Annotated in this window: 50 protein-coding genes and 2 pseudogenes (1 of these 52 running past the window's edge); 20 read left to right on the top strand and 32 right to left on the bottom strand. The window is 67.6% G+C overall.

What is annotated here, in order from left to right:
* The 6 genes and pseudogenes from ACE3P9_RS04125 to ACE3P9_RS04100 all read right to left on the bottom strand — a co-directional run.
* Positions 1-837, bottom strand: the 5' portion of a protein-coding gene (locus ACE3P9_RS04125; protein ID WP_374491999.1) for a type I restriction-modification system subunit M. 723 nt of this gene lie to the left of the window's left edge; the window shows 837 of its 1,560 coding nt (coding positions 1-837); its start codon is at positions 835-837; the stop codon falls past the left edge of the window.
* Between the two features lie 34 nt (positions 838-871).
* Positions 872-1,441 (bottom strand): hypothetical protein, encoded by a 570-nt coding sequence (locus tag ACE3P9_RS04120; protein ID WP_374491998.1) that lies wholly within the window; start codon positions 1,439-1,441, stop codon positions 872-874.
* Complete coding sequence (locus ACE3P9_RS04115) at positions 1,438-1,755, bottom strand: DUF1153 domain-containing protein (RefSeq protein ID WP_374491996.1); 318 nt, start codon at positions 1,753-1,755, stop codon at positions 1,438-1,440. The genes ACE3P9_RS04120 and ACE3P9_RS04115 overlap by 4 nt, the downstream gene beginning before the upstream one ends.
* A gap of 54 nt (positions 1,756-1,809) precedes the next feature.
* A pseudogene (locus ACE3P9_RS04110) lies at positions 1,810-1,977 on the bottom strand (integrase); the annotation flags it as partial.
* A gap of 197 nt (positions 1,978-2,174) precedes the next feature.
* On the bottom strand, positions 2,175-2,537 hold the full coding sequence (arsC, locus tag ACE3P9_RS04105; RefSeq protein WP_374491995.1) for an arsenate reductase (glutaredoxin): 363 nt from the start codon (positions 2,535-2,537) through the stop codon (positions 2,175-2,177).
* A gap of 305 nt (positions 2,538-2,842) precedes the next feature.
* A complete protein-coding gene (locus ACE3P9_RS04100) occupies positions 2,843-3,769 on the bottom strand; it encodes a LysR family transcriptional regulator (protein ID WP_374491994.1) in 927 nt (308 codons plus the stop codon).
* Between the two features lie 489 nt (positions 3,770-4,258).
* Here ACE3P9_RS04100 and ACE3P9_RS04095 point away from each other — a divergent pair, with 489 nt between their 5' ends.
* The 3 genes from ACE3P9_RS04095 to ACE3P9_RS04085 all read left to right on the top strand — a co-directional run bounded on the left by ACE3P9_RS04095 (position 4,259) and on the right by ACE3P9_RS04085 (position 7,474).
* The gene (locus tag ACE3P9_RS04095) at positions 4,259-6,265 is read left to right on the top strand and encodes a cation:proton antiporter (protein WP_374491993.1); all 2,007 of its coding nucleotides are present in this window, start codon (positions 4,259-4,261) and stop codon (positions 6,263-6,265) included.
* A 115-nt stretch (positions 6,266-6,380) separates the two neighbouring features.
* Complete coding sequence (locus ACE3P9_RS04090; protein WP_374491992.1) at positions 6,381-6,935, top strand: adenine phosphoribosyltransferase; 555 nt, start codon at positions 6,381-6,383, stop codon at positions 6,933-6,935.
* Positions 6,936-7,111: 176 nt separating this feature from the next.
* Positions 7,112-7,474 carry a hypothetical protein gene (locus ACE3P9_RS04085; RefSeq protein ID WP_374491991.1) on the top strand — a complete coding sequence of 121 codons (363 nt, stop codon included), beginning with the start codon at positions 7,112-7,114 and terminating at the stop codon, positions 7,472-7,474.
* 149 nt (positions 7,475-7,623) lie between these two features.
* Here the strand turns inward: ACE3P9_RS04085 and ahpF are convergent, their stop codons facing one another.
* The 3 genes from ahpF to ACE3P9_RS04070 form a co-directional block, all read right to left on the bottom strand.
* Positions 7,624-9,198, bottom strand: coding sequence for an alkyl hydroperoxide reductase subunit F (gene ahpF, locus ACE3P9_RS04080; protein ID WP_374491990.1), 1,575 nt, complete (start codon positions 9,196-9,198; stop codon positions 7,624-7,626).
* Positions 9,199-9,514: 316 nt separating this feature from the next.
* Positions 9,515-10,081, bottom strand: coding sequence for an alkyl hydroperoxide reductase subunit C (gene ahpC / locus ACE3P9_RS04075; RefSeq protein WP_374491989.1), 567 nt, complete (start codon positions 10,079-10,081; stop codon positions 9,515-9,517).
* A gap of 236 nt (positions 10,082-10,317) precedes the next feature.
* Entirely contained in the window at positions 10,318-11,703 is a 1,386-nt protein-coding gene (locus tag ACE3P9_RS04070) for a sigma-54 interaction domain-containing protein (protein ID WP_374491988.1), read from the bottom strand.
* A gap of 286 nt (positions 11,704-11,989) precedes the next feature.
* Between ACE3P9_RS04070 and cydP the strand changes: the two genes are divergently transcribed.
* The 7 genes from cydP (at position 11,990) to ACE3P9_RS04035 (ending at position 17,931) form a co-directional block, all read left to right on the top strand.
* On the top strand, positions 11,990-12,166 hold the full coding sequence (gene cydP / locus ACE3P9_RS04065) for a cytochrome oxidase putative small subunit CydP (protein ID WP_374491987.1): 177 nt from the start codon (positions 11,990-11,992) through the stop codon (positions 12,164-12,166).
* Positions 12,163-13,719, top strand: coding sequence for a cytochrome ubiquinol oxidase subunit I (locus ACE3P9_RS04060; RefSeq protein WP_374491986.1), 1,557 nt, complete (start codon positions 12,163-12,165; stop codon positions 13,717-13,719). The genes cydP and ACE3P9_RS04060 overlap by 4 nt, the downstream gene beginning before the upstream one ends.
* A 41-nt stretch (positions 13,720-13,760) precedes the next feature.
* Positions 13,761-14,903: a cytochrome d ubiquinol oxidase subunit II gene (cydB, locus tag ACE3P9_RS04055; protein ID WP_374491985.1), complete on the top strand. Its 1,143-nt coding sequence runs from the start codon at positions 13,761-13,763 to the stop codon at positions 14,901-14,903.
* Positions 14,904-14,914: 11 nt separating this feature from the next.
* Positions 14,915-15,037 (top strand): cytochrome bd-I oxidase subunit CydX, encoded by a 123-nt coding sequence (cydX, locus tag ACE3P9_RS04050; RefSeq protein ID WP_374491984.1) that lies wholly within the window; start codon positions 14,915-14,917, stop codon positions 15,035-15,037.
* A 22-nt stretch (positions 15,038-15,059) separates the two neighbouring features.
* Complete coding sequence (locus ACE3P9_RS04045; protein WP_374491983.1) at positions 15,060-15,413, top strand: cyd operon YbgE family protein; 354 nt, start codon at positions 15,060-15,062, stop codon at positions 15,411-15,413.
* A gap of 133 nt (positions 15,414-15,546) precedes the next feature.
* Complete coding sequence (gshB, locus tag ACE3P9_RS04040; RefSeq protein WP_374491982.1) at positions 15,547-16,530, top strand: glutathione synthase; 984 nt, start codon at positions 15,547-15,549, stop codon at positions 16,528-16,530.
* Positions 16,531-16,629: 99 nt separating this feature from the next.
* A complete protein-coding gene (locus ACE3P9_RS04035) occupies positions 16,630-17,931 on the top strand; it encodes an MFS transporter (protein ID WP_374491981.1) in 1,302 nt (433 codons plus the stop codon).
* A 49-nt stretch (positions 17,932-17,980) separates the two neighbouring features.
* On the opposite strand, the gene tgt is transcribed toward ACE3P9_RS04035, so the two are convergent.
* From tgt to ACE3P9_RS04010, 5 genes are all read right to left on the bottom strand, one after another.
* On the bottom strand, positions 17,981-19,156 hold the full coding sequence (gene tgt, locus ACE3P9_RS04030; protein ID WP_374491980.1) for a tRNA guanosine(34) transglycosylase Tgt: 1,176 nt from the start codon (positions 19,154-19,156) through the stop codon (positions 17,981-17,983).
* Between the two features lie 142 nt (positions 19,157-19,298).
* The gene (locus ACE3P9_RS04025; RefSeq protein WP_374491979.1) at positions 19,299-19,463 is read right to left on the bottom strand and encodes a hypothetical protein; all 165 of its coding nucleotides are present in this window, start codon (positions 19,461-19,463) and stop codon (positions 19,299-19,301) included.
* Between the two features lie 197 nt (positions 19,464-19,660).
* Positions 19,661-20,737, bottom strand: coding sequence for a tRNA preQ1(34) S-adenosylmethionine ribosyltransferase-isomerase QueA (gene queA, locus ACE3P9_RS04020; RefSeq protein ID WP_374491978.1), 1,077 nt, complete (start codon positions 20,735-20,737; stop codon positions 19,661-19,663).
* Between the two features lie 116 nt (positions 20,738-20,853).
* A complete protein-coding gene (locus ACE3P9_RS04015) occupies positions 20,854-22,341 on the bottom strand; it encodes a DUF389 domain-containing protein (RefSeq protein WP_374491977.1) in 1,488 nt (495 codons plus the stop codon).
* Between the two features lie 59 nt (positions 22,342-22,400).
* Entirely contained in the window at positions 22,401-23,639 is a 1,239-nt protein-coding gene (locus ACE3P9_RS04010) for a cation:proton antiporter (RefSeq protein WP_374491976.1), read from the bottom strand.
* 318 nt (positions 23,640-23,957) lie between these two features.
* On the opposite strand from ACE3P9_RS04010, the gene ppk2 reads away from it, so the two are divergent.
* Positions 23,958-24,863: a polyphosphate kinase 2 gene (gene ppk2, locus ACE3P9_RS04005; protein ID WP_374491975.1), complete on the top strand. Its 906-nt coding sequence runs from the start codon at positions 23,958-23,960 to the stop codon at positions 24,861-24,863.
* Between the two features lie 35 nt (positions 24,864-24,898).
* Here ppk2 and ACE3P9_RS04000 read toward each other — a convergent pair whose 3' ends face one another.
* The 6 genes from ACE3P9_RS04000 to moaA form a co-directional block, all read right to left on the bottom strand.
* Positions 24,899-26,146 carry a hypothetical protein gene (locus ACE3P9_RS04000; RefSeq protein ID WP_374491973.1) on the bottom strand — a complete coding sequence of 416 codons (1,248 nt, stop codon included), beginning with the start codon at positions 26,144-26,146 and terminating at the stop codon, positions 24,899-24,901.
* A 109-nt stretch (positions 26,147-26,255) separates the two neighbouring features.
* Positions 26,256-26,417 (bottom strand): hypothetical protein, encoded by a 162-nt coding sequence (locus ACE3P9_RS03995; RefSeq protein ID WP_374491972.1) that lies wholly within the window; start codon positions 26,415-26,417, stop codon positions 26,256-26,258.
* A gap of 463 nt (positions 26,418-26,880) precedes the next feature.
* Positions 26,881-28,272, bottom strand: a complete 1,392-nt coding sequence (locus ACE3P9_RS03990; protein ID WP_374491971.1) for an NAD-dependent succinate-semialdehyde dehydrogenase — start codon at positions 28,270-28,272, stop codon at positions 26,881-26,883.
* 389 nt (positions 28,273-28,661) lie between these two features.
* The gene (locus tag ACE3P9_RS03985) at positions 28,662-29,366 is read right to left on the bottom strand and encodes a response regulator (protein ID WP_374491969.1); all 705 of its coding nucleotides are present in this window, start codon (positions 29,364-29,366) and stop codon (positions 28,662-28,664) included.
* A gap of 2 nt (positions 29,367-29,368) precedes the next feature.
* The gene (locus tag ACE3P9_RS03980; RefSeq protein WP_374491968.1) at positions 29,369-31,372 is read right to left on the bottom strand and encodes a type IV pili methyl-accepting chemotaxis transducer N-terminal domain-containing protein; all 2,004 of its coding nucleotides are present in this window, start codon (positions 31,370-31,372) and stop codon (positions 29,369-29,371) included.
* 85 nt (positions 31,373-31,457) lie between these two features.
* Positions 31,458-32,474 (bottom strand): GTP 3',8-cyclase MoaA, encoded by a 1,017-nt coding sequence (moaA, locus tag ACE3P9_RS03975; protein WP_374491967.1) that lies wholly within the window; start codon positions 32,472-32,474, stop codon positions 31,458-31,460.
* 226 nt (positions 32,475-32,700) lie between these two features.
* On the opposite strand from moaA, the gene ACE3P9_RS03970 reads away from it, so the two are divergent.
* Both ACE3P9_RS03970 and gshA read left to right on the top strand, forming a co-directional pair.
* Positions 32,701-33,609: an aspartyl/asparaginyl beta-hydroxylase domain-containing protein gene (locus ACE3P9_RS03970; RefSeq protein WP_374491966.1), complete on the top strand. Its 909-nt coding sequence runs from the start codon at positions 32,701-32,703 to the stop codon at positions 33,607-33,609.
* A 263-nt stretch (positions 33,610-33,872) separates the two neighbouring features.
* Positions 33,873-35,456, top strand: coding sequence for a glutamate--cysteine ligase (gene gshA, locus ACE3P9_RS03965; RefSeq protein ID WP_374491965.1), 1,584 nt, complete (start codon positions 33,873-33,875; stop codon positions 35,454-35,456).
* Between the two features lie 117 nt (positions 35,457-35,573).
* On the opposite strand, the gene dnaA is transcribed toward gshA, so the two are convergent.
* The gene (gene dnaA / locus ACE3P9_RS03960) at positions 35,574-37,037 is read right to left on the bottom strand and encodes a chromosomal replication initiator protein DnaA (RefSeq protein WP_374491964.1); all 1,464 of its coding nucleotides are present in this window, start codon (positions 37,035-37,037) and stop codon (positions 35,574-35,576) included.
* Positions 37,038-37,400: 363 nt separating this feature from the next.
* Between dnaA and rpmH the strand changes: the two genes are divergently transcribed.
* Genes rpmH through yidC form a run of 4 tightly spaced genes read left to right on the top strand, consistent with a single transcriptional unit; the run spans position 37,401 to position 40,088 of the window.
* Positions 37,401-37,535 carry a 50S ribosomal protein L34 gene (rpmH, locus tag ACE3P9_RS03955; protein WP_005798102.1) on the top strand — a complete coding sequence of 45 codons (135 nt, stop codon included), beginning with the start codon at positions 37,401-37,403 and terminating at the stop codon, positions 37,533-37,535.
* Positions 37,536-37,588: 53 nt separating this feature from the next.
* On the top strand, positions 37,589-38,131 hold the full coding sequence (rnpA, locus tag ACE3P9_RS03950) for a ribonuclease P protein component (RefSeq protein WP_374491963.1): 543 nt from the start codon (positions 37,589-37,591) through the stop codon (positions 38,129-38,131).
* Positions 38,125-38,439, top strand: a complete 315-nt coding sequence (gene yidD / locus ACE3P9_RS03945) for a membrane protein insertion efficiency factor YidD (RefSeq protein ID WP_374492142.1) — start codon at positions 38,125-38,127, stop codon at positions 38,437-38,439. The genes rnpA and yidD overlap by 7 nt, the downstream gene beginning before the upstream one ends.
* A complete protein-coding gene (yidC, locus tag ACE3P9_RS03940) occupies positions 38,436-40,088 on the top strand; it encodes a membrane protein insertase YidC (protein WP_374491962.1) in 1,653 nt (550 codons plus the stop codon). Before yidD ends, yidC begins: the two co-directional genes overlap by 4 nt.
* 158 nt (positions 40,089-40,246) lie before the next feature.
* On the opposite strand, the gene ACE3P9_RS03935 is transcribed toward yidC, so the two are convergent.
* Complete coding sequence (locus ACE3P9_RS03935; protein ID WP_374491961.1) at positions 40,247-41,245, bottom strand: MBL fold metallo-hydrolase; 999 nt, start codon at positions 41,243-41,245, stop codon at positions 40,247-40,249.
* Between the two features lie 129 nt (positions 41,246-41,374).
* On the opposite strand from ACE3P9_RS03935, the gene ACE3P9_RS03930 reads away from it, so the two are divergent.
* The gene (locus ACE3P9_RS03930; protein WP_374491960.1) at positions 41,375-42,736 is read left to right on the top strand and encodes a pseudouridine synthase; all 1,362 of its coding nucleotides are present in this window, start codon (positions 41,375-41,377) and stop codon (positions 42,734-42,736) included.
* A gap of 85 nt (positions 42,737-42,821) precedes the next feature.
* Here ACE3P9_RS03930 and ACE3P9_RS03925 read toward each other — a convergent pair whose 3' ends face one another.
* The 10 genes from ACE3P9_RS03925 to ACE3P9_RS03880 form a co-directional block, all read right to left on the bottom strand.
* Entirely contained in the window at positions 42,822-43,106 is a 285-nt protein-coding gene (locus tag ACE3P9_RS03925) for a DUF2249 domain-containing protein (protein WP_374491959.1), read from the bottom strand.
* Between the two features lie 82 nt (positions 43,107-43,188).
* Positions 43,189-44,259: an NAD(P)H-dependent flavin oxidoreductase gene (locus tag ACE3P9_RS03920; protein WP_374491958.1), complete on the bottom strand. Its 1,071-nt coding sequence runs from the start codon at positions 44,257-44,259 to the stop codon at positions 43,189-43,191.
* A 179-nt stretch (positions 44,260-44,438) separates the two neighbouring features.
* Complete coding sequence (locus ACE3P9_RS03915) at positions 44,439-45,944, bottom strand: UbiD family decarboxylase (protein ID WP_374491957.1); 1,506 nt, start codon at positions 45,942-45,944, stop codon at positions 44,439-44,441.
* 10 nt (positions 45,945-45,954) lie between these two features.
* On the bottom strand, positions 45,955-46,611 hold the full coding sequence (locus tag ACE3P9_RS03910; RefSeq protein WP_374491955.1) for a UbiX family flavin prenyltransferase: 657 nt from the start codon (positions 46,609-46,611) through the stop codon (positions 45,955-45,957).
* Entirely contained in the window at positions 46,608-46,985 is a 378-nt protein-coding gene (locus tag ACE3P9_RS03905; RefSeq protein WP_374491954.1) for a putative zinc-binding protein, read from the bottom strand. The genes ACE3P9_RS03910 and ACE3P9_RS03905 overlap by 4 nt, the downstream gene beginning before the upstream one ends.
* Positions 46,986-47,007: 22 nt before the next feature.
* Positions 47,008-47,505 carry an SCP2 domain-containing protein gene (locus tag ACE3P9_RS03900; RefSeq protein WP_374491953.1) on the bottom strand — a complete coding sequence of 166 codons (498 nt, stop codon included), beginning with the start codon at positions 47,503-47,505 and terminating at the stop codon, positions 47,008-47,010.
* A 45-nt stretch (positions 47,506-47,550) separates the two neighbouring features.
* Positions 47,551-48,450 (bottom strand): U32 family peptidase, encoded by a 900-nt coding sequence (locus ACE3P9_RS03895; protein WP_374492141.1) that lies wholly within the window; start codon positions 48,448-48,450, stop codon positions 47,551-47,553.
* 56 nt (positions 48,451-48,506) lie between these two features.
* Positions 48,507-49,553, bottom strand: coding sequence for a peptidase U32 family protein (locus ACE3P9_RS03890; RefSeq protein WP_374491952.1), 1,047 nt, complete (start codon positions 49,551-49,553; stop codon positions 48,507-48,509).
* Positions 49,554-49,780: 227 nt separating this feature from the next.
* A complete protein-coding gene (gene recQ, locus ACE3P9_RS03885) occupies positions 49,781-51,667 on the bottom strand; it encodes a DNA helicase RecQ (RefSeq protein WP_374491950.1) in 1,887 nt (628 codons plus the stop codon).
* 80 nt (positions 51,668-51,747) lie between these two features.
* Positions 51,748-52,575, bottom strand: coding sequence for a M48 family metallopeptidase (locus tag ACE3P9_RS03880; RefSeq protein WP_374491949.1), 828 nt, complete (start codon positions 52,573-52,575; stop codon positions 51,748-51,750).
* A gap of 297 nt (positions 52,576-52,872) precedes the next feature.
* Here ACE3P9_RS03880 and htpG point away from each other — a divergent pair, with 297 nt between their 5' ends.
* Together htpG and ACE3P9_RS03870 are read left to right on the top strand one after the other, a co-directional pair.
* The gene (htpG, locus tag ACE3P9_RS03875) at positions 52,873-54,930 is read left to right on the top strand and encodes a molecular chaperone HtpG (RefSeq protein ID WP_374491948.1); all 2,058 of its coding nucleotides are present in this window, start codon (positions 52,873-52,875) and stop codon (positions 54,928-54,930) included.
* 256 nt (positions 54,931-55,186) lie between these two features.
* Positions 55,187-55,577 (top strand): annotated as a pseudogene (locus tag ACE3P9_RS03870) (transposase); the annotation flags it as partial.

Below are 55,577 nucleotides of genomic sequence, written 5' to 3'. Positions count from 1 at the left end.
CTGGATGTTGAACTTGTCGTAGTTCACGTTGTGCAAGAACATGTTCATCCGCGCCAGGTTGTACGTGGTGTGGTTGATTTCCTGCCCAAAGAAGCCTTCTTCGATGATGTGATCGTCAAACTGCTTCTTGGCCTGCAGCAGCAGCGAGCCCGAGCCGCAGGCCGGGTCGTAGATCTTGTTGATGCTGGTCTGGCCGTGCATGGCCAACTGCGCAATCAGCTTGGAGACCTGCTGTGGCGTGAAGAACTCGCCACCTGATTTGCCCGCGTTGGCGGCGTAGTTGGAAATGAGGAACTCGTAGGCATCGCCGAACAGGTCGATGTGGCTGGCGTCGAAGCCGCCGAAGTCCAGTTCCGCCACGCGTTTGAGCACTTTGGACAGACGATCGTTCTTGTCCTTGACGGTGTTGCCCAGGCGGTTGCTGGTGGTGTCGAAATCTGCGAACAGGCCTTTGATGTCCTGCTCGGAGGGATAGCCGTTGGCCGAGGCTTCAATGGCCTTGAAGATGTTGGCCAGGTCGGTGTTCAGGCGTTCGTTGGTGTTGGCATTGGCCGCCACGTTGACGAAGAGCTGGCTGGGGTAGATGAAGTAGCCCTTGGTCTTGATGGCATCGTCTTTGGCAGCCGCGATGTTCGGATCCCTGTCTGACATGGCGGCGTAATTGACAGAAGCGTCGCCGCCGGTGATGTAGTCGATGAAGTTCTCGCTGATGAAGCGATAGAACAGCGTGCCCAGCACATATTGCTTGAAGTCCCACCCATCGACGGCACCGCGGACGTCATTGGCGATATCCCAGATCTTGCGCTGTAGGGCGGCGCGTTGTTCGTTGCTTGTCATCTTGAAAGTCCAGTTTTGATTCGTTGGGTCCGGCTCAGGCTCGATGCTTGAACTGGAGGAAATGGGTTGTTACGGCAAAAGGGCCGCGTTCTATCTCCCTGCTTTCTTCGTTTTGGGTTGATAGAAATCCTTGCGCCTTCAGGCGGTTGCCGACGTATCGCCCGGCTTCTATCACCCATCTATCGGCGATAGCGCGCAGGTTGTCCGATAGGCTGTTCATGCCACCGCCCAGTATCGCCGCCAGCGGTTGTTGCCCGCAAAGCGGACTTCCCCGCGATCGATCAGCTCTTCCAGCGCGCGCTTGACTTGCTTGGGATGGATTTCGCCGCCGACGCGCTGGTGGATGCCAGCCCTTGAGCTGGAAGATGCGTTGCACCGTGTTCTTGTTCATGCCCAGCAGATGCGCCACGGTACGGTAGCCCAACGACGGGTGTTCTTCAATTAGGGCCTTGATCGGCTCGGCCAGTTGCTCCTGCGCCTTGGGCGGAGATTTGACGCTGCGGTCATACAGCGTGCGCCGCGGCAGATCAAAGCAGCGGCACAACTTGACCAGGCTGACCGAATAGCCCTCTGCGGCCAGTCCCCGCTGCACGTCGAGGATCATTTCTCGTCCTCGTCGCCCAGCAGGGACGCCAATTTTTTTCGGGCACGCAGCTCCAGCATGGCTTCGCCATAGGCCTCCTGCAAGTCACTGAGCTTCTTCTCGTACAACTGGCGCACATCCAACGGGTTGGTGCGCAGCGCGTTTTCCATGCTGCGTTTGCCCTCATCCACCCACTGTTGCAGCTCAGACGCAGGCAGATCGAAGGCCCGGCTGGCCTCGGCCACCGTGGTCTTGCCCTGAATGATCTCCAGCACCAGCGCTGTCTTGCGCTTGGCCGTCCAGCGCTTGATTTCGTCTTCCATCAAGGTACTCATCGTTGTCTTCCTTTCGCGATAATACCTGTGCAGGATTTCAGTGGGTCAATACAGCAGTCCGTGCATATAGCTCAACCCTGCAGCCTTGTACTGGCCGTCGTAAACATGCCGCTGCTGGATGTAGGTCTTGTGCGCGGGGATAAGCGAGCAGACTTAGCCCAGCTGATGTGTTTCGTCTAGCACCGCATGCTGCTCTGGCATCGTGATCGGCATGTGGCGCTTGCAGGGATGAATGCGCCTGCGGGGAGCCAAACGAGTGCGCGAGCCCCCAGAGACGAGCGCAAAAAAGCCACGGCAAAAATGCAGCAGCGCGAACGAATCTCGCATCACGAAAACCGCCCGACGCCCGCTGCCTTATCCGGCTCGGTGGCTTGGGTTTTGCAGACTTTTTTTCAAAAGATCTGGGCGCAACAGCTTATTTACCCCAGCACTTCCTGCACCCGTTCCGCCGGGCGGCAGATGAGGGCCTGGGTGGGGGTGACGACGACGGGGCGTTGCAGCAGGATGGGGTGCTGGGCCATGAAGTCGAGGAGTTCGTCTTCGGTCCACTTGGGATTGCCGAGATCGAGTTCGGCGTAGGGGGTGCCTTTTTCGCGGAGCATGTCGCGCACGGGCAGGCCCAGGCGGGTGGCAAGGGCGCGCAGGGCGGCGTGGTCGGGCGGGGTCTTGAGGTATTCGATGACCTGCGGCTGCAGGCCGGCGGCGCGCAGGGCGTCGAGCACCTTGCGCGAGGTGCTGCACTTGGGGTTGTGGTAGATGGTGACGGGGGTGGTGGAGTCCATGGTGGGGTGGTTCCTGCTGGGGTGGAGTTGTACGGGAATGGGAATGGCGACACATGCGGGCGGCGGGGCGCGCCGGCCAGGCACGCGCAGAGCTGCCGGACGACGGCGCTGGCGGGCAAGGAGAACGTCACACCGCCCTGCGGCGCGTAGAGCGCAACACGCGCGCAGCACGCAGGGGCTCGGGGCGCCGTGCGACAGGAGAACGGCAAGGCCCACGGCTGGCGCTGGCGTGTTCGCCGCGCTGGCTGCCGGGGCGCTTCGTGCCCTTGTGCGTGTCTGTTTCTGCCGCTCCCAGCCTTTCCCTTTTACCGGGAGAGGGCTTCCTGCCAGTAGCGCTCGCTACTGTACTGGCTTTTGAGAAAGTCGATCCACAGGCGCAGGCGCAGGGGGAGGTGCTTGCGCTGGGCAAAGACGGCGTAGATGCCGTTGGGGGGCGCGGCATAGTCGTCCAGAACCGATTCGAGCCGGCCTTCGCGGATGTCGTGCGCGACTTCCCAGGTGCTGCGCCAGGCGATGCCGTGGCCGGCCAGACACCACTCGTGCAGCACCTGCCCGTCGCTGCAGTCCAGGGGGCCGCTGGGCTTGATGTGGAGCAGGGCGCCGTGTTCCATGAAGGCCCAGCCCCGTGTCTGCGAGGCTTCGCTGCTGAGGGTGAGGCAGTGCCAGCGCCGGCTGTCGAGCAGGTCCTGGGGATGGACGGGGCGGCCGTGGCGGCGCAGGTAGGTGGGCGTGGCCACGCACAGGCGACGGTTGTCGGCCAGCCGGGTGCTGACGAGGGAGGAGTCCGGCAGGTCGCCCACGCGCACGGCGCAGTCGAAGCCTTCGGCTGCGAGGTCGACCACGCGGTCGCTCAGATTGAGCGAGATGCGCACTTCGGGATGCAGCTCATGGAACCGGGGCACCAGCGGGGCGACGTGCCGGCGGCCAAAGCCGGCCGGGGCGGTGAGGCGGAGCTGGCCGCTCGCGCGCACGCTGCCGGCGCTGACGGCGGCTTCCATGTTGGCGATGTCGCCCAGAATGCGCACGCTTTCTTCGAGGAAGGCGGCGCCTTCGTGCGTGAGCGAGATGCGCCGCGTGGTGCGCACCAGGAGCTTGACGCCGAGCCGGGCCTCCAGCGCGTCGAGGCGGCGGCCGACCATGGCGGCCGCGACGCCCTCGGACTGGGCGGCTGCGGTGAGGCTGCCGCGCTGGGCGACGGCCACGAAGGTTTCGATCTGTTTGAGCTTGTCCACGGCGGGGCGGGCTGGGCAGGGAGGTGGCGGGCCGGACACTCCACCATGGAGGCAGGGGCGAGGCCGGTGCCCGCAGGGGCACGCATCTTACTGTAGCGGCGAAAGCCGCCGCGCAGGCAGCAGGACGTTCTGGACAGTTGACCTGCGGCAAGTCCCGGCTGGAATGTGAGGATTTGTCAGCGATGGTAAGGCGATGCAGGAGCCACTGCGGGCGGTGCAGGCTCTGGCGCTGCGGTGGCCCGGTGCGACTCTGGGCTGCCGGCGGCGAAGGGCAGGGGGCCGCGTGGGGCGTGGACAGGGGCTGGCACGGAGGTGCCCAGAGGGAGATCCCTGCCAAGATGGCATGGCTCGTGCTTGGCTCTGGGGCATGTGACTGCAGGCGATGCCGGGCTCCCGTGCGGGAGCCGGTGCCGCAGGTGGGGGATTGCACTTGTGACAGGGTGTGGTCTTTGTGTCAGGTCGTTGAAACTCCTTGGTTACACTCGGAACATGTCTTCGCTGGAACTGGTTCTCGTTTATTTGCTCGCAGCGGTGCTCGGAGTGGTTGTCTTCCGGAGCATCAAGCTGCCGCCCATGCTCGGCTATCTGGCCGTGGGGGCCGTCATCGGCCCGCACATGCTCGGCATGGTGCACAGCAACAAGCGCATCGACCATCTGGCGGAGTTCGGCGTGGTGCTGCTGATGTTCGTGATCGGGCTGGAGTTCAGCCTCTCCAAGCTGCGGGCCATGAAGCGCCACGTGTTCGGGCTGGGGGCGGTGCAGGTGGGGGCGACCATGCTGCTGTCCATGCTGATCATGTTTGCCCTGCGCTGGCTCATGCCCTCGCTCTGGAAGCTGTCGTGGCAGGGGTCGCTGGCGCTGGCGGCGGTGCTGGCCATGAGCAGTACCGCCATCGTGGTGAAGATGATGGCCGAGCGGCTGGAGCTCGATACCGAATACGGCAAGCGGGTGCTCGGAGTGCTGCTGTTCCAGGATCTGGCGGTGGTGCCGCTGCTGATCCTGATTCCGGCACTGGGCGCGCGCGACGAGGACATGGGCATGGAGCTGCTCATCGCCATGGGCAAGGCGGTGGTGCTCATCGCGGTGCTGCTCTACGGCGGGCAGCGCATCATGCGGCGCTGGCTCTTCATTGTGGCGCGGCGCAAGAGCAACGAGCTGTTCATGCTCAACCTGCTGCTGATCGCCCTGGGGCTGGCGTGGCTCACGGAGCAGGCGGGCCTGAGTCTGGCGCTGGGAGCCTTCATTGCGGGCATGCTGATCTCGGAGACACCGTACAAGTACCAGGTCGAGTCCGACATCCGGCCCTTCCATGACCTGCTGCTGGGGCTGTTCTTCATCACCATCGGGATGATGCTCGACTGGCACCAGATCGTGCGGCACTGGCAGTGGGTGCTGTTTCTGGTGACGGTGCCGGTGCTGTTCAAGCTCGTGGTGGTGTGGGTGAGCGCGTATGTGCTGGGCGCCAGCAACGGCGTGGCGCTGCGCACGGGCCTGTATCTGGCGCAGGCCGGGGAGTTCGGCTTTGTGCTGCTCAATCTGGCGCTGCACAGCGGGCTGGTGCCCACGCCACTGTTCAATGCCGTGCTGGCGAGCATGGTGCTGTCGATGATTGCCACGCCCTTCATCATCATGTACAGCAACCGCATCGTGCTGCGGCTGGTCAACAGCGAGTGGATGCATGAATCCCTCAAGATGACCACCATGGCCCGCCAGAGCATGGACCGGCGGGGACACGTGGTCATCTGCGGCTACGGGCGCACCGGCAGCGCGCTCGGCCAGCTGCTCGACCAGGAGTCCATTCCGCACGTGGCGATCGACCTCGATCCCGAGCGTGTGCGACAGGCCAACAACCAGGGCGACAGCGTGCTGTACGGCGATGCCACCCGGCCCAACACGCTGCAGGCGGCCGGGGTGTCGCGGGCCAGCGCCATTGTGATCACCATGGGAGATACGGCCACCACCTTCCATCTGCTCGATCAGCTGCGAGCCCAGGCGCCCAGCGTGCCCGTGATCGTGCGCACCCATGACGACCGCCAGCTCGATGACCTGCGCGAGGCCGGCGCCACCGAGGTGGTGCCCGAGGCGCTGGAAGGCACGCTCATGCTGGCGAGCCACACCCTGGCGCTCATGGGCGTGCCGGTGCGCCGCGTGCTGCGGGCCGTGCAGAACCAGCGCGGACAGCGCTACCGGCTGCTGCGCGGCTACTTCCGCAACGCCGAGGAGCTCATGAACGACGAGGACGCCGAGAATCTGGAGCGCCTGTCCACACTGGTGCTCGATCCTGCCTCCTGCGCCGTGGGGCAGACGTTTGCGCAGATCCAGCCCACTCTGGCTGCCCAGAGCGTCACGCTGGTGAGCCTGCGCCGGGCCTCCGGCAGCTCGCTGGTGCCGCGCAGCGAGATGGTGCTGGCTCCCGGCGACACGCTGGTGATGAGCGGCCGCCAGCAGGAGCTGCAGACGGTTGTCGCGATGTTCTCCCGCCCCACCGACCACTGAGCGGCCGCTACCGCGTGGGCAGGGCGACGCCGCAGGGCTGGCGGCGCGGGGCAGGGAAGGAGCCGGTCGCAATGCGGTACAGTTTCCCCTGCACACACTCCACCGGGATGCCGCCATGATCGCTTCTTCCACCGCAGACTTTCTGCGCAGCCGTATTCGCACCGTGCCCGACTGGCCGGCGCCCGGCGTGCAGTTCCGCGACATCACGCCGCTGCTGCAGGATGCCCGTGCCTACCGCGTGCTGGTTGATGCCTTCGTGCACCGCTACCTCGATCCTGCCCTGCGGCCCGACGTGGTGGCCGGGCTCGATGCGCGCGGCTTCATTCTGGGGGCCGTGGTGGCCTACGAGCTCAACGTGGGCTTCGTGCCGATCCGCAAGCAGGGCAAGCTGCCCTACGACACGGTGATGGAAACCTACGACCTCGAATACGGCAGCGCCAGCGTGGAGCTGCATGTCGATGCCGTGCAGCAGGGGCAGCGCGTGCTGCTGATGGACGACCTGATCGCCACCGGCGGCACCATGCTGGCGGGCCTGCGCCTGCTGCAGAAGGTGGGTGCCGAGGTGGTCGAAGGGGCCGCCATCATCGACCTGCCCGACCTGGGCGGCAGCCGTCGCATCCGCGAGGCAGGCCTGCCGCTGTATACGCTGCTGGACTTCGCGGGCGAATGACCGGCTCCCCGCAGGGGGGCATGGAACCAGGCCGGGGACGGGCCGGAGCCCGCCGGGAGGGGGCTACATCCCCTTACCAGATGGCAGGAACCGCATGGGCCATCCCGTGCTCCAATCCGGCATCTCTTTCACAAGCGAGACTGTCATGCGCATTGCATTCCTTCCTCTTGCACGCCGTGGGGCGTGTGCTTCGTCTGCCGGGACCGGGCCCGCGCTCGGGCGTATCGGTGGGCTGGTTGGCCCTGTCTGCGGCGCTGCTCGGTGGCTGTGCGGTCTATGTGCCCGGCCAGCGCGTGGTGACTGAAGGCGGCGTGGTGGTGGGCTCGGCACCGCCGCCCATGGTGCAGGAAACCGTCACCGTGCAGCCGTCCATCGGCATGGTCTGGATTCCCGGCCTCTGGTTCTGGGACGGCGGAAACTATCGCTGGCGCGGCGGTCACTGGGCGCATCCGCCTGCCGGATACAGCCGCTGGGCTCCCGGCGCGTGGCATGCCGCACCCGGCGGCCACGTCTGGCATGCCGGCGGCTGGCGTCGCTGAGCGGGCAGATTCCATGGCTCCCGCCCGGGGACGCTCTTCTCCCTCGGTTGCGAGGGAGGGGAGAACGACAAAGGCCCACCTTGCGATGGGCCTTTGTCGTATCTGGGGCATTCGAGCGCGCCCCGGCATGGGGCGCGTCGTGCGTGGCCTCAGGCGGTCTGCTGCGGGGTACCCGAGCGGATCAGGTAGTCGAACGCCGAGAGCGAAGCCTTGGCGCCTTCGCCCATGGCGATGATGATCTGCTTGTAGGGCTCACTGGTGCAGTCGCCCGCAGCGAACACGCCCGGCACACTGGTGCGGTCGTGGTCGTCCACCACGATCTCGCCCATGCGGTTGAGCTCCAGCGTACCCTTGAGCCATTCGGTGTTGGGCAGCAGGCCGATCTGCACGAAGATGCCGGCCACGGCCAGCTCGTGCGCCTCGCCGGTGGTGCGGTCCTGGTAGCGCAGGGCCTGCACCGACTTGCCGTTGCCCACCACCTCGGTGGTCTGCACATGGGTCAGGATGTCCACGTTGGGCAGACTGCGCAGCTTGGCCTGCAGCACGGCGTCGGCCTTCATCTCGGGCATGAACTCGAACAGCGTCACATGGTCCACGATGCCGGCGAGGTCAATGGCGGCCTCGACGCCGGAGTTGCCCCCGCCGACCACGGCCACTTTCTTGCCCTTGAACAGCGGGCCGTCGCAGTGCGGGCAGAAGGCCACCCCCTTGGTCTTGTACTCGGACTCGCCGGGGATGCGCATTTCGCGCCAGTGCGCCCCTGTGGCCAGAATGATGGCCTTGCCCTGCAGGGTGGCGCCGTTTTCCAGCGTGACCTGGGCCAGTGCGCCCGGCTGCGGGGCCGGTGCGAGGGCCGTGACGCGCTGCACGTTCATCACGTCCACGTCGTACTGCTTGACGTGTTCTTCCAGACCGGCCACCAGCTTGGGGCCGTCGGTTGCCTTGACCGAGATGAAGTTCTCGATGGCCAGCGTGTCGAGCACCTGGCCGCCGAAGCGCTCGGCCACGATGCCGGTGCGCAGCCCCTTGCGGGCCGCATAGATGGCGGCGGCACTGCCGGCCGGCCCACCCCCTACGATCAGGACGTCATACGGCGCCTTGGCGCTGAGCTTCTCGGCATCGCGGACTCCGGCGTTCCGGTCGATCAGACCGATGATCTCGTCGACGCCCATGCGGCCGTTGGCGATCATCTTGCCGTCGAGGTAGAGCGTGGGCACTGCCATGATCTGCAGCTCGTCCACTTCCTTCTGGAACAGGCCGCCGTCGATCACCGTCACACGCACCTTGGGGTTGTACACGGCCATGAGGGTGAGGGCCTGCACCACGTCCGGGCAGTTGTGGCAGGACAGGCTCATGTACACCTTGAAGTCGTAGGTGCCGGGTAGCGCACGGATCTTCTCGATCGTGCCGGGTTCCACCTTGGGCGGGTGGCCACCGGTCCACAGCAGCGCCAGCACCAGCGAGGTGAATTCGTGGCCCAGAGGAATGGCGGCGAACGTGAGGTGCTGTTCGCCGTCCTGCCGGGTCAGGGTGAACGAGGGGCGGTGGGTGGCCGTGCCGTCGAGCCACAGCGTGATGCGGTCGCTCATGCCGGCGATTTCCGTCAGTAGTTCGCGCATCCGGCGCGAGCCGTCGTCCGTGCCGAGCGAGGCGGTCAGGGTGATGGGGCGGCGCAGAAGGGTCAGATATTGACGCAGCTGGGCAGCGAGGTCCTGTTCAAGCATGATGTGCTCCTTCATGGGGAAGGGCCGGGGCCCTTCGGATGGCAGGGGAGATGCGGACGAACCCGGCACACGGCCGGGCCATGGACGCATCCGTGGAAGTAACGGGCATGAAAAAGGCCTGCTCACACTCCTTGCTGGAGGCAAACCGAATACTGCCGGGCCTCCGGGGAGGTGCCCATGCGTGTTTTCAGCAGGAGTGTGAGCAGGCCCTTGTCCCGGACCGGCGGCGCCGCCAGCCTGGGAAAGGGAGTCCGGCCCGGCGGCCTGCGCCGCATGCAGTGCGCGCGGCGCAGGATGCCGGTGCCGGCAGGCGAGATCAGATCTTGCCGACCAGGTCCAGGGACGGGGTCAGGGTCTTGTCGCCTTCCTTCCACTTGGCCGGGCAGACTTCGCCGGGGTGGTTGGCCACGTACTGGGCAGCCTTGACCTTGCGCAGCATTTCGCTGGCGTCACGGCCGATGCCGTTGTCATGGATTTCGCACAGCTTGATCTGGCCTTCGGGGTTGATCAGGAAGGAGCCGCGCAGAGCCAGGCCTTCTTCCTCGATCATCACGCCGAAGTTGCGGGTGATGGTGCCGGTGGGATCGCCGAGCATGACGTACTGCACCTTCTTGATGGCTTCGGAGGTGTCGTGCCATGCCTTGTGGGTGAAGTGGGTGTCGGTGGAGCAGGAGTAGACCTCGACGCCCAGCTTCTGGAACTCGGCATAGTGGTCGGCCAGGTCTTCCAGCTCGGTCGGGCACACGAAGGTGAAGTCGGCCGGGTAGAACACGAGGAGGGACCACTTGCCCTTGAGGGTTTCATGGGTCACTTCGAAGAAGTCCTTGCCAGCCTGGAAAGCCTGGGTCTTGAACGGCAGTACGGTGGTGTTGATGAGGGACATGGTTTCTCCTTGTTCAGGGTTGCAAAACGGATGAAGGGTCACGGAAGAGACCGTGCGCCACCCAGTGTGGCGCCGGCACCCTGCCGTAGTGTGACAGACCGTGTGTCCACGTGTCTGCCGCATGGGTTCCATGATAGCGGGGGCAGCGCGCAAGTCCATTTCTATTAATCTAATGGATCAATAGGTAAAGGCTATTCAGGCGCATGGAAGGTGGTGGGTGCGGTTCGAACGGAAGATCAGGCCGGAGGAGGGAGAGGCGTGGTCGAGGCTTCGAGCGCCTTGAGGCGCCGGTACAGCGTGCGCTCGCTGATGCCCAGGGCGCGGGCCAGCTCGGTGCGGCGTCCGCGATGGGCATGCAGCGCCTGCACCAGCGCCTCTTCCTCGATGGCGCGCAGGCTGCGTGGCGGCGTGCCGGGGGCCAGAACGGGCGGTGCAGATGCGGGCAGGGCACCCGGCAGGGGCAGGGCTGCGTTGCCGAGGGGGCTGGGCTGGGGGGCGTCGGCGAGCAGGGCCTGCTGCAGAATGGCCGCCTCGATGGCATCTGCCTCTGTGAGCAGGGTGGCGCGTTCGAGCACGTTGCGCAGTTCGCGCACATTGCCCGGCCAGGGCTGGAGCTGGAGCAGGGCCATGGCCTGCGGGGTCAGGGAGAGCGGGCGCAGGGGAGCAATGCGCACGAGCAGCGAGCGGGCGATGAGCGGAATGTCCTCGGCGCGCTCGCGCAGCGGAGGCAGCCGGATCGGGAACGTGGCAAGCCGGTAGTAGAGGTCTTCGCGAAAGGTGCCGGCGGCCACCATGTCGCGCAGGTTGCGGTGGGTGGCTGCCACCACCCGCACGTCCACATGGCGCAGATCGGTGCTGCCCACGCGGCGATAGGTGCCGGCTTCGAGCAGACGCAGGAGCTTGACCTGCATGCCCAGCGGGATGTCGCCCACCTCATCGAGAAACAGCGTGCCGCCGTTGGCGGCTTCCACCAGACCGGGCTTGGCATGGGAGGCCCCCGTGAAGGCGCCTTTCTCGTGCCCGAACAGCTCGGACTCGAACAGGCTCTCGGCCAGGCTGGCGCAGTCGACCACCACGATGGGCTGCGTCTGGCGATGGCTGGCGGCATGGATCGCGTGGGCTACCCCTTCCTTGCCCGTGCCCGATTCTCCCCGCAGCAGCACGCTGGCCTGCGACGGGGCCACGCGGGCCACCAGGTCGAGCATGTGCCGGAAGGCAGAGGATTCGCCCACCAGCGTGTGCTGGCCTGCCTGTCCCTGCGAGACGGGCAGGGTTTCCATCTTCTCGACGAAGAAGTGCAGCGCGCCCGAAGCGTCATGCAGGGGAACCAGCTCGATGCGCACATAGACCTTGCCATGAGGCGTATGGTGCAGGTGCAGCACCTGCTCGCGCTGGCGCGAGATGCGGGCCTGTGCGAGCGGGCAGGTCTCGCTGGCCTGGTCGCAGGGCATGGGGGAGTGGTGGGAGGCCTCATGGCAGCGCCGCCCGACCAGGGGCTTGCCGTCGCCGTACTGCCGGCGGTAGGCCGCATTGGCCGCCACGATGGTGTAGTGCCGGTCGCACACGATGTGTGGCTCGGGCATGCTTTCGAGATAGGCGATCAGGTTGTTGGGAATCTGCATGGAGCGTAATGGAGCACGGAAGGCGCCAGGGCCGGAGAAGGGGGTGTCGAGTGTCCCGCTGCCCGGAGAGCCGTTTTCCCCCAAGGGGGAGCGGCGGCTGGCAAGGTGATGACAGCAGCAGGGGCATTGCCTTGCATTCTTGCTGCTGTGCGCCATCTTGGCAAGATGGCTGCCAGATTGGCCGGAATTGACCGTCAATCTGTTTCATTCCTCCTTGTTTCTTGCTCCAAGTCATTGATTGGCATGTGTTTTGCAAACTGGCACGGAGTTTGTTAAGGTCTTCGTCATGTTCATGCCCCGAACCCGTCTCATGCGCCATCTCACGGTGGTGATCGTCGTCAAGATCCTTCTGCTGACGGCCTTGTGGTGGGTGTTTTTTCGGGATGCGCAGGCTCCGGTGGACAGCGAGCGCGTGGCAGAGCATTTCACCCAGTCCACCTCGACATCAGGAGCTTCGCAGTGATAACTGATCAACTGGTTGATCTCTCACGGCTGCAGTTCGCGGCCACAGCGCTCTACCACTTCCTGTTCGTGCCCCTGACGCTGGGCATGGTCTGGATGCTGGTGATCATGGAAAGCGTCTACGTGATGACCGGCAAGGTCATCTGGAAGGACATGACCCGCTACTGGGGCAAGCTTTTCGGCATCAACTTTGCCCTGGGCGTGACCACGGGCATCACCATGGAGTTCCAGTTCGGCACGAACTGGGCCTACTACTCCCACTATGTGGGCGACATCTTCGGGGCACCGCTGGCCATCGAGGGGCTCATGGCGTTCTTCCTGGAGTCCACCTTCATCGGGCTGTTCTTCTTCGGGTGGGATCGCCTGAGCCGTCCCAAGCACCTGATGGTGACCGTGCTGCTGGCGCTGGGCACCAACCTCTCGGCGCTGTGGATTCTGGTGGCCAACGGCTGGATGCAGAACCCGGTGGGCTCGGCGTTCAACTGGCAGACCATGCGCATGGAAATGACGAGTTTCTGGGAGCTGGTGTTCAACCCGGATGCCCAGGCCAAGTTCGTGCACACGGTCTCTGCCGGCTATGTGACCGGCGCCATGTTCGTGCTGGCCATTTCCTCGTGGTATCTGCTGCGGGGACGCAATGTGGAGTTCGCCAAGCGCAGCTTCCGCGTGGCGGCCGCCTTCGGGCTGGCGTCTGTGTGCTCGGTGATCGTGCTGGGTGACGAGTCCGGCTACATGGTCAGCGAGGCCCAGAAGACCAAGATGGCTGCCATCGAGGCCATGTGGAATACCGAGCCCGCCCCGGCTGGTCTGAAGCTGATTGCCGGCATCAACGAAGCCGAGCAGAAGAACGACTGGGAAGTGGAGCTGCCCTGGGTGATGGGCATCATCGGCACCCGTTCGCTCGACAAGACCATCCCGGGCATCCACGAGATCAAGGCGCAGAACCGCGAGCGCATCGTGAGCGGCATCCAGGCCGTGCAGGCGCTCGAAGCCCTGCGGCGTGACCGCAACGACGTCCAGGCTGCTGCGACCTTCAAGGCCCACCAGGCCGATCTGGGCTTCGGTCTGCTGCTCAAGAAGTACACCGCCGACGTGACCCAGGCCACCCCGGCCATGATCCAGCAGGCGGTGGATGACACCGTGCCGCACGTCACTCCCATGTTCTGGAGCTTCCGCATCATGGTGGCGCTGGGCTTCACCATGCTGGTGCTGTTCGCGCTGGCCTTCTGGCAGACGCTCAAGGGCCGCTTCACCGAGAAGCGCTGGCTGCTGCGTGCCGCCATCGTGTGCCTGCCCATGCCCTGGATCTCGATCGAGCTGGGCTGGCTGGTGGCCGAGTACGGCCGGCAGCCGTGGACGATCTATGGCGTGCTGCCCACGCACCTGTCGGTGTCGGCGCTCTCCGTGCAGAGCCTGTATGGCTCGCTCGCCGGGTTCCTGGGCTTCTATACGGTGCTCCTGATCGTGGAGATGTATCTGATGGTCAAGTTCGTGCGCTGGGGCCCCGGCAGTCTCGGTACGGGCCGCTATGACAACGAGGTCGCGCACGGCTGAGCGCCGCCCGCATCCAAGAGGAATACGAGGAGCAAACACAAATGCTGGACTATCCAACCCTCAAGATCATCTGGTGGCTGCTGGTGGGCGTGCTGCTGGTCGGCTTTGCCGTCATGGACGGCCATGACATGGGCGTGGGCACGCTGCTGCCCTTCGTCGGCAAGGGCGACGACGAGCGCCGCGTGGTCATCAACACCGTCGGCCCGCACTGGGACGGCAATCAGGTGTGGTTCATCACCGGAGGCGGCGCCATCTTTGCGGCCTGGCCGCTGGTGTACGCCACGGCCTTCTCGGGCTTCTACTGGGCCATGATGGCGGTGCTCTGGGCGCTGTTCTTCCGGCCGGTGGGCTTCGACTACCGCAGCAAGATCCAGAACGCCACCTGGCGCAACACCTGGGACTGGGGCCTGTTCATCGGTGGCTTCATTCCGCCGGTCATCTTCGGCGTGGCCTTCGGCAACCTGCTGCAGGGCGTGCCCTTCCACTTCACGGGGCTGCTCGAACCCATCTACACCGGCAGCTTCTGGCAGCTGCTCAATCCCTTTGCGCTGCTTGCGGGGGTGGTGAGCAGTGCCCTGATCACCATGCACGGCGCCGTCTATCTGGCCCACCGTACCGAAGGCGACATCGAGCGCCGCGCACAGACTGCAGCCACCTGGGCGGCCGTGGTGATGGTGCTGGGCTTCGTGGCGGCCGGCCTGTGGCTGCGCTTCGGCGGCATCCAGGGCTACATGATCACGTCGCCGGTCGATCCGGCCGGGCTGCCCGACCCGCTGGCCAAGACGGTGGTGCGCAGCGCCGACGCCTGGTGGCTCAACTACGGCCGGCAGCCGCTCATCTGGCTGCTGCCTGCCCTGGGCATCGGATCGGCCCTGCTGGCAGCGACCCTGTGCCGCGCAGGCAAGACCCTCACGGCCTTCGTGATGTCGTCGCTCTCCATTCTGGGCGTGATCGGCACGGCAGGGGCTGCCATGTTCCCCTTCGTGATGCCGTCCTCCACCATGCCGAACGCCAGCCTGACCGTGTGGGACAGCGTGTCGAGCCATCTGACCCTGACCGTGATGTTCTGGGCCACGATGATCTTCATGCCGATCATCATCTTCTACACCAGCTGGGCCTACCGCGTGATGCGCGGGAAGGTGACGGTGGCGCACATCCGCGCCAATGACCATGCCGCGTATTGAAAGGAATGCACATGTGGTACTTCGCTTGGATATTGGGTGTCGGGTTTGCCGTGCTGCTGGCCATCCTGAACGCCATGTGGGGCGAGCACGAGGAACACCGTCAGGCGGCTCCCTCGCCCGATGAACACGCCTGAGCCACAGGCACAGGCACAGGCCATGGCATCCGCTCCCCGTCCCGATGACGGACCGCCTTCCGCGCCCCTCCCTGCGGAGGAAGCGCCCGGGGGTTCCCTGAGCCTGCCCCTGCTGTGCGTAGGGCTGGTGCTCATGCTGGGGCTGAGCCTGTATCCGCCCCTCGTGACACGGGCGGACGGCAAGCCCGATCACCTGCTCCTCATGCTGCTGGGCTGGGCCATGGCAGCGGGGCTGGTGCGAGGCATCGGCTTCATCCCGCGGCTGGCAGTGTGGCGCTGGCTGCTGTCGGGGTGGGCCTGCCTGGGAGCCCTTGTGGCCGCTGCAGCCTGGTGGTGGCTGCACGGCGGGGCTTCCGCTTTCCCTTTCGCACACTGATGTGCTCCCGGTCGGTCCGCCTGCTCCAAGGTCCGGCCGGTTTTTTTGTGTGGGGCTCCGTGTGCCCCTGACTCCCGGCAGGGCATGGCGCGGGAGTGCGCGGGACCGAAGGGCCCGGCGTACACTTGCCGGCATGAAACTGCTCTTCGTCGCCGATCCCCTCGAATCCTTCGTCATCTACAAGGACAGTACCTACGCCATGATGCGCGAGGCCCAGTCCCGCGGGCATACCGTGAGCGCCTGCGAGCCGCGCGACCTGCACTGGTCCGCGCACAGCCACAGCGCCACCGGCAGGATCAGTGCCGTGGTGCGCGACATCACCCTCACGGGCGAGAAGCCGCTGTGGTTCACCGAGGCCGAACCCGCAGGCCGCCGCCGGCGCGTGGCGCTGTGCGATATGGATGCCGTCATCATGCGCAAGGACCCGCCCTTCGATGGCGAGTTCTTCTACTGCACCCACATGCTCTCGCAGGCCGAGCGCGAGGGCGCGCGCGTGTTCAACCGGCCCGGCGCGCTGCGCGAACACCCCGAGAAGCTCGCGATCATGGAGTTTCCGCAGTACATTGCGCCGACTCTGGTCACGCGCAATCCGGCCGACATCCGCGCCTTCCATGCCGAGCACCAGGACGTGATCCTCAAGCCGCTCGACGGCATGGGCGGCATGGGCATTTACCGGGTGCGGGCGGACGGACTCAACCTGGGCAGCATCATCGAGACCCTCAACCAGGGCGGCCGCACCAGCGTGATGGTGCAGAAGTACCTGCCCGAGATCGTCGACGGCGACAAGCGCGTGCTCATCATCGACGGCGAGCCCGTGCCCTACTGCCTGGCCCGCATTCCGCAGGGCAACGAGGTGCGGGGCAATCTCGCCGCCGGTGGCAAGGGCGTGGCCCAGCCGCTCACCGAGGCCGACCGGACCACGGCGCGGGCCATCGGGCAGGTGCTTGCGCCGCGCGGGCTCACGCTCATCGGGCTCGACATCATCGGCACCCGGGTGACCGAGATCAACGTCACGAGCCCCACCTGCTTCCAGGAAATCCAGGTCCAGAAGGGCTGCAACGTGGCGGCCCTGTTCATCGACGCCATCGAGCGCGGGGTGTTGACGCAGCGCGTCTGAGCCTGCGGCCGGCGTCCCTGTGGCGCCTTGCGCGCCGGCGCAGCCTGGCAAGGCGGTGCCGAGCGCTTCGGGCGTCTGCCCGCTTTTCTGGAACCCACCATGTCCGCTACCGCAGCCCCTGCCACCGTCTCCCACCGCATGCTCGATCGTTCGGACATGCGAACCCTGGCCCTGTCCTCGCTGGGCGGGGCGCTGGAGTTCTACGACTTCATCATCTTCGTCTTCTACGCCAAGCTCATCAGCGAGCTGTTCTTTCCGCGGCAGCTCGATCCGTTCTGGGCCCTGCTGACCACCTACGGCATCTTTGCGGCAGGGTATTTCTTCCGGCCCGTGGGGGGCATCGTGATGGCGCACTTCGGCGACCGCCTGGGACGCAAGCGCATGTTCACGCTCTCCATCCTGCTGATGGCGCTGCCGACCTTCGCCATCGGGCTGCTGCCCACCTATGCGGCCGTGGGGGTGGCGGCGCCGCTTCTGCTGCTGGCCATGCGCATTCTGCAGGGGGTGGCCATCGGGGGCGAGATTCCGGCGGCCTGGACCTTCGTGTCCGAGCACGTGCCGCAGCGGCATGTGGGGCTGGCCAACGGGGTGCTGTGCGCGGGGCTGAACGTGGGCATTCTCATCGGCTCGCTGGTGGCGCTCGGGGTGGAGCGCAGCTTCTCGCCGGCGGACATCCATGACGGGGCCTGGCGGCTGCCCTTTCTGCTGGGCGGGGTGCTGGGGCTGGTGACCATGTACCTGCGCCGCTGGCTGCAGGAAACACCGGTGTTCCGCGAGATGCAGGCCCGGCGCGCCCTCTGCGAGGGCATCCCCCTCAAGGCGGTGCTGACCCGGCATGTCGGTGGCGTGGTGCTCTCGATGCTGCTGACCTGGGTGCTGACTGCCTGCATCATGGTGGCGCTGCTGTCGACGCCGCAGCTCATGAGCGGCACCTTCCATCTGCCGCGGGCCACTGCGTTCACGCTGCAGAGCTGGGCCATTGTGGCGGGCGCAGTCGGCTGTGTGCTCGTGGGGGGACTGTGCGACCGATTCGGGGTGGGCAACACCCTGCTGGGCGTCGGCCTGCTGGAGCTGGGGGCCTGCACCTTCTACTACACGGGGCTGGGGCACATGGCGTGGGGGACGGTGGCCTTCTGGTATGTGCTCATGGGGGCCGGCACCGGCATGGCGGCTGCGGTGCCTGCCGCCATGGTGCGCAGCTTTCCGGCGCCGGTGCGGCTCTCGGGGGTCTCGTTCTCGTACAACGTGTGCTATGCCGTGTGCGGGGGCGTGACCTTTCCGCTCATCACCGTGCTGTCGCGCCATAGCCCCATAGGCGGCATGTACTACCTGTGGGGCATCTGTCTGCTGGCCATGCTCTGCGGGCTGGTGGTGCGCTCGCAGCGCGAACCGGGCCTCTGACCCACAGCTATCCGGACCACGCCGCCCCCGAACGGGGCGGGGGCTGGCTTCAGACGCCCCGTGCGCGGTCGGCGTGGAAGCGTGCTACCCAGGCCTCGAAGGCGCCTGCATCCATCGCTTCGCGAATCTCGCGCATCAGGTTGAGGTAGTAGTGCAGGTTGTGGATGGTCGTGAGCATGGGGCCCAGCATCTCGCCGCACCGGTCGAGGTGGTGCAGATAGGCGCGGCTGAAGCCATCGCGTCCCCCGGCGGCATAGGGCACTCCGCTTGCGCCCGCACAGGCATAGCAGGTGCAGGTCTCGTCGAGCGGACGGGCGTCGGTCTTGTGCCGGGCGTTGCGGATCTTGAGGTCTCCGAAGCGCGTGAACACATGGCCGTTGCGTGCGTTGCGGGTGGGCATGACGCAATCGAACATGTCCACGCCATGCTGCACGCCGTGCACGAGGTCCTCCGGTGTGCCCACGCCCATGAGATAGCGGGGCTTGTGGGCGGGGAGCTGGTGCGGGGTGTGCGCGGTGATGCGCTGCATGTCTTCCTTGGGTTCGCCCACGCTCACGCCACCGACGGCATAGCCGGGGAAGTCCATTTCCACGAGCTGTTCGAGAGACTCCTGGCGCAGGTGCTCGAACATGCCGCCCTGCACGATGCCGAAGAGGGCGTTGGGGTTTTCCAGCCGGGCGAATTCGTCGCTGCAGCGACGGGCCCAGCGCAGACTGAGCTCCATCGAGGCGCGGGCCTCGGCCTCGGTGGTGATGTGGCCGCGCGTCTCGTAGGGCGTGCATTCGTCGAACTGCATGACGATGTCCGAGTTCAGCACGGTCTGGATCTGCATGCTGATCTCGGGCGTGAGAAAGAGGCGGTCGCCGTTGACGGGGCTGGCAAAGCGCACGCCTTCCTCGCTGATCTTGCGCATCTCGCCGAGGCTCCATACCTGGAAGCCCCCGCTGTCGGTGAGGATCGGCTTGTGCCAGTTCTCGAAGGCGTGCAGCCCGCCGAACTGGCGCAGGATGTCGAGTCCCGGCCGCATCCACAGGTGGAAGGTGTTGCCCAGGATGATCTGGGCGCCCATGTCGTGCAGGCTCCGGGGCATGACGCCCTTGACCGTGCCATAGGTGCCCACGGGCATGAAGATGGGAGTTTCCACCACGCCGTGCGTGAGCGTCATGCGGCCACGGCGGGCCATGCCCTGAGCCCCGTGGGTGGAGAGAAGTTCGAATTGCAGCATGGGCGAGATTGTAGTCAGGCCCGTGCTGCCCTGCCGGCTCCTGGCGGCGACAGGCCGCAGGAGGCTCAGGCCAGGAGGGTGTCGTGTGCTCCCTGCTCAGGGAGGGGGCGGGAGTGCGGATTCCTGCCCCGGCCGTGCAGGATCAGGGCTGTTCCTGCGGGGTGTGCGAATCGGCCACGGTCTGGAAATGGGCCGGCGGGTGGGCGCGGCTGGCGTGGTCGGACTTGTCCCAGGCCCAGGCGGCCAGCAGACTGAAGGAGAACAAGATGACGAGGGACGCCAGAAGGCGCCCGAGCAGACCGACCATGATGTGAGCAATTCCTGTGCAATGGATGTCAGATTGTGCCAGCCGTGCACCGCACTGGGTCGGCGGGCTGCGCGGAAAGCGGGCAGAAGCCGCCAGGAATTACCGATCGTTGCATTTGCCGTGCGGGGCGTTGGCGCAGGGCAACGGTTCGGGGCGGCAGGCACCGCAGCGGTGCGCAGTGCCCGCCCCGTGCGGGATCAGGACTGTGGCTGCAGCGCCTGTGCCTGCGGTTGGCGGGCCAGCAGCATGGCATCTCCGTAGCTGAAGAACCGGTAGCGCTCGGCAATGGCATGGCGGTAGAGCGCCATGACGTGCGCATGTCCCGAGAGGGCGCTCACCAGCATCATCAGCGTGCTCTTGGGCAGGTGAAAGTTGGTGAGCAGCAGATCGACCACCCGGAACTGGAAGCCCGGGGTGATGAAGATGTCGGTATCGCCCACGGTCTCGCCGGTGGCGGCCCAGCTCTCCAGTGCCCGCACGCTGGTGGTGCCGATGGCCAGCACCCGCCCGCCGCGGGCACGGCAGGCCTCGATGGCGGCGATGGTGGTCTCGGGAACCTGGTAGCGTTCGTGGTGCATCACATGGTCGGCGATGCGCTCGGTCTTGACCGGCTGGAAGGTGCCGGCACCCACATGGAGCGTCACGTTGGCACGCTGCACGCCCAGGGCATCGAGCCGCTCCAGCATGGCCTCGTCGAAGTGCAGGGCCGCCGTGGGGGCAGCCACGGCACCGGGCTGGCGTGCGAACACGGTCTGGTAGCGGCGCTCATCCTCTTCGTCGTCGGCGTGGGCGATGTAGGGCGGCAGGGGCACATGGCCGTGGCGGGCCATGAGCGTGTAGGGGTCGTCGCTGAAGCGGAAGCGGAAGATGGGGCCGTCTTCATGGGGCCAGCGGCCGAGCAGGGTGGCGGTGAAGCCACCGTCCATGTCCAGCACGGTGCCGGGTGCGGGCTTCTTGCTCACCTTCATGTGGGCGGCCACGGTGTACGGCTCGCCCGGCTCCAGCAGCACCCGCTCCACCAGGAGTTCGAGTCGTCCGCCGCTCGGCTTGCGGCCATAGAGGCGGGCCTTGACCACCTGGGTGTCGTTGAAGACCATGAGATCGCCTGCCCGCAGCAGGCCGGGCAGGTCACGGAACTGACGATCCACAGGCTGCTCGCCCGTGCCGTCGAGCAGGCGCGAGCCGCTGCGCTCGGCAGCGGGGTGCTGGGCAATGAGCTCCGGAGGAAGGTCGAAATCGTAGTCGCTGAGGGTATGGGTGGAATCGGCGCACATGGCAGGCAGACGGACGCAGGCAAAGGCGCTAGCTTACCGCGCGCAGCACCACCGCTGCACATGGCCTCCCATGCGGCCCGATGCGGGGCAGGGGCAGTCTTCGCCCATAGGGCGGATCATGGGCGGATGCCGGACGCTGCGGCCGTCGACGCAGAGGCGGCCGAGGCCGGGGACGCCGGCGGGGCAATGGCCGGGCCGACCGTGAAGTGGACGTGCACGTCCGTCTGGCCGAGGCGGGCCTTGAACCAGTCGATGATGCGCTGGCGGTCGGCTTCGCGCAGGGGGGCTTCGGTGCGCACTTCCAGTGCGTAGGCCGGAGTGGAGGTGCCCTGCGGATACAGGAACAGTCCTTCGCCGAGGAACACGTTGGACACGGACGGGTACAGCGCCCGCAGCTCGCGCACCATCGCATCGGTCTGCCGGGTCAGGGCGTTGCGCCGGTCGAGCTGGCTCTGGGTCTGCTGGAGTTTATCGGTCATCTGCCGCAGGGCTTCTTCCTGCCCCTGGACCACGCCAGCGGTGTCGCGCTGGATGTCCTGCAGCAGGGAGGATCGCAGCGAGCCCATGTCGGGCTGGAGGCGGTCGGTCTGGTAGACCTTGAGGGTGCTGCCGCGCAGTGGCGTGGCAGCAAGGCGGTCGCGGATTTGGGCCAGCGTGGCCTCGGGGACGGGGGAGCCGATGAGGGCCACCTCGATGGCCCGGCTTGCCGGCGTGACGCGGATGTCCGTCACGTGGCTGAGCGGAAAGCTGAACTGCTGGGCCACGAACTGGCGGGCACGCGACTTGTAGAGCTCCACGTTGACGAGCTGGGTGGCCAGCCATGCGCTTGGCAGGGCGGTGGCCAGCGCCACGAGCCACAGCACGATCTTGACGCGGTATTCGGTGCGGCGGTCGATGAAGCGGTGCGCGGGCATGTGCATGAGCCGCAGCGCGATGAGGGTGGGCAGGGCGATGAAGACGCAGTTGATGAAGTACAGGTAGAGCGCGTTGCCGAAGAAGTGCCACTGCTGGGTGGCAAGGCCGTAGCCGGCGGTGCAGATGGGCGGCATGAGCGCCGTGGCAATGGCCACCCCTGGAATGACGTTGGTGGTTTCGCGCCGGGTGATGCCGAGCACGCCGGCGATGCCGCCGAAGAAGGCGATGAGCACGTCCCACAGCGTGGGCGAGGAGCGTGCGAGCAGCTCGGAGCCGGCCTCGCGCAGGGGGCTGATGGCAAAGTACAGCGCCGAGACGGCCAGGCTGATGCCTGTGGCCACGAGCAGGTTGAACGCCGAGCGCTTGATGAGGGCAAAGTCGTACACCGCCATGCTGTAGCCGATGCCGATGATGGGCCCCATGAGCGGCGAGATGAGCATGGCGCCGATGATGACGGCAGTGGAGTTGACGTTGAGCCCGATCGAGGCGATCAGGATGGCCGACATCAGGATCCAGGGAGTGGTGCCCGTGAGCTCGACCGAATCCCGGATGCGGGCATCGATGTCGGCGGGGGCGGCCTGGTCGATGCCGAGCTGGAACTTGCGGCCGAAGCGCCGCGGCAGATCGGGATGGTGGGCAGACTCGGGCTCCAGGGCAGGAGCGTCGGGGCGGGAATCGGGCTGGGTCATGGCAGGGAGTCGGATCGGAGAGGGAGAGTCGGATCGGAGAGGGAGCATGGAGCGCGTCGTCAGGCATCCTGCCGCAGGGTGCGCTGGAGCACGCCGCCCATGGTCATGCCCTGCACCAGCAGGGAGAACACCACCACGCAGTAGGTGAGCGCCAGGATGGCCGAGCGCGCCTCTCCGGCCGGCAGCGAGAGGGCCAGTGCCACCGAGATGCCGCCGCGCACGCCGCCCCAGGTGAGCACCTTCCAGGAGCCGGGGGGCAGGCGCAGCCAACGGCCGAAGGCCCAGGTGGGCAGTCCGGCCGACACGAAGCGCGCCAGCAGCGCCACTCCCACGGCGCAGGCGCCCAGCCCCAGCAGCTGGGGACTGAAGGGGATGAGCAGCAGCTCCAGCCCCAGAAAGACGAAGAGCACCGCATTGAGGATCTGGTCCATCAGCTCCCAGAACATGTCCACGTGTTGCCGGGTCAGCTCGGACATGGCCGAGGCCCGTCCCGCGTTGCCCACGAGCAGGCCGGTGACCACCATGGCCAGCGGGCCGGAGCATTCGAGGTGCAGCGCGAGCTGGTAGCCCCCGAGCACGCCCGCGAGCGTGAGCATGACCTCCACCACGTAGTTGTCGATGCTGCGCATGAGCAGGTTGAGCAGCAGCCCGAGGGCCAGCCCCAGAGCCAGGCCGCCTCCCACCTCCTGGCCCACGGTGTGCAGGATGCCCTGCATGTCGGGGCTCTGTCCGCTCACGGCCATGCGGGTGAAGAGCACGAAGAGCACCACGCCCACGCCGTCGTTGAACAGCGATTCGCCCGCGATGGTCACCGACATGCTGGCCGGGGCCTTGTAGCGCTGCAGCAGTCCCATGACGGCCACCGGATCGGTGGGCGAGATCAGGGCGCCGAACACCATGCAGTACCACAGCGACAGCGGCAGCCCTGCCCAGCCCGCCAGCATCCAGGTGATCCAGCCGACGATGACGGTGGACACCAGCGTGGCCACGATCGACAGGGCCAGCACCGCGAGCCGGTAGCTGCGCAGCTGGTCGAAGCGCACGTGCAGGGCGCCGGCAAACAGCAGCAGCGAGAGCATGCCGTCCATCAGCATGGCGGAGAAGTCCACGTCGTTCAGAAAGGCCGTCACCGGCCGGTAGGCGAACTCCCACCCCAGATGGTGCGTGACCACCAGTCCGAGCGAGAGCACCATGGCGATCGTCATCACGCCCACCGTGCCTGGCAGGCGGATCCAGCGTTCGTTCACGTAGGCGAACAGGGCGGTGACGACGAGACAGGCAACGGCAATATCGAACATGGGCAAGGAGGCGGCGGTGGCAGGCGTGCAGGGCACGCACCGGCAAGGGGCTGCAGCGTGTGCGGCAGAAGGACACAGACAGGGGACGAGCAGACGATGTCCGCCTGCGCAGCGGCCCGGGGCAAGGGGACTCGGCACGGGCCGCCATGCGCTGCATTATCCCCTGACGGCTGGAGCCTGGGGTGTGCCCGGGGCGTGGGGCGGATCGGCGCAGCCGGCATCGAACTGTCACATGATTGCGGTACCCTCGAAGACCGGAATACACAGACTGGCCCCCTGTGCGCGCGGAGGGCCGGATGCACGAGGAGACCCCGCGACATGAACAAGGAAGAACTGGTCCAGCGCCTGCAGAGCGACCTGCTCGACGGCTACGACGAAGAGCTCGAAATGGAGCTGGAGGACCGCAACATCGACCGCCTGGCCCAGGTGATGACCGACAGCGATGCCTACAGGGAAGCCCGGAGAACCTACTTCCGCGAGCTGTTCCGGCTGCAGGCCGAGCTCGTCAAGCTGCAGGACTGGGTGGTGCACACCGGCTACAAGCTCATCGTGATCTTCGAGGGGCGGGATGCGGCCGGCAAGGGCGGCATCATCAAGCGCATCACGCAGCGGCTCAATCCGCGCGTGTGCCGGGTGGCAGCCCTGCCCGCGCCGAGTGATCGCGAGCGCACGCAGTGGTATTTTCAGCGCTACGTGAGCCATCTGCCGGCAGCCGGCGAGATGGTGCTGTTCGACCGCAGCTGGTACAACCGCGCCGGTGTCGAGCGGGTCATGGGGTTCTGCAGCGACGACGAGCTCGAACAGTTCTTCCGCGACGTGCCCGAGTTCGAGAAGATGCTGGTGCGCTCCGGCATCAAGCTCATCAAGTACTGGTTCTCGATCTCCGACGACGAGCAGCACACCCGCTTCCTCGGGCGCATCTACGATCCGCTCAAGCAGTGGAAGCTCAGCCCCATGGATCTGGAGAGCCGGCGCCGCTGGGAGGACTACACCCGCGCCAAGGAAGACATGTTCGAGCGCACGCACATCCCCGAGGCGCCCTGGTGGGTCGTGCAGGCCGACGACAAGAAAAAGGCCCGCCTCAACTGCATCGAGCACCTGCTCAGCCAGATTCCTTACTATGAGATCGACCGCCCCGAGATCGTCCTGCCAGAGCGGGTGCATCACCTCGACTACGAGCGCCACCCCGTGCCGCCCGAGATGATGGTGCCCGAGAAGTTCTGAGGCGCGGTCGGGGCGCACACCCGCCGGAGGCGGGGCTATCGGCCTCCGGCCGCCCTGACCTCGGACAGAAACGCCTCGAACGTGCGTCTGGCCGCCGGGGTGAGAGAGGGCGCAAGGCGCGCGAACGGAATTTCCGCATCCTCGGCACAGGCCTGCACGACATGGGGCATCTCGGGCGTGAAGGCCATGCCTCTGGCAGTGAGGTGCGGGCTCCAGAACGTGGTGCTCCGTGCCGCGTCCCGGCAGTCGGCATCGTGGCGGGGATAGGCGGCCTCGATGAGCCGGCGGAACGCCGGGGTGTAGGTGGGGGGCAGATCGAAGGCATCTGCTTCCCTGTCGGTGCCAGCGCCGGCGCCGGCGGGCGGTCTGGGGCGTTCCCTGTGCAGGGCCGTGGCGGTGAACCATGAATAGAGATCGACCACCGCGCCGTGCCGCAGGTCCCAGGTCTGGTAATCCACCCCGGCGCTCGGATGAGCGCCCCCGCAGGTGACGGAGGTGCTGTTCTGTACCACCAGCCAGCCCGGGGTCAGGATCAGTGGGGTCAGCGTGGTCGAGATCGCGCCGTCGAGTCCGCTCTGTCCCAGCGCGGCCCGTGAACAGGCGAAATGCGCCGCATCCTCCCGGCTGCGGGGCACCGGCCGGGAGAGTGCCGCGTTCACCCGGCGGATTTCGGGCGAGTCGCCAGGAAGCTGGAAGGTCTCGATGGACGAGTCCTCGAACTGTCTGCCGGGATCGACCTGCACGCGCGTGTAGGTCCGGCCCATGAGGGTAGCCGGCCGTGTCGTCACCACCGGGCGGGTGTAGCGGGGCGCACTGAAGGCCACGCTGCCGCAGGGCGACTCGCCGGCGGAGGTGCTTGTCTGCGGGACCGGGACGCGCTGCAGCCGCAGCGGCAGCGTGCGGGAGCCGCTCTGCCAGACCCCTTGCAGATGATGGTCGTCCAGTGGGGCGATGCGCCACAGCGGCCCCTTGCCAGGTGTGCGGCCGTACGGGGACTCGCTCCACACCGGGAGCGTGGCACTGTTCGTGGGGCGGTCGAGCGGCCCCAGTGAAATGATTTTCAGGTGCTTCAGGTAGTAGTAGGCTCCGAAATCCCGGTCCAGACAGACCTGCACCGGAGCCTGACCGATGGTGCCGCGCCACACCCCCTGCCAGGTCGAGGGTGCGGGACTCTGGGCCTGTGCAGGGGCAGCGGCGAGCACCAGCGCGGTGCCGAGGAAACTCGTCAGCACGGCCTGCAGCAGGACGGAGCGAGGAAGGCGCAGGGCCCGATGACAGCGCATGGAAGATTCCTGGTCGAGGAGGGCAAAAAAGGATCAGTCGCAGGACTGCGAGGTGGCAACGAGGACGTGCCGGGCCTCGGTGGCCATGCGGGAGAACACGATCCGGGCATCAGCCACGGGAATCCCACAGCGGCAGGTCGCGCACGCGCCGCATCGTCGTGCCCTGAACCTTCTGGCAGTGCATGATGGCCTTGCCCACGGTCGAGAGATTCAGGCCTCCGCTTGCCCCCTCACTCCATCCCTTGAGGTGATCATAAAAATGAGGCGACACCTGGATCGCCTCGTGGACGCTGCGTGGTGGGCTCCCCTGACCACCAACGGAACCTTTGGGCCCCAGGTCTGCCCTCAACGATTGTCGGGAGGCTTTGCCGCAGCGTCTTGCCCTCAATTTACTGCATAGGGGCCTGCAGTGCAACGCAAGGGGCGATATGGGGGTGAGGGATGTGTACAGCCCGCTGTACACGGGCGCATTCCATGCGGCGGTGGTGCACCTGGGGTTGGACGCAGCCCAGCCTCCTTCAGCAGGGCCTGCGGCACAACCACGCCCCACCTCACTTCCATGCCCTGTGTGCGATGCCGGAGGGGGCGCCCTGCATCGCACGGAATTCCCCAACGAAAAATGGCCTCGAACGACGAGGCCATGCAGCTATTCCGTCATGGGGTCTGCGGCCCATGGCGGGGGACGGCGGTCGGCACCTCTTGGAGAGGTACCGCACCGATCGCGCCTATCCTGCTCAGAACGGGGCGTCGATGTCCACCACGTCGATGAGCTTGTGGTTCACGAACTCCTTGATGCCCAGGCCCAGCAGCTCACGGCCATAGCCGGAGCGGCGGATGCCGCCGAAGGGCAGGTCGGCTTCCACCTTGGTGGGGTGGTTGACGAACACCATGCCGGTGGAGATCTGGGCTGCCACTTCGGCGCCGTGGGCAGTGTCGCGCGTGAACACCGAACCACCCAGGCCGAAGGGCGAGTCGTTGGCGATGCGGATGGCATCGGCCTCGTCGCGGGCGCGGAACAGCATCGACACCGGGCCAAACAGCTCCATGGAGTACACCGGGTTGTCCTCGCCCACCTCGGTCAGGATGGTGGGCTGCACGAAGGCGCCCTGCGTGGGCACCGGCGCACCCACCTGCTCGGCGCGTGCGCCGTGGGAGATGGCGAATTCGATCTTTTCCTTGAGCTCGTCGGCAGCGCCCTGGGACGACAGCGGTGCAAGCGTGGTGGCAGGGTCGAGCGGATCACCGGCCACGAGTTTGGCCACGCCCTCGCGGTACAGGGCCAGGAAGCGGTCGTACACCTCGTCGACGATGATCATGCGCTTGGAGGACACACACACCTGACCGCCGTTCCAGTGGCGACCGAACACGGCCCACTTGACCGTCTTTTCCAGATCGGCATCGGCGAGCACCACAAAGGCATCGGCGCCGCCGAGTTCCATGGTGGACTTCTTGAGGGCCTTGCCGGCCGCAGCGGCGACGATGGAGCCAGCCGCTTCGGAGCCGGTCAGGGCCACGCCGTGCACGCGCGGGTCGTTGAGCACCAGCTCGATCTGGCTGTGGGCCATGTACAGGTTGATGAAGGCGCCTGCGGGCAGACCGGCTTCGCGCATCAGTGCCTCGAAGGCGGCAGCGGACTGCGGCACGTTGGAGGCATGCTTGAGCAGCATGGTGTTGCCGGCGGAGAGCTGGGGCGCCAGGATGCGGGCGATCTGGTAGTAGGGGAAGTTCCAGGGCTCGATGGCGAGCAGCACGCCCAGGGGTTCGTGCACCAGCACGGCCTCGCCTTCGGCAGCGTCGAGCACCGGCAGCTTTTCGGGCTTGAGCAGCGCTTCGGCGTTGCGCACGTAGTATTCGAGGATCTTGGCGGAGAGTTCGACTTCGGCATGGGCCTCGGTCAGGAGCTTGCCCATTTCCAGGGTGAGCAGGCGGGCGTAGCGGTCTGCGTCCTTGCGCAGCAGGTCGGCGGCTTTCTGCAGGATGGCGGCACGCTCGGCAAAGGATGTCTTGCGCCAGTCGAGGAACGCGGCATGCGCCTGGTCGATGGCGGCCTGCACTTCGGCGTCGGTGGCGGTGGGGAACGTCTTGAGGGTTTCACCCGTGTACGGGTTGACGGTTGCATAAGACATGAAGGTCTCCTTTTTGGAAAAAGAAGGCGTGGCCGGCGTACTCCTGGAATCATGCCGGACCGGGGGACTCATGAACTGCCGAAACCCTCGGGCCCCTGACTTCGGAACGCTGTCCGGCGGTCTTTCCGATCCGCGCGCCGACACGCCCGTTGTCCTGTCGGCGGGCCTTTGCAGGTGTGCGCAGATCGCGTCCGCAGGAACTGTGGGGCACTCTAGCACCGGCCCCATGCTGCGGTGCAGCCGGTTGCGGGCATATCCCTGCTGAACGGGAGGGTGACTTGCAGACGGCGTGCAGCCGCTGCACTTTGAGGCTATGGAACATACGCCGTGCAGCGCTCGATGCGCAGTGCCCAGGGGCGGAAGCTCTGCTCCTGCAGAGCCAGGCAGCCTCAGCCGGCAGAACCGTCCGCCGGCTTGTCGTAGCCGTGCTCGACGGCATACACGGCGGCCTGCACGCGGCTGTGCAGGTCGAGCTTGCGCAGGATGTTCTGCACATGGACCTTGATGGTGCTCTCGGCCACGTCGAGGGTGCGGGCGATCTGCTTGTTGCTCGCGCCCCGGGCCAGCCAGGTCAGGGTCTCGCGTTCGCGCGGGGTGAGGGATTCGTATTCGGGCGGCACGCTTTCCACGACGGGGGCGCGCAGCTTCTGCACGAGCTTGGCCGTCATCTCGGGCGAGAGCACGCTGTCGCCGGCCACGGCGCGCCGGATGCTGCCGAGCAGGAAATCGGCATCGATCTTCTTGAGCAGGTAGCCGCGCGCGCCCATCTTCATGCATTCGGCCAGGTCGTCGCTGTCTTCCGAGACGGTGAGCATCAGCACGGCGAGATCGGGATGCGTGTCGAGCATCTGCGCCAGGGCATCGCGGCCGTGCATGACGGGCATGTCGAGGTCGAGCAGCACCACGTCCGGGCGCAGCTGCTGGGCGAGCTTGACCCCTTCGAGGCCGTCGCCGGCCTCGCCCACCACCTGCAGGTCGGGCTGGCGCTGCAGCAGGGCCTTGAGGCCGCTGCGGAAGAGGGTGTGGTCGTCCACGAGCAGGATGCGGATGGGCGCATCGGACGAAGCGGAGGGGAGGGGAGAGGCGTCGGTCATGGTCAGGTGGCAATGCGTTGTTGCTGTGGGAGCACCAGCTCCACCCGGGTGCCGCCCTGCGGGGCCGGGGTGATGTGCACGGTGGCGTGGATGCGGCTGGCGCGCTCCTGCATGATGGACAGGCCGACATGCCGGGCCTTGCGCTCCTGCATCTGCGCATAGTCTATGCCACGGCCGTTGTCGGTGACGGTGAGGGTGAAGTCCGCCTCGTTGCGCACATGCACGTCGACATGGCTGGCCTGGGCGTGCTTGCGCACGTTCGAGAGGGCTTCCTGCAGGATGAATATGACCTGCAGCTGCTGCTGCGGGTCGAGCGGCAGGCCCGTGCCGGTCAGGTCGAGGTGGGTGGCCACATGCGTCTGCTGCTCGAAGCGGGCGAGCAGGGTGCGGATGGCCTCGGGCAGCTCCTGGCGGTTGATGCGCACGCGGAAGTTGAGCAGCAGCTCGCGCACGTCCTCGTAGCTTTCCTGCACGCCGGCGCGGATGAAGGCCAGATTCTCCTGCGCCTGTGCGAGCTCGCCGTCGCGCAGGGCGGTGTCGAGCATCTGCACTTGCAGGTTGAGGAAGGACAGCGACTGCGCGATGCTGTCGTGCAGCCCCTGCGCCATGAGGTTGCGCTCCTCCATGACGGCCAGCTGCCGGTCGCGGGCGGCCAGGCGGGTGTTGTCGATGGCCACGCCCAGGTGGCTGCCCAGCACTTCGAGCAGGTGGCGCTCGTCCGTGTCCAGCGTGCGCGGGGTGCGGAAAAACAGCGTGAACACGCCGATGTTGTGCTGTCCGCTGCGAATCTGGAACACCGAGATGCCGTGAAAGCCCGCCGTCTCGCAGGGACGCACGGCCGGGCCTGCCTCGCCGGCTGCGGCACCGCTCTGGACGATGGGGAGCACCGCAGGCAGAAGCTCGCCGGGGCTGGGGCCGGGATCGGACGCGGCGGCGCGCCGGAGGTCCTCGGCGCTGAAGAAGTGCACCACGGCGTCGGGCTGGTTGGCAGCCTGGCCGCAGAAGCAGCCGTCCACGCGGGCACAGACGTCCTGGTGCTGCAGCTCCTCGGGCAGGCCGATCTCGGCGACCTCGTCGATCTTGCCGCGTGCCTCGTCGAGCAGACGCACGCTGCCGCCGTCGGCCTGCACCAGCGCCATCACATGGCGCAGAAAGCCCGCGCAGATGTCTTCGAGGTTGTGCGACTGGTGCAGGAAGGTGGTGACCGCATACAGGGCGCCGAGCTGCCGGTTGTTGGATTCGAGCGCGTGGGTCTTGTCGCGCACCTTGCGCTCCATGTCCTGCACCAGCCCCTGCAGGCGGCTGGCCATCTGGTTGAAGCCAGAGGCCAGCGCCCCGAATTCGTCCCGGCTCTCGATGTCCACCCGGCTTCCCAGATCGCCCTGACTCAGGCGCTGCATGCCCTGGTGGAGCAGGTCCACGGGCAGGATCACCATGAGATAGAGCAGGTAGATCATGCTGATCGAGCCGACCACCGCCATGCCGATGAGCGTGAGCTGGAAGATGCGCAGCAGTGCGGTATTGGAGGCGTTGTCGATCTCCACCAGCCGCACGAGCTGGTCGATGCGGCCCACGAAGCGGTCCACCTCGGTGTCGAGTGCCGCGTTGCCCAGCCGCTGGGCTGACGCCGCCGTGAGCAGCGGCAGCATGTGGGTGTGCCACTGCTGCCGCACGAGCTCCGCCTGTGCGCGCACCTGGGGCTGGTCGGGCAGGAACAGGGGGCGCGAGGGATCCCCCGCGATCAGGCGGTCGAGCGTGTTCGTGAATTCCTGCTTCTCGGCCCCCACCACCGCCGGGGGCTGGTTCTGGCTCAGCAGCTCCATGGCGTGGTAGGTGTGCATGCGCAGGCTGCCGGCGTCGTTGATGGCGGCGGCGCCGCCCTGCAGCTTCCACGACAGCACGAGCGTGTAGCCGATCGACACCATGGCGGCCACCAGCCAGACCAGCGAAAGCAGCAGCAGCTTGCTCGCCAGACTGTGGCGGTTGGGGAGTTGGTCGAGATTCATGGCCGCATGATAGAGGAGCCGTCTGGCCCGCGTGCCCGGGCGGCAGGGAGTCCGCGCGGGCCGGTGCGGGATGGAGTCGCCCGCGTCAGCCGCCCGTCATCGACATGAAGCGCACGATCTTCTCGGGGCGGGCCAGAAAGTCGTGGCGTTCCGGCTTGCGGTCGATGGCGGCGCGCAGCGCGGCCTCCAGTTCGGCGTCGCTGCAGCCGGCGCGCAGCAGCGGGCGCAGCTCCACACGGTCCTCCTGACCGAGGCACAGGTACAGCGTGCCGTCCACCGACAGGCGCACCCGGTTGCACGTGGCACAGAAATGCTGCGACATGGGCGTGATGAGGCCGAGCGTGAATCCGGTGGCCGGATTGCGCCAGTACCGGGCCGGCCCTCCGCCCAGCGGCTCGATGGCCGGCAGCAGGCCCAGGCGGGGCTGCAGCTGCGCCAGCAGCGGGCCGAGCGCCAGTCCGCGGGCGGCGCGGCCGGTCTCGCCCATGGGCATGGCCTCGATGAGCCGCAGCACGAAGCCCTCGTTCATGCACCACTGTGCCATCGCCTCGATGTCCTGCACGTTCACCCCTTCGAGCGGCACCATGTTGATCTTGATGCGCTCGAATCCGGCGTCCCGGGCGGCGTGCAGGCCGTCGAGCACCGGCTGCAGGCAGTCGCTTCCGGTAATGGCCTGCACGCAGTCGGCCCGCAGGGAGTCGAGGCTCACGTTCAGCCGGCGTACCCCCGCTGCGCGCAGGGCGTGCGCCTGCCGGGCCAGCTGGGTGCCGTTGGTGGTGAGCGAGAGGTCTTCCATGCCAGGCAGTGCGGACAGCCGCCCCGCCAGCTCCGGCAGGCCCCGGCGCAGCAGCGGTTCGCCTCCCGTGAGCCGCACGCGGCGCGTGCCCATGCGCACAAAGGCCGCCACCACGCGCTCGATCTCGTCAAAGGTGAGCCAGTGCTCCGGCTCCTCGAAGCCCCGGAACCGGCGGGGCATGCAGTAGGTGCAGCGCAGGTCGCACTTGTCGGTGACCGACACGCGCAGATAGTCCACCGTGCGGCCGTAGCGGTCCTGCAGGCTGGCGGAGGAGAGGGGCTGGAAAGAGGGGGGCGAGGCGGTCATGCTCCGGTTATAGCCTGTGGCGTGCGGCGGCACAGCTCCCCTGCGGAAGGGGGCCGGCTACTCCTTTCGGAGAGGGGCCCCCGCCGTGCGCTCGCAGCAGGCCGCAGCGCCGAAATGCACTTCCGGCAGCCTTGCGGGATAATTCCCCCAGTCGCTTTCCCCTCTTTTTCCATTCACGCACTCCGGGGGCGGGTTGCCTGCGCGGCCCGTGTCCTGCTGCCCACACATGAAGATCGCCCTCCTCGTCCTGCTCCTTCTCTTTGCGGCCTCGGCCACGGTCATGCACCTGCGCGGCAAGGTGCGCCTGCGCCTGTCGCGGCAGGCATTCGACCACTCGACCTTCATGGCGCCCATCAATGTCTTCATGCTGGCGTTCTCGCGCGTGCCGCGCACGCCCTATCTGCCGGTCGAGACCTTCCCCGAGCTGGCCGTGCTGCAGGCCCACTGGAAGGAAATCCGGGAGGAGGCCGAGAACCTGTCGCGCGCCATGCAGATCAAGGCTGCCGCCAACAACGACGACGCCGGTTTCAACTCCTTCTTCAAGACGGGCTGGAAGCGCTTCTATCTCAAGTGGTATGGCGATGCCCATCCCTCCGCCGCCAAGCTCTGCCCCAAGACCACGGCCCTCGTGGCCGGCCTGCCGAGCATCAAGGCTGCCATGTTCGCCGAACTGCCCGACGGTGCCCGCCTCGGCATCCACCGCGATCCCTATGCCGGGTCGCTGCGCTACCACCTCGGACTCATCGCACCGGGCAACGAGGCCTGCTACATCGACGTCGACGGCCAGCGCTACAGCTGGCGCGAGGGCGAGGGAGTCGTGTTCGACGAAACCTATCTGCACTACGCCGACAACCACAGCGGCCAGAACCGCATCGTGCTGTTCTGCGACGTCGAGCGTCCCATGCGCAACCGGTTTGCGCAGGCTGTCAACCGCTGGATCGGCGAGCACATGGTCGCTGCGGCCAGCTCGCCCAACAGCGAGGGTGATCCCAAGGGGCTGGTGAGCCGGCTGTTCCTGGTCTCCTTCTACGCCGGCAAGGCCCGCCGCCGCTTCAAGAACTGGAACCCCACCGTCTATCGCCTCACCAAGCTGGCGCTGCTGGCCGGGGTGGTGGCGCTGTTCGTGTGGTGGTGAGTCACTCGCCTGTGCCTTCCCAGGCGTCTGGCATGTCGGGGCCGGCATGGCGTGCGCCCCGGACACAGGCCCGCGCAGGCGGGGATTTTCTGCTCCCGCTATGATGGTGCCGCCGCGGATGGGGCCAGAAGGCCCCTCCCGGTCGCGCCGGCGTGCCAGCCCGATTCCGGGGGGTGCCGGGCGACGGCAGAGGCCTGTGTGCCGTGGAAGTCAGGGATGACCTCCCGCCGCAGGCGACCTGCATGGCCGATCCTTCCCTGTCTATGAATGCTTCTACCCTGAGCACCCTGTCTTCCCGGCTTGCTGCCCTCACTGCCGACCGCGTGGGCGGCATGCGGCGCGGACTGGAAAAGGAGAGCCTGCGCGTGCGTCCCGACGGCATGCTCGCCCTCACCCCGCACCCGGCCGAGCTGGGTGCACCGCTGACCCACCCGCACATCACCACCGATTTCAGCGAGTCCCAGATCGAGCTCGTCACCGGCGTGCACCCCAGCCCCGAAGCCTGTCTCGACGAACTCACCCGCGTTCACCGCGAGGTCTACCGCGTGCTGGCCGCACATGGCGACGAGATGCTCTGGGTGGCCAGCATGCCCTGTGGCCTGCCCACCGACGAGACCATCCCGCTGGGGCGCTACGGCACCTCCAACATCGGACGCGCCAAGAGCGTCTACCGCATGGGGCTGGGCCACCGCTATGGCAGGCGCATGCAGACCATCTCCGGCATCCACTACAACTGGTCGATGCCCGGCATCGACAGCGAGGCCTATTTCGGCCTCATCCGCAATTTCCGCCGCCATTCCTTCCTGCTGCTCTATCTGTTCGGCGCGTCTCCCGCCGTGTGCAGCACCTTCGTGGCCGGACGCGAGCATGGGCTCGAACCTCTGGGCCCGCGCACCATGCACCTGCCCTGGGCCACGTCGCTGCGCATGGGGCGGCTCGGCTACCAGAGCGATGCCCAGGCCACGCTGGCCGTGAGCTACAACCACCTGGAAGGCTATGCCGCCTCTCTTCAGGAGGCGCTCACCGTGCCTTATCCGCCCTACGAAGCCATCGGCATCCGCAACCTGGGGGGCGAGTACAACCAGCTCTCCACCACTCTGCTGCAGATCGAGAACGAGTTCTACGGCACCATCCGGCCCAAGCGGGTGATCCACCAGGGCGAACGGCCCCTGCATGCCCTGCGCGAGCGTGGTGTGGAATACGTCGAGGTCCGCCTCATGGACCTCAACCCCTTCCTCGATGTCGGCATCGATGCCGGCACCATGCGCTTCCTCGATCTTTTCCTGCTGCATGCGCTCCTGACCGACAGCCCGCCCGACACGCCCGAGGAGCTGGCGGCCCTCAAGCACAACCAGCACCTCACAGCCTCGCGCGGACGCGAACCCGGCCTGCGGCTGGAGCGCCACGGAAGCGAGGTGGTGCTCACCGAATGGGCCCATGAGCTTCTGGAAGAAATGGCTCTTATTGCTGCCCACCTCGATGCCGTGGGCGGTGGGCAGGCCCATGTGCAGGCGCTTGCCGAGGCGCGCCGGCGTCTGGCCGCGCCCGAGACCCTGCCGTCGGCCCAGGTGCTTGAGGCGCTGCGGCGCGATGTGGAGCAGGGCAGCTTCGTGGGCTTCGTGCGGAGCCGCTCGGCTGCCACGCGCGCCGCCATGCTGGCGCAGCCGCTGGCCCCCGACCAAGAAGCCGCCTTCCGGCACATGGCGGAGGCTTCGGTGGCGGAACGCCAGCGCATCGAGGCCGCCGACACCATGCCGTTCGAGATCTTCCGCCAGTGCTACGTATCGGCCGAACGGCTCATGCCGGCTGCCATGCGGCGGGCCCAGACGGCAGGCTGCGGCAGCTGAGCTGCAGCGGAAAGGGCCGCAGCGTGCGCGGCCCGCTGCACAGCGGCACAAGGGGGAAGGAGTCCGGGCAGCAGGCCTGCACGCTCACCGGGCGTGCTCCTGCGGTGGGAGAGTGGCTCAGCCCTTGATGGTCTGCTCCAGCACGTGCAGCTGCTGGTTCAGGTCGGGATCGTTGGCGCGTTCGCCGCCGATCTTGCGCACGGCATGCAGCACCGTGGTGTGGTCGCGCCCGCCAAACATCTCGCCGATTTCCGGCAGGCTCTTCTGCGTCATTTCCTTGGCCAGATACATGGCAATCTGGCGTGGCCGTGCGATGTTGGCGGGCCGCTTCTTGCTGTGCATGTCGGCGACCTTGATCTTGTAGTAGTCGGCCACCGTCTTCTGGATGTTCTCGACGCTGATCTGGCGGTTCTTGATCGACAGCAGGTCGCGCAGCGCCTCGCGCACGAGCTGGATGTCGATCGGGCGGCCGCTGAAGCGCGAATACGCCAGGATGTTCTGCAGCGCCCCTTCGAGTTCGCGCACGTTGGCCCGCACGTTCTTGGCCACGAAGAAGGCCACTTCCTCGGGCAGCTCGCGGTCCTCGGCCTGCGCCTTGTTCATCAGGATCGCCACGCGCATCTCCAGCTCGGGCGGTTCGATCGCCACCGTGAGGCCGGAGTCGAAGCGCGACACCAGCCGCTGCGTGATGTTGGCCAGCCCCTTGGGATAGGTGTCGCTGGTCATCACGATGTGGCTCTTGCGCGAGAGCAGCGCCTCGAAGGCGTTGAAGAACTCCTCCTGCGTGCGGTCCTTGTTGGCAAAGAATTGCACGTCGTCGATCATCAGCAGGTCGAGCTGGTGGTAGCGGGCCTTGAACTCGTCGAAGGCCTTGCGCTGGTAGGACTTGACCACGTCCGTCACGAACTGCTCGGCATGGGTGTAGAGCACGCGCGCCGAGGGGCGCAGCTCCAGCAGCTTGTTGCCCACGGCCTGCAGCAGGTGGGTCTTGCCCAGGCCCACGCCGCCATAGATGAACAGCGGGTTGTAGAGCTGCCCCGGCTGCGAGGCCACATGCAGCGCGGCAGCGCGTGCCATGCGGTTGGCACTCCCCTCCACCAGGTTCTCGAACGTGCGGTTGGGGTCGAGCCGGGTCGGGTTGGCGCGCACGCCGGCCTGCGGCGGCAGGGAGGGGGGCGCCATCAGCGGATCGGCAGGCGGCAGGGGCTGCGGTGCCGCCATGGGCTGCACCGGCGGCGCCATCAGGGGCTGTGCAGCCGGCTGGGCGGCCGCGAGCGCGGCCCGCGACACCCCGGCACGGGGCCGGCGGCTGGCGATGCCCAGCTCCACTGGCACGGGCTGGTCGGCGAGCTGCTCCAGGATCTCGACAATGCGCGGCAGGTACTGGGCGCGGATCCAGTCGAGCTTGAAGCGGTTGGCCACCAGAATCTGCACGTGCTGCTCGGTCACCGAGGCCTGCAGGGGCTTGATCCAGGTGTTGAACTGCTGCGAGGGCACATCCAGCGCCAGAACGTCCAGGCAGGCCTGCCACAGATCGGCATCGAGCGGTTCACTGGCAGACGGGGAAACTTCGGCGGGCATGGACACAGGCAACACGGGGCGGAAAAGGACTCGGAGGGCGCGGGGCGCCGGAGCGATGGAAGTATAGCGGCCTGTGGATAACTTGGGCAGCCCCGACCGGCCGGGGCGCCCCGATGGTGGGGATTTGGCACAGGTGCTTGACGCGCCCGGCAGGCTCGCGGTATGCGCGGGGCAGGGTGTGTCGCAGGAGCCGCGGCCCTCTGCAGAAGCCACAATCTGCACGAGCTGTGGGGGCAAATGGTTGATTCGACGAAAAAAGTTTGTGATAATCCGAGGCTTTCCCGAAATTTTGCGGGAGAACGAGGGTCCGGCGAGCCGCCGGGCCTGGCATAACAACAGGTTTCTTTCCCAGGAATTTCTCCCATGAAACGCACTTACCAGCCCTCCAAGACCCGCCGCGCACGTACCCACGGTTTCCTCGTGCGCATGAAGACCCGTGGCGGCCGCGCCGTCATCAACGCTCGCCGTGCCAAGGGCCGCAAGCGCCTGGCCGTCTGATTTTCCTGCGATGACTGGCGGGCGCTGTGCCGTCCGCGAGCCATCCATGCGCCATGGACCAGCCTGACGCCTGCCCCGCGAGCCTGCAACGGTTGCGCAGCAGTGCCCAGTTTCAGGCGGTGCTGCAGGGCGCGACCGTGGGGCGTACGCCCCATTTTGCGTTGCATGTCCTGCGCTGGCAGCCCCGGCAGGAAGGGGCTGCAGCCTCTTCCCTCCTCTTTGCCGATGCCCACCGCCATGCGGGGGTGCTCGTGCCCAAGCGCTGGGCCCGCCGGGCCGTGACGCGCAACACCATCAAGCGCCAGATGCGCGAGGCCGTGCGGGCGCACCTGCCCGAACTGCCGGAGTGCTGTGCGCTGGTGCTGCGTCTGCGCAGCGGCTATGACCGCAAGGTGTATGTGAGCGCCACCTCCGACGCTCTCAAGCGGGCGGTGCGGGCCGAGCTCGACCAGCTCTTTCTGCAGGCCCGGTCCTGCTGGGCCTCTCTCCCGTCCCCTTCCCGCCCTGCGCCGGCACCCCGCCGCAGGCCTTCCGCCGCGCCGGCAACGGCCGGGGGGCAGGGGGCGCCATCTGGCACAATGCGGAGCGCATCATGAAACATCTCCTCATGCTCGGGGTCAGGGCCTACCGGCTGCTGCTGAGTCCGTGGGTCGGGTCGCAATGCCGGTTCGAGCCCACCTGCTCGGCCTATGCGCTCGAAGCCCTGGAGCGGCACGGCGCGGCAGCCGGCAGCTACCTCACGCTGCGCCGTCTGGGACGCTGCCAGCCCTGGTGCGAGGGGGGATGCGATCCCGTGCCGGAGCAGGCACCCCGCCTGTTCAGCGGTCTGGCAGGCCTGCGCCGCCGCGCACCCGCCCCGTCTTCCTCCGACGAATCCCCGTCATCCATCACGCACTGCTCATGAACGATTTTCGCCGTACCTTTCTGTGGGTCATCTTCGGCATCTCGCTGATCCTGCTCTGGGATCAGTGGCAGATCCACAATGGCCGTCAACCGACGTTCTTCCCCGGCAGCACGCCCCTTGCAGTGACTGCGTCGGCTCCGGCCTCGACCGGCGTGCCGGCTGCTGCTCCGGCAGCAGACGCATCGGCCGCTGCGGCGCAGCCTGCACAGGCGGCATCGGCTCCGGCCGCAGGGCAGAACGTGACGGTCACCACCGACGTCTACCGCCTCACGTTCAATACGCAGGGTGGCTCTCTCGTGGGGGCGCAGCTCCTGCAGTATCCCGAGGCCAGCAACGACCGCAACAGCCCGCCCATCGTGCTGCTGGAAAACGCAGGCTCCCACGTCTATGAGGCGCAGACCGGACTGGCGGGCGGCACGCTGCCCAACCACCTCACGCCCATGCAGCTCGTGGGCTCGGTCCACAACCTGGCCGATGGGCAGGACAGCCTGCAGGTGCGCTTCGAATCCGCGCCCGTGGGTGGCGTGAAGCTGGTCAAGACCTATACCCTCAAGCGCGGCAGCTACGCCATCGGCGTGCAGCACAGCGTGGTCAACGTGGGCACTACCGCCGTGTCTCCCCAGCTCTACGAGCAGCTGGTGCGTGACGGCAGCAAGGCTCCGGGCGGCAACCGCTTCTATTCCACCTTCACCGGGCCGGCTTTCTACAGCAGCGAGGGCAAGTACCAGAAGCTCACCTTCGAGGACATCGACAAGGGCAAGGTCACCCTGCAGAAGGACAGCAGCGACGGCTATGTCGCCATGGTGCAGCACTATTTCGCCAGCGCCTGGCTGCCGGCAGCCGGCACGGCCCGCGAGAACTACGTGCGCAAGGTCGACGGCCTGTATGCAGCTGGTCAGGTCATGGGCCTGGGCCAGATCGCTCCCGGAGCGACCAAGTCGGTGGACACCACGCTGTTCATCGGGCCGCAGGACGAGCAGGTCATGAAGGCGTTGTCGCCCAACCTCGACCTGGTCAAGGACTATGGCTGGCTGACCATCATCGCCCGTCCGCTGTATGCGCTGCTGACCTTCCTGCACGGCTTCCTGCTGAACTGGGGCTGGTCCATCGTGGCGCTGGTAGTGCTGCTCAAGGCCGCCTTCTACTGGCTCAACCACAAGGCCTATTCGAGCATGGCCAAGATGAAGGCCATCAATCCGCGCATCCAGGCGCTGCGCGAGCGCCACAAGGACGAGCCGCAGAAGATGCAGCAGGAGATGATGCGCATCTACCGCGAGGAAAAGGTCAATCCGCTCGGCGGCTGCCTGCCGATCATGATCCAGATTCCGGTGTTCATCGCCCTGTACTGGGTGCTGCTCGCCAGTGTCGAGATGCGCGGGGCGCCGTGGATTCTGTGGGTGAAGGATCTGTCCACGCCCGATCCCTTCTACATCCTGCCGATCCTGATGACGCTGTCGAGCCTGCTGCAGGTGTGGCTCAACCCGACGCCGCCCGATCCCATGCAGGCCAAGATGATGTGGATCATGCCGCTGGTGTTCAGTGTGATGTTCTTCTTCTTCCCGGCCGGTCTGGTGCTGTACTGGCTGACCAACAACCTGCTGTCGATCGCGCAGCAGTGGATCATCAACCGCCGGCTCGGCGTGCAGTAAGTGCAGCAGGGCACCGTGTCTGCCGCATGCGGCAGGACGGTGTTCCGGTGCTCTTCTGCTTTTCCTGAAACAGGCGCTCCTTGCGGGCGCCTGTTTTTTTTGTGCATGGGCGGAGGCGGCCCGGATGCGCTGAGTGGGCCGGTCGGCGGCCGTCGCTCTCAGCGGTCCGGCTGACGGGCAGGCGACACGGGCTGTCCGTTCCGGGACACGAGTTCCAGGCGGCCGTCGTCGTGCAGGTCGAGCACGTCGAAGTCGCAGGCGAGGTGCAGGTGGCCGTGGTAGTGGGCCGTGGCTTCGTCACGCACGGGGGCAAGGCGTTCGGGCGGACCATCGAAGCGGGGGCTGAAGTGCGTCAGGATCAGGTTGGGCAGACCGCAGTCTTCGGCGAAGCGGGCCACATCGGCCGCGCAGCTGTGCAGGTACTCGGGGCCCACGCGCTGGAGCACGGCTTCGGTGTAGGTGCTTTCATGCACGAGGAGCTGGGCGCCGGCACAGGCCTCGGTGAGGAGGGTGGGCATGGCGTTGTCGCCTGCCACCACGGCGCACAGATGCCGCTCTTCGTGCAGGCACACGGCGTCGGGCCGGATGCGCTGGCCCTGCCACTCCACTTCGCTGCCCTGCTGCAGGGCCTTCCACAGCGGGCCGCGGGGCAGGCCCAGGCGTCGCAGGGCCTCGCCGTCGAGCCGCGTCCGGTGCTGGATCTGTTCGATGCGGTAGGCGTGGCTGGGCACACGATGGGCCAGCGGGTGGCGGGTGATGTGCAGGTCGTGGCGCGAGACCACGGTGTCGTGCGGCTCCACGGGGTGGACATGCAGCGGGTAGGGCAGGCAGAGGTCGCCGCAGCGTTCGGTGGCGGCCACCCAGTCCAGCACGGCCTGGGGGGCGATCAGGGTGAGCGGCTCGGTGCGGTGGTGCATGGCGCAGCTCGACAGCAGCCCCGGCAGGCCGTAGCAGTGGTCGCCGTGGGCATGCGTGATGAGGATGGTGTGCAGGTCGTGCACCGACAGCGCAGAACGCAGGATCTGGTGCTGGGTGGCCTCGCCGCAGTCGACGAGCAGCCAGGATTTGCCCGGGCCGGTCTGGACGGCCAGCCCCGTGACGTTGCGCCGGCGCGTGGGAACACCGGCCGAGGTGCCGAGAAAGGTGAGCTGGAGCATGGGATGCAGGAAATGGACAGGACCGGGCGCCCGGACGGGAGCACCCGGCCATGGGCCCATGGGGCAAGCCTACCATTTTCCGCTGGATGGCTGCAGCCGGCAGGAGGGCGGCACGGCCATAATCACGCCATGACCGATGATCGCACTCCCCCCCGTTCCCGCCTGGTGCTCAGGCGTTCCGCCGCGCCGCAGGCGGCCCCCGAGGCACCTGCGCCTTCCCGCGGCAAGCCCCCTGCCCGCCGTTCCGACGGATACCGGGGCGAAGCCCCGTCCGCACCGCGCCGCAATGTGTGGCGCAGCGAGGGCAGCGATGCGGCGGACCCCGCTGTCCGTCCTGCCGGCGGAGGACGTTCGCCCGAGGCGGGACGGGAGCAGGGACGCAGCTGGGGAGGCCCCGAGCGGGAGGGGCGCAGGGCGTTCGGTGGTGCGGGACGGGCCCGGGAGGAGGGCGCGCGAGGCCCACGCGAACGTGAGGGCGCACCGCGCCGAGGCCCTGGAGCCCACCCGGAGTCCGCCGGACGCGGCTGGAATGACCGTCCGCCACAGGGGCGTTTCCCTGCACAGGGGCAGGACGCGCAGCCGCCCCGGCGCCGGGCACCGCTGGCACCGGCCGTGCCGGTGGCCGAGGGGCAGCATGCCACACCGCGCCGGGGTCGGGGAGCGCAGGCGCCCGGTGCGACGTCTGAGCGCACACCCAGTCCGGTGGGAGGACATGCGCAGGGAGGCATCCGGCTCAACAAGCGCATGGCCGATCTGGGGCTGTGCTCGCGCCGCGAGGCCGATGACTGGATCGAGCGCGGCTGGGTGCTGGTGAACGGCGAGCCGGGCCACATGGGGCAGCGGGTGTCGATGGAGGATGCGGTGACGGTGGACCGGGCCGCGCGCGGGCATCAGGCGCGGCAGGTGACGATCCTGCTGCACAAGCCGGTGGGCTACGTGAGCGGCCAGCCCGAGGACGGGCACCAGAGTGCTGCGACGCTGATCGGGCCGGCCAGCCACTGGCGGGAGGATCGCAGCCGGCAGCGGTTTGCGCCGGGCCAGCTCCATGGGCTGGCGCCTGCCGGGCGGCTCGACATCGATTCCACCGGGCTGCTCGTGCTCACGCAGGATGGCCGGGTGGCGCGCCAGATCATCGGCGAGGACAGCGACATCGACAAGGAATACCTGGTGCGCGTGACCTATGACGCCCGCGGGAACGGTGAGGTGGTGGAGCGCGATGTGCAGGCGGTCTTCCCGGAAGAGCGGCTGGCCCTGCTGCGCCATGGGCTGAGTCTGGATGGGCAGGTGCTCCTGCCTGCCGGGGTGGAGTGGCAGAACCCCGAGCAGCTGCGCTTTGTGCTGCGCGAGGGGCGCAAGCGTCAGATCCGCCGCATGTGCGAGGCCGTGGGGCTGCGGGTGGTGGGGCTCAAGCGCATCCGCATCGGGCGGGTGCTGCTGGGCCAGCTGCCGCAGGGGCAGTGGCGCTATCTGGGGCCGGACGAGGGGTTCTGACCGGACGGGGCCTGACCGGAGGGCGTGTGCGGCAGCAGGGCGGCCGCTGCGGGCCGCACCTGGCTCCGGTCAGGGGCAGGAAGGGTCAGTCGGCCAGCACCTCGAAGTCGATCACCACGCCTGCCGGGCTGCGGTCACGGTAGGTGACGCGGACGCGCTCGCCGTAATGGGCTCCGATCTGCTGCAGCAGCGGCAGGGGATCGTGGTCGTTGACGAAGCGCATGGTTTCGCCGGGGTGCAGGGCATCGAGCGCCCCGAAGATGGCGGCATGGCGGAAGCGTTTGGCAATGCCGCGGGCATCGAAGGGGTAGATGCTGTCGGGGCGGGTGTGGTCGTGGGCGTGGGCGGGCTGCACGGGAATCGAGATCATGGGAAATGTCCTGTGATGACTGTCGGAAGGAAGGCCGCAGTATTCCGTGCCGGCGCGCTTCTGCCATTGATTGCCGGCAAGTTCAGGCGTTGAGCTCGGCAGCCAGCGTGGCCACCAGCTCGGCCGCCGGCAGGACGCGGGTGCGTGCGACGCTCGTGCCGGCCCAGCAGGCCGCGTGTGCACCGACGCCCTGCCGCTGCGCGGCGGCATGCAGCTGCTTGGCGGCATCGTAGGCGATGGGGTAGTCGGGTGGAGGTGGGCTGCCGGGGGCTTCGCACCAGGTCATGAAGCGGTTGGCGATGCCGCGGGCGGGGCGTCCCGAGAACACGGAGGTGAGCCGGGTGTCGCTGCCCCGCGCGTGCAGCAGGGCCGTGCGGTAGCTGTCGGACGCGGCCGATTCCGGGCAGGCGATGAAGGCGGTGCCGAGCTGCGCAGCCACGGCGCCAAGGGCCAGCATGGCGCGGATGTCCTGCCCCCGCATGAGTCCCCCGGCTGCCACGATGGGCAGCGCGGTGTGCCCGACCAGGTCGCGCACCAGATCGGCGGTGGGCAGGCACGCATCGGGACCCGCCGGGTCGAACAGGCCCCGGTGACCGCCTGCCTCGATGCCCTGGGCCACGAGGGCGTCCACGCCGGCTTCGGCGATGCGGTCTGCCTCCTGCACGCTGGTGGCGGTGGCCAGCGTGTACATGCCGGCGGCGCGCAGGGCCTGTACCCAGTCGCGCGGCGGCAGCCCGAAGTGGAAGCTCACGGCGGCGGGGCGCAGTTCGAGCAGCAGGGCGAGCATGGCCTCGTCCTCGACGAAGCTGCGGTAGATCTCGTGCAGCGCAGCAGGCGGGGATGCCTGCACTTCGGCAAACAGGGGCGCGAGGTGGGCCAGCCATGCGGCCTCGCGTGCGGGGTCGTGCCGGGCGGGAGCGTGGCAGAACAGGTTGACGGCAAAGGGGCGGTCGGTCAGGGCACGGGTATCGAGGATGGCCTGCCGGGCCTGTGCGACGGTGCTGGCCCCGAGCCCCAGCGAGCCGAGGGCTCCGGCCCGGGATACGGCGGCGGCCAGGTGCGGCGTGCTCACCCCGGCCATGGGGGCCTGGATCAGCGGAATGCGCAGCCCGAGGCGCTCGGACAGTGAAGAAGAGGGGGTAGGCATGGGCATGGCTTCCGGACAGAGAGCAGACAGGAGGAGAGGGCACGCACGGGCTTCGGTGTGGGGCGCACAGGGGGAGGGCAGGTGCGCGCGTCGTGCACCGTGTGGCGTGAGACAAGCATACGGCATGCCCCGTGCCCTGCCGCAGGGGCGGGGCGGGCAGAAGCGCAGGAGGCGCGGGCGGAGGTTCACCAGCCGTGCGGGGGACGGGTGGGGTGGATCAGGCTGTCGAGCACGGGCTGCACGCGCTGGAGCACGTCGGCGGGCATGGTGATGGGGCGGCCCCATTCGCGGGTGGTTTCACCGGGCCATTTGTGGGTGGCGTCGAGTCCCATCTTGCTGCCGAGGCCGCTCACCGGGGAGGCGAAGTCGAGGTAGTCGATGGGGGTGTGCTCCACCATCAGCGTGTCGCGGGCCGGATCGCAGCGCGTGGTCATGGCCCAGATCACGTCGGGCCAGTGGCGCACGTCGATGTCGTCGTCCACCACGATGATGAACTTGGTGTACATGAACTGGCGCAGGTGGCTCCAGACCCCCATCATCACGCGCCGGGCATGGCCGGGATAGGCCTTGCGGATCTGCACCACCGCCATGCGGTAGCTGCAGCCTTCGGGCGGGAGGTAGAAGTCGGTGATCTCCGGGAACTGCCGCTGCAGCAGCGGAATGAACAGCTCGTTGAGCACCTGCGCCAGCATGGCCGGCTCGTCCGGGGGGCGGCCGGTGTAGGTGCTGTGGTAGACCGGTGCGTGGCGGTGGGTGATGCGCTCGACCGTGAACACGGGAAATTCGGCCTGTTCGTTGTAGTAGCCGGTGTGGTCGCCGTAGGGGCCTTCCAGGGCATGGGCATAGCCGCTGGGGTGGTGGGGGTCGGGGTGGATGTGGCCTTCGAGCACGATTTCGGCGTGGGCCGGCACCTGCAGGGGCAGGGTCATGGCCTGTGCCACCTGGGTGCGGCCTCCGCGCAGCAGGCCCGCGAACTGGTATTCCGAGAGGCTGTCCGGCACGGGCACCACGGCGCCCAGCAGGGTGGCGGGGTCGGCCCCGAGTGCCACGGCCACTGGGAACGGCTGCCCCGGCTGGTGCAGGGCGTGGTCGCGGAAGTCCAGCGCGCCCCCGCGGTGCGGCAGCCAGCGCATGATGAGCTGGTGGCGATTGAGCACCTGCTGGCGGTAGATGCCGAGGTTCTGGCGCGGCTTGTGCGGGCCGCGCGTGATGGTGAGGCCCCAGGTGATGAGCGGGGCCACGTCGCCGGGCCAGCAGTGCTGGATGGGCAGGCGGGTCAGGTCGACGGCGTCCCCGTCGAGCACTTCCTGCTGGCACGGAGGCTGGCCGATGGTGCGGGGCGCCATGTGCCACAGCGACCGGAGCATGTGCCCCATGCCGGCCACGTCGCGCAGGCGCTGGGGGGCGGAGGGCTCCCGCAGGTTGCCCAGGAGCTCGCCGAGCTGGCGCACTTCCTGCAGGCTGTGCACGCCCATGGCGTGCATGATGCGCTGCGGCGTGCCGAACAGGTTGGCCAGCACCGGGATGTCATGCCCCGTCGGATGGGTGAACAGCAGGGCAGGCCCCGCGTGGCGCAGGACCTGGTCGCACACGGCGGTCATGTCGAGGTGCGGCGAGACGGGCAGGTCCACGCGGCGCAGCGCACCGTCGTGTTCGAGCTGGGCCATGAAGTCGCGCAGGTCGTGGTACATGGCAGCAGGCTCAGGCGGTGGGGGTGCACCGCAGGGATGCGGGAATGGGAGGCGGCACCGGGGCTGGCTCCGTGAGGGGGGCGGTGGCGTGGAGCCCCTCCCACTGCGGGGAGAGCGTCTGGGGCAGATCGAGCAGGTCGAGGAGGCGCGCGACCGTGTGGCGGGCCATGTCTTCCATGGTGCGCGGGTGCTGGTAGAAGGCGGGCACCGGCGGGTAGATGATGGCGCCCATCTCGGTCAGGGTGGTCATGTTGCGCAGGTGGGCGAGATTCAGCGGGGCTTCGCGGGCCACCAGAACCAGGCGCCGCCGCTCCTTGAGCATCACATCGGCGGCGCGGGTGAGCAGGGTGTCGCCCAGCCCGTGCGCCAGGGCCGCGAGCGTGCGCATGGCACAGGGCACCACCACCATGGCCTGGCAGCGGAAGGAGCCGCTCGCCAGCGGCGCACCCAGGTCGCCCACCGGGTGCTGGCGGTGCACCAGCGGCAGCAGGTCGGCGGGGGTGAGCTGCATTTCGTGCTGCAGGGTGAGGCTTCCGGCCTGGCTGATGACGAGGTGTGTCTCCACGTCGGGGAGGGCGTGCAGCGCCTGCAGCAGGCGCACAGCGAGCAGGGCACCGCTGGCGCCGGAGATGCCGACCACGATGCGGCGCGGGGAGGGGGCGCTCATGGGGCAGGCTGTGGCGGCGTGGCCAGTGCGGCGACGAGGTGCGCCAGAACGGAGGCCGCCTGGTCGGGGTCGAAGTCCTGCTGCAGCTTCTTCTTCACGCCGTGCGTGTGCAGCAGGACGTGGTGTGCCGGGACCAGACCGTGCCGCTGCAGGGTGTGGCGCACGCATTCCAGCGGGCAGCCGTCGAGCGCGATGAGGGGCCGGCCCGAGCAGGCCGTGCGGACCAGCGAGGGCACGTCGCCCCCCACTCCGGCGATGCACGACATCTCGGCGATGCCCTGCCGGTCCAGCTGCAGGGCGAGGTGATTGGCCATCTGGGCTGCGCTGGAGCAGCCGGAACAGGAGTAGACGAGCGGGAGGTGCTGGCGGGCCATGGCGGGAGCGTCCGGCAAAGGGCTAGTGGGAGAACAGGCGGCTGCGCAGCCGCTGGAGGGCGGCGCCCAGCGGGGCGGGCAGCGGCAGCCGGGCCGGGTCGAACACGGGCAGCTCCAGGGCATCGAGGGTGTTCTTGACCATCAGGCCCAGTTCGGTGTCGCCTTCCATGGCGAGCCGGCGATGGAAGAACAGGGTGTCGGGGTCCTGCGTGCGGCGGGCCAGTGCCACGTAGTCGCTGGCATGGGCACGGATGGTCAGCGCAGGGGCGGTGTGGCGGGGGCTGGCGGGCACGAAGCGGGTGCCCTGCCAGCTGAAATCGAAGGCGATGCCGGCATCCTTGACCTCCAGCCGCAGCGGGCGGCCCTGCAGGGCCTCGCGCACGTCATCGGGCAGCTGGGGGGTGAGTGCCGCATTGAGTGCAGCGCAGAACAGCGCCGCACCCGGCCAGTGCGGCAGGTGCCGCAGCACCGCCCCCACGGGAGCAGGAAGCACGAAGGAGTCGGGAAGGAGTGGGGACATGATCGGGGCGGAAAAAACGGCAGGGGCAAAGGGAGCAGGGAAAGTTCACGCCGATTCCGGCACCAGTTCCATGCCGGGGCGGCCATGCCAGTAGCCGTTGCAGGGCTGGTCGGGCAGCAGGGGCGTCATGCGGGCGTGGGCCTCGGCGGGCGACAGGTGGCCGTCGATGGCCTCGCGCCACAGGGACACGAGTTCCGGCATGTGGTGCGACTGCGGACTCAGCCGCAGCACGTCCACCCCCAGGGCCTGCAGGGCGGGGAGCTCCTGCACCAGATTGCAGACGCGGGCCGACTGGGTCTGGATGCCGTTGAGGGTGAGAAAGGCCTCGCCCTCGCGGGTCTGCAGCAGCAGGCCGTCGGGGTGCTCGATGCAGCGGAATCGGCAGTCGTCCTTGGGCAGGTTGTGGTGCCGTGCAGTGAAGCAGCGCGCCGAGAAGGCCAGCGGCATGCGGCCGAGCGCGAACACCTCGGTCTGCAGGCCGGCGGGGCGCTGCCGCAGCAGGGATTCCAGCTCGGAGCGGGCCATTTCGAGGGGCGGCACCCAGCGCATAGCACCCAGGTCGGCCATCCACTGCAGCGCGGGCGGGTTGTAGAGGTTGAGATGCGGCCCGGCCACGAACGGACGCTGCCCGAGCGAGGCCGCCCGCACGGCGCCCATGTCGTTGGCCTCCATCAGGAGCTCGTGCCGTTCGGCGATGCGGTGCACGGTGGCTGCATCGCTGCCGGACTCGATCAGCACCTGGGTGGAGAGCACCACCTGCTTGCCGGCTTCGCGCAGCTGCGCGGCCACTTCGAGCCAGTCAGCGAGGCGCAGCTCGTGGCGGCGCGAGCACACGGTTTCGCCCAGGTGGACGATGTCCACCGGCGTGTCGGCCATGCGCCGGTAGAACGCGAACACGGTCTCGCGCGGCCAGTAGTAGAGCAGGGGGCCCAGCGACAGCTGCATGCGGCCGGGCTGGCGCACGTCCTGTGGGGAGGGGGTGGCGTCTGTCGTCATGGCGGTCATTTCCAGGGGCGGTGGTAGGCGCCCAGGGTCTGCTGCTGGCCTTCGGAGACTTCGGCGAGCGCATTCATCCAGGACGAGCGCGGGGTGTAGCGGTGCGGGTTGTCGCGGCAGGCGTCGAGCGCCTCGCGCAGCACGCGGGTGACCTGCGCCACATAGGCCGGGCTGCGCTGGCGGCCCTCGACCTTGATGGCGCGCACGCCCATGGCCTGCAGCTGCGGCAGGATCGACAGGGTGTTGAGGCTGGTGGGTTCCTCGATGGCGTAATAGCTGCTGTCGCCGCGCATTTCGCCCACATCGAAGCGGCCCTTGCACAGCGTGGGGTAGCCTGCGCTCTCGCCGGGGGCGTAGCGGTCGATCAGCACGCCATGGAGCCGGGCTTCCAGCCCCCTGGGCGTTTCCTGCCAGCGCACGGCCTTGGCCGGGGAGCACACGCCGTGGGTATTGGGGGCCTCGCCGGTGGCATAGGACGACAGCTGGCAGCGCCCTTCGGCCATGACGCACAGGCTGCCGAAGCCGAAGACCTCGATCTCGACCGGCGTCTTGCCGCACAGCTGCTCCACCTGCGCGAGCGACAGCACCCGGGGCAGCACCGCCCGCGAGATGCCGAACTGCTCATGGTAGAAGTTGATGGCATCGGCATGGGTGGCCGAGCCCTGCACGGACAGGTGGAGCCGCATCTGCGGATGCGTGCGTGCCGTGTACTGCATCAGGCCGGGATCGGCCATGATGAGGGCGTCCACGCCCATGTCGGCGGCCCGGTCCACCGCGCTGCGCCAGACATCGACCGAGTCGCTGCGGGCATAGGTGTTGAGCGCCAGCAGCACCTTGCGGCCCTGCGCGTGGGCGTAGGCCAGGCCGGTCGCAATGGCCTTGTCGTCGAAGTTGAGCCCCGCAAAGTTGCGGGCATTGGTGGCATCGCGGAAGCCGAGGTAGACGCAGTCGGCCCCGTGGTCCACCGCCTGCCGGAGTGCGGGCAGGCTGCCGGCCGGGCAGACCAGATCCATGCGACCCGCGCAGGCGTGCTGAGGGGTGGAAGCGGCCATGGCTCAGGCAGCTCCAGCCGGGAGGGGGAGAGAGGGGAACAGCGCCCCGCGCCCACAGACGGGCGGTGCGGATATGAACAGGAACGGCATGGCAGCAGGCCTGGGCCACAGGAGTCGGAAAGGGCGCAGTATTGGCCCCCGGTGCCAGTGCCGTCATTGACCGCCGGCAAGAATCACGCCCCCGTGCCGCGCGCGCCGTGCGCCCTGGAACGTGGCGCAGCAGTGCCTCAGGCAGCCGTCTGCTGCAGGGCAGCCAGCAGCTCGGCGCCGTAGCGTTCGAGCTTGGCGTCGCCCACGCCGGCAATGCCGCGCAGGGCTGCGAGCGTGTCGGGCGCGGCCTGGGCAATGGCGGCCAGCACGCTGTCGTGAAAGATCACGTAGGCCGGCAGATTCTGCCCCCGGGCCACGTCTGCACGCCAGCTCCGCAGTGCCTCGAAGCGGGTGCGTGCATCCATGTCGAGCGTGGCAGCCACGGCGGAGCGCGCGGCCGAGCCAGCGGCACCTGCCGTGCGCCGGCTGCGCCGCTCCTGGGGCAGGCTCCGGCGCAGCAGCAGCCGCTCCTCGGCGCGCAGCAGCGGGCGCGCGGCGGGAGTGAGGCGCAGGGTGTTGAAATGCGCGGCATCCACCTGCAGAGCCCCGCGTGCCACGAGCTGGCGCAGCACGCTGCGCAGTTCCGCCTCGGGGGCAGAGGCAGCGAGGCCGAAGGTGCTCAGGCTCTCGTGGCCATACTGGCGCACCTTGTCGGTGGTTTTGCCCCGCAGCACATCCATCACGTGCGCGGCCCCGAAGCCGATGCGGCTTTTTTCGTGCAGCCGGTACACGGTCGACAGCAGCATGCGCGCCAGCTCGGTGGCGTCCTCGACCTCGGGCGGGTGCAGGCAGTTGTCGCAGTTGCCACATGGCTCGGAGGCTTCGCCGAAGTAGGCCAGCAGCCGCACGCGGCGGCAGTCGGTGGCTTCGGCGAGCGCCAGCAGTGCGTCGAGCTTGCCGCGCATCACCTGCAGGTGCGCCTCGTCGGCGGGGCTTTCGTCGATCATGCGGCGCTGGTTCACCACGTCCTGCAGGCCATAGGCCATCCAGGCCTCGGCAGGCAGGCCATCGCGCCCGGCGCGGCCCGTTTCCTGGTAGTAGGCCTCGATGTTGCGGGGCATGTCGAGGTGCGCCACAAAGCGCACGTCCGGCTTGTCGATGCCCATGCCGAAGGCGATGGTCGCCACCATGACCACGCCCTCCTCGCGCAGGAACCGGTCCTGATGGCGCTGGCGCGTGCCCGCGTCGAGCCCGGCGTGGTAGGGCAGGGCGTCGATGCCTTCGGCGCACAGCGCCGCCGCCACCTCCTCCACCCGCCGGCGCGACTGGCAGTACACCACGCCCGCTTCGCCCACATGCCCCTCGTCGTGCAGAAAGCGACGCAGCTGCGTCATGGGATCGCGCTTCTCGACGATGCGGTAGCGGATGTTGGGCCGGTCGAAGCTGCTCACGAACTGTCGGGCCTGCTCCAGATGCAGCCGCTCCACCATGTCGGCACGGGTGAGGGCATCGGCCGTGGCCGTGAGGGCAATGCGCGGCACGCCCGCAAAGCGGGTGGCCAGCACGTCGAGCTGGCGGTATTCGGGGCGGAAATCATGGCCCCACTGGCTCACGCAGTGGGCCTCGTCGATGGCAAAAAGCGCCAGCTGTCCCTGCGCATGGAGCCGGTCGAGCAGGGACTGAAAGCGCCCCGTCATCAGCCGCTCGGGGGCCACATACAGCAGCGTGTGGTGGCCGGCCAGCAGCGCCTCCTCCACCTGCTGCGCCTCGCCTGGAGCCAGCGTGGAATTGAGAAAGGCTGCCGGCACCCCTGCCTCGTGCAGGGCGCCCACCTGGTCGTGCATCAGCGCCACCAGCGGCGAGACGACGATCGTCACCCCCAGCCCCGCCGCCTGCCGGGCAATGGCCGGAATCTGGTAGCACAGCGACTTTCCCCCGCCCGTGGGCATCAGCACCAGCGCATCCCCGCCCGCCACCACCGTGTCGATGATCTCGGCCTGCTGCCCCCGGAAGGTCGCATAGCCAAACACACGCTGGAGAATGGACAGAGGGGCGGAAGCAGGGGCAGAAGCGGAATCGGTCACGGCAGGGGCAGGGCAGGCGCAAGGAGAGGACGGGGCAGCAGGCCAGTGTAGCGCGCAGGCGCTGCGCCTGCGGAGCCTTGCTATGGGCGCTGGCGGGCAGCCTCGTAGATCGGCATGAGCCTGGGAATCTGGGCCCGCATGCTCGCCATGCGCTCGGCCGACGAGGGGTGGGTCGAAAGGAAGCTCGATCCCGCCCCGGCCCCGGCCGCGCGCATCTTGTCCCACAGCGTGAGCGCGGCCGTCGGGTTGTAGCCGGCGCGTGCGGCCAGTTCGAGGCCGTAGGTGTCGGCCTCGCTTTCCATGCTGCGCGAGAAGGGCAGATCCAGCATCATCTGCTTGGCCATGCCGGCCATCTGCATCGAGGCGTCGCTCGCGCCCAGCAGGGCCCCGCCGAGCTTCAGGGCCAGATTGCCCGCCGCCTGCTGCGACATCTGCTCGCGCACGTGCTCGCGCAGGGCGTGGGCCATCTCGTGCCCCATGATGGCGGCGATCTCGTCGTCGGTGAGCTGCAGGCGGTCGATGATGCCGGTATAGAACGTCACCTTGCCCCCCGGCATGACGTGGGCGTTGAGCTCGTTGCTGCGGATCAGCACCAGCTGCCACGGCCAGCGCGCCGCATCCGGGCGGAAGTGCGCCACCTGCGGCACCATGCGCCGCATGATGCGCACCACCCGCGTGTACTGCGGGCCAGACGTGATCAGCGCCCCCTGCGCGCGGGCCTGCGAATTCTGCTGCGAGAACGCCTGCTGCGAAGACTGCAGCACCTGCTGCTCCGACACCATCATGAACTGCGAGCGGCTGCCGCCTGCCACGCTGCCCTGGGTGGTCGTGACGCAGCCACCGAGCAGGGCCAGACAGGCGGCGGCCGTGGCGCAGACCGTGCCGAGACGACGGAAAAGAGCGGGCATGGGACAGATCCTTTCAGGGGCAGGGGAAATGGGCAGCACGCGGTCGGCAAGGCATGGGGCACCGCAGCCCCAGACTCTGCATGCATCAAAGCGGGCATGGTAAGCCATGCGCCGCAGCTCCCGCCAGAGCCCCCGCCCCCGCGCTTGAAAAATCCGGTTTTGCCCCGATCTGCGTTCCTGTTGCCGTTCCGCATCCCGGCGTTCGGGGCCGCAGGCCACCGACCACTGGCCCGGCAGAGCGGCGCTTCCGTCGTTTTTCCCTTCATTCCGTCTCCCGCGAGACACGAGAGTCCACCCATGAGCCAGAACAACCACGCCTTCCAGGCCGAGGTGACGCAGCTGCTGCACCTCGTTACCCATTCCCTGTACTCCAACCCCGACATCTTTCTGCGCGAACTCGTCAGCAACGCCTCCGATGCGTGCGACAAGCTGCGCTTCGAGGCGCTGGCCAACCCTGCGCTGTACGAGAACCAGCCCCAGCTCGAACTGCGCATCTCCTTCGACAAGGCCGCGCGCACCGTCACCATTGCCGACAACGGCATCGGCATGAGCGAGGCCGAAATCATCGAGAACCTCGGCACCATCGCCAAGAGCGGCACCAAGGAATTCGTCAGCCGCCTCTCCGGCGACCAGAAGGCCGACTCCCAGCTCATCGGCCAGTTCGGCGTCGGCTTCTACTCCGGCTTCATCGTGGCCGACCGCATCGTCGTCGAAAGCCGCCGTGCCGGACTCCCGCCTGAAGAAGGCGTGCGCTGGACCAGCACCGGCAGCGGCGACTTCACCACCGAAGCCCTCACCAAGCCCACGCGCGGCACCTCCATCACCCTGCACCTGCGCGACGACCGGCTCGACTACCTCAACGGCTTCAAGCTCAAGAGCCTCATCCGCGAATACTCCGACCACATCGGCCTGCCCATCTACATGCCCAAGGAAGAGTGGAAGGAAGGCGAAGACGGCCAGCCCGGCGACATGGTCACCACCGACGAATGGGAACAGGTCAACGAAGCCAGCGCCCTCTGGACCCGTCCCAAGAAGGACGTCACCGCCGATCAGTACAAGTCCTTCTACCAGACCCTCACCCACGACAATGAAGACCCGCTCGCCTGGAGCCACCACCGCGTCGAGGGCAACACCGAATACACCCAGCTCCTCTACATCCCGAGCCACGCTCCCTACGACCTCTACCAGCGTGACCACCGCCGCGGCCTCAAGCTCTACGTGCGCCGCGTCTTCATCATGGACGACGCCGAAGCCCTGCTCCCGCAGTACCTGCGCTTCGTCAAGGGCGTCATCGACGCGAGCGACCTGCCCCTGAACGTCAGCCGCGAACTCCTGCAGGAAAGCCGCGACATCCGCCTCATCCGCGACGGCAACACGCGCCGCATCCTCTCCATGCTCGAAGACATGGCCAAGGCCCAGGCCACCCCGCCCGAAAGCAGCGAAGGCAAGATCGACATCGCCTCGGGCGACGCCGTGCCTGCGCCCGCCCCGGTCGAAACCGACGAAGCCGTCACCGACGTGGTCGACAAGCAGGCCGCCACTGCAGCCGACACCGCCGCCGAATTTGCCCAGAACGCCGCTGGCACCGACAAGTACGCCCGCTTCTATGCCGAATTCGGCGCCGTCCTCAAGGAAGGCCTTGGCGAAGACAACCACCACCGCGACCGCATCGCCCGTCTGCTGCGCTTTGCCAGCACCCAGAGCGACAGCGCCAGCGTGAGCCTCGCTGACTACAAGAGCCGCATGAAGGACGGCCAGGAAGCCATCTACTACCTCACCGCAGACAGCCTGCAGGCCGCCAAGAACAGCCCGCAGCTCGAAATCTTCCGCAAGAAGGGCATCGAGGTCCTGCTCATGACCGACCGCGTCGACGAATGGGCCCTGCAGTACCTGCCCGAATTCGACAGCACCCCGCTGCAGAGCGTGGCCAAGGGCGCCGTCGACCTCGGCCAGCTCCAGGACGAGGAAGAAAAGAAAGCCGCCGAAGCCGCACAGGAAGCAGCCCGCTCCTTCCTCGACCAGCTCAAGGGCGCCCTCAAGGACCAGGCACAGGACGTGCGCACCACCACCCGCCTCGTCGACTCGCCCGCCTGCCTCGTCTCCGACGACCAGGGCATGAGCGTGCAGCTGGCACGCCTGCTCAGGCAGGCCGGCCAGCCCGTGCCCGAAGTGCGCCCCGTGCTCGAAATCAACCTCGACCACCCGCTCATCCGCAAGCTCGAAGCCGCCGCAGCCGACCCCGCCCGCTTCGAGGACCTGGCCCACATCGTCTTCGACCAGGCCCTGCTCGCCGAAGGCGGCCTCCCCACCGACCCCGCAGCCTACGTCCGCCGAGTCAACGCCCTCCTGGTCTGACCCCGGCCCCCCAAGCCATTGACCTGCCTCCTGCCTGCTGACAGGCGGCGCGGCAAGTCAGTGCGGAGAGCCGAAAACACAAACCCCGCATGCCCTTTGGGGTGTGCGGGGTTTTGTGCGTCAAGAAACGACAAACAACAAACGAAAAACAACAAACGCGAACCTGCGTGCAGGGTCATTCCCCGTGCGCGAGGGCACCACCATGGCTCTCAGAGCGTGTTCACGATCCGATAGCAGATTCAGAGAGAATCGATGGATGCGCACCAAGACCTACCCCAGCGACATCAGCCGCGCCCAGTTTGCCCACATCCTGCCCTTGCTGGAGACAGCCCGTCGCAAGACCAAGCCCAGGACGGTGGATCTGTACGAGGTGTTTTGCGCCGTGTTGTACCTGCTGCGCACTGGCTGCCAGTGGCGAGCGCTGCCCAGTGACTTTCCCAAGTGGCGCACGGTGCATTCGTACTTTGCCAAGTGGAGCGAGGTGGACAGGGATGGGGTGAGCCTGCTCGAGCAGGCATTAAAAAAAATCAGGTTGGCGCGGCCCGCAAGAGACTGGGGCGCAGCGCCTCAAGCAAGTTCTTGATCTGCGACGCGCAGAGCGTGAAGAACACGGACACAGCGGGCTGCAAGGGCTATGACGCGGGCAA

Source organism: Allobrachymonas sp., assembly GCF_041912815.1.
In the GTDB taxonomy this organism is placed as follows: Bacteria; Pseudomonadota; Gammaproteobacteria; order Burkholderiales; family Burkholderiaceae_C; genus Brachymonas.
Note: the sequence above shows the minus strand (reverse complement) of the source record. Positions and strands in the feature narration are given on the sequence as shown.

What these genes read in the sequence shown, in the direction of transcription:
- ACE3P9_RS04120 (WP_374491998.1), bottom strand. Translation starts at nt 1,441, where the DNA reads ATGATCCTCGACGTGCAGCGGGGACTGGCCGCAGAGGGCTATTCGGTC.
- ACE3P9_RS04115 (WP_374491996.1), bottom strand. Translation starts at nt 1,755, where the DNA reads ATGAGTACCTTGATGGAAGACGAAATCAAGCGCTGGACGGCCAAGCGC.
- arsC (WP_374491995.1), bottom strand. Translation starts at nt 2,537, where the DNA reads ATGGACTCCACCACCCCCGTCACCATCTACCACAACCCCAAGTGCAGC.
- ACE3P9_RS04095 (WP_374491993.1), top strand. Translation starts at nt 4,259, where the DNA reads ATGTCTTCGCTGGAACTGGTTCTCGTTTATTTGCTCGCAGCGGTGCTC.
- ACE3P9_RS04090 (WP_374491992.1), top strand. Translation starts at nt 6,381, where the DNA reads ATGATCGCTTCTTCCACCGCAGACTTTCTGCGCAGCCGTATTCGCACC.
- ahpF (WP_374491990.1), bottom strand. Translation starts at nt 9,198, where the DNA reads ATGCTTGAACAGGACCTCGCTGCCCAGCTGCGTCAATATCTGACCCTT.
- ahpC (WP_374491989.1), bottom strand. Translation starts at nt 10,081, where the DNA reads ATGTCCCTCATCAACACCACCGTACTGCCGTTCAAGACCCAGGCTTTC.
- ACE3P9_RS04070 (WP_374491988.1), bottom strand. Translation starts at nt 11,703, where the DNA reads ATGCAGATTCCCAACAACCTGATCGCCTATCTCGAAAGCATGCCCGAG.
- cydP (WP_374491987.1), top strand. Translation starts at nt 11,990, where the DNA reads ATGTTCATGCCCCGAACCCGTCTCATGCGCCATCTCACGGTGGTGATC.
- cydB (WP_374491985.1), top strand. Translation starts at nt 13,761, where the DNA reads ATGCTGGACTATCCAACCCTCAAGATCATCTGGTGGCTGCTGGTGGGC.
- cydX (WP_374491984.1), top strand. Translation starts at nt 14,915, where the DNA reads ATGTGGTACTTCGCTTGGATATTGGGTGTCGGGTTTGCCGTGCTGCTG.
- ACE3P9_RS04045 (WP_374491983.1), top strand. Translation starts at nt 15,060, where the DNA reads ATGGCATCCGCTCCCCGTCCCGATGACGGACCGCCTTCCGCGCCCCTC.
- gshB (WP_374491982.1), top strand. Translation starts at nt 15,547, where the DNA reads ATGAAACTGCTCTTCGTCGCCGATCCCCTCGAATCCTTCGTCATCTAC.
- ACE3P9_RS04035 (WP_374491981.1), top strand. Translation starts at nt 16,630, where the DNA reads ATGTCCGCTACCGCAGCCCCTGCCACCGTCTCCCACCGCATGCTCGAT.
- tgt (WP_374491980.1), bottom strand. Translation starts at nt 19,156, where the DNA reads ATGCTGCAATTCGAACTTCTCTCCACCCACGGGGCTCAGGGCATGGCC.
- ACE3P9_RS04025 (WP_374491979.1), bottom strand. Translation starts at nt 19,463, where the DNA reads ATGGTCGGTCTGCTCGGGCGCCTTCTGGCGTCCCTCGTCATCTTGTTC.
- queA (WP_374491978.1), bottom strand. Translation starts at nt 20,737, where the DNA reads ATGTGCGCCGATTCCACCCATACCCTCAGCGACTACGATTTCGACCTT.
- ACE3P9_RS04015 (WP_374491977.1), bottom strand. Translation starts at nt 22,341, where the DNA reads ATGACCCAGCCCGATTCCCGCCCCGACGCTCCTGCCCTGGAGCCCGAG.
- ACE3P9_RS04010 (WP_374491976.1), bottom strand. Translation starts at nt 23,639, where the DNA reads ATGTTCGATATTGCCGTTGCCTGTCTCGTCGTCACCGCCCTGTTCGCC.
- ppk2 (WP_374491975.1), top strand. Translation starts at nt 23,958, where the DNA reads ATGAACAAGGAAGAACTGGTCCAGCGCCTGCAGAGCGACCTGCTCGAC.
- ACE3P9_RS04000 (WP_374491973.1), bottom strand. Translation starts at nt 26,146, where the DNA reads ATGCGCTGTCATCGGGCCCTGCGCCTTCCTCGCTCCGTCCTGCTGCAG.
- ACE3P9_RS03990 (WP_374491971.1), bottom strand. Translation starts at nt 28,272, where the DNA reads ATGTCTTATGCAACCGTCAACCCGTACACGGGTGAAACCCTCAAGACG.
- ACE3P9_RS03985 (WP_374491969.1), bottom strand. Translation starts at nt 29,366, where the DNA reads ATGACCGACGCCTCTCCCCTCCCCTCCGCTTCGTCCGATGCGCCCATC.
- ACE3P9_RS03980 (WP_374491968.1), bottom strand. Translation starts at nt 31,372, where the DNA reads ATGAATCTCGACCAACTCCCCAACCGCCACAGTCTGGCGAGCAAGCTG.
- moaA (WP_374491967.1), bottom strand. Translation starts at nt 32,474, where the DNA reads ATGACCGCCTCGCCCCCCTCTTTCCAGCCCCTCTCCTCCGCCAGCCTG.
- ACE3P9_RS03970 (WP_374491966.1), top strand. Translation starts at nt 32,701, where the DNA reads ATGAAGATCGCCCTCCTCGTCCTGCTCCTTCTCTTTGCGGCCTCGGCC.
- gshA (WP_374491965.1), top strand. Translation starts at nt 33,873, where the DNA reads ATGAATGCTTCTACCCTGAGCACCCTGTCTTCCCGGCTTGCTGCCCTC.
- dnaA (WP_374491964.1), bottom strand. Translation starts at nt 37,037, where the DNA reads ATGCCCGCCGAAGTTTCCCCGTCTGCCAGTGAACCGCTCGATGCCGAT.
- rpmH (WP_005798102.1), top strand. Translation starts at nt 37,401, where the DNA reads ATGAAACGCACTTACCAGCCCTCCAAGACCCGCCGCGCACGTACCCAC.
- rnpA (WP_374491963.1), top strand. Translation starts at nt 37,589, where the DNA reads ATGGACCAGCCTGACGCCTGCCCCGCGAGCCTGCAACGGTTGCGCAGC.
- yidC (WP_374491962.1), top strand. Translation starts at nt 38,436, where the DNA reads ATGAACGATTTTCGCCGTACCTTTCTGTGGGTCATCTTCGGCATCTCG.
- ACE3P9_RS03935 (WP_374491961.1), bottom strand. Translation starts at nt 41,245, where the DNA reads ATGCTCCAGCTCACCTTTCTCGGCACCTCGGCCGGTGTTCCCACGCGC.
- ACE3P9_RS03930 (WP_374491960.1), top strand. Translation starts at nt 41,375, where the DNA reads ATGACCGATGATCGCACTCCCCCCCGTTCCCGCCTGGTGCTCAGGCGT.
- ACE3P9_RS03925 (WP_374491959.1), bottom strand. Translation starts at nt 43,106, where the DNA reads ATGATCTCGATTCCCGTGCAGCCCGCCCACGCCCACGACCACACCCGC.
- ACE3P9_RS03920 (WP_374491958.1), bottom strand. Translation starts at nt 44,259, where the DNA reads ATGCCCATGCCTACCCCCTCTTCTTCACTGTCCGAGCGCCTCGGGCTG.
- ACE3P9_RS03915 (WP_374491957.1), bottom strand. Translation starts at nt 45,944, where the DNA reads ATGTACCACGACCTGCGCGACTTCATGGCCCAGCTCGAACACGACGGT.
- ACE3P9_RS03910 (WP_374491955.1), bottom strand. Translation starts at nt 46,611, where the DNA reads ATGAGCGCCCCCTCCCCGCGCCGCATCGTGGTCGGCATCTCCGGCGCC.
- ACE3P9_RS03905 (WP_374491954.1), bottom strand. Translation starts at nt 46,985, where the DNA reads ATGGCCCGCCAGCACCTCCCGCTCGTCTACTCCTGTTCCGGCTGCTCC.
- ACE3P9_RS03900 (WP_374491953.1), bottom strand. Translation starts at nt 47,505, where the DNA reads ATGTCCCCACTCCTTCCCGACTCCTTCGTGCTTCCTGCTCCCGTGGGG.
- ACE3P9_RS03895 (WP_374492141.1), bottom strand. Translation starts at nt 48,450, where the DNA reads ATGCAGCTGTCGCTGGGCCCCCTGCTCTACTACTGGCCGCGCGAGACC.
- ACE3P9_RS03890 (WP_374491952.1), bottom strand. Translation starts at nt 49,553, where the DNA reads ATGGCCGCTTCCACCCCTCAGCACGCCTGCGCGGGTCGCATGGATCTG.
- ACE3P9_RS03880 (WP_374491949.1), bottom strand. Translation starts at nt 52,575, where the DNA reads ATGCCCGCTCTTTTCCGTCGTCTCGGCACGGTCTGCGCCACGGCCGCC.
- htpG (WP_374491948.1), top strand. Translation starts at nt 52,873, where the DNA reads ATGAGCCAGAACAACCACGCCTTCCAGGCCGAGGTGACGCAGCTGCTG.